Consider the following 55,543-nt stretch of genomic DNA (forward strand, 5'->3'; position numbering starts at 1 on the left):
TTCCGGAGACCTCGATGCCCCGGCCGTCGACGACCAGTGACGCACCGGCGGACACCCCGGCGTCGCGACACCCTCGCCGCCGTCGCACCCCGGACACGGCGAAGGCCGCCTCCCGAACCCGGGAGGCGGCCTTCGAAAGCCGGAACTCAAGCCACCGTAAGGCGGTTCTCGAAAGTTTCGACGAGCTTGCGCCAAGCGCCCTGCTCCGCGTCGAACGGCGCCGACGGCTCCAGGCGCGTCGGGTCCGGGCGCAGGACGAACGACACCAGCCAGCCCAGGCTTTCGTTGCTCGCCAGCTCCGTCTCGGCCGTGTCGTCGCCCGCCCAGTCCGCCGCGTCCGTGATCAGCTCGACCGCCAGCTCCAGCTGGGTCGGGTCGATCGCCTCCGGGCCCTCCGCGATGTCCGCGTCCAGGCCCGTGAGGACGTACGTGTTCTCCGGGTCGACCTCGATCTCGAGCTCGCCCGCCGTCGCCTTCGCCAGGACCTCGTCCCACGTGGACACGTCGGCGAGGTCGGTGTCGGCCAGGTCCTTGCCGTCGGCGAGGGCGCGGGCGAGCGCGCCCGGGGAGGTGAACACGTCGATCTCGCCCTCGGTGCCCAGGAACACCGGCGCGTCGTCGAGGTAGCAGCGCAGCGTGTAGTACTCCGCGCCGGACGTGATGATCTTGATCGGGTCGATGCCGACCTCGGCCCAGAAGCCGACCGGGCCCTCGTCCTCTTCCTCGTCTTCGTCGTCCGAAGAATCGAGGGTGTCGATGGCCTCGAGGTCCTCTACGCCCTCGGCGCCGGCTTCGGCCTCGGCGGACTCCTCGTGGAACGCCGCCAGCTCCTCGGCCGTCTGCTCCAGGACCTTCTCGTCGACCTCCGGCTGGGTCACCAGGCCGTCGATCGCGTCGAGCACGGTGTCCCACTTCTGCGACACCGTCTCGGACAGGTCGTTCCACACCTGGCCGCCGACGCTGCCGGTGAACGGCAGCGTGCCCTGGTCGAGCAGCGAGAAGCCCTCGGTCGAGTCGAGGATCTCGTGGACCTCTTCGAGGTCGCAGACGTCGGCGAGCGACCGCACGATGCCGACGATCTCCGCCAGCTCGGCGATGTGCCAGACGTCCGGCTCCTCGGCGACGAGCTCCGGCACGCCCACGAGGTCGTACGTGTGGTCCTCGTCCGGGATCAGCTCCGGCACGTTCAGCGACGGCACCGCGTCCCAGGCCGGGTGGTCGAGCAGGTCGTGCCGCTCGGACGTGCGGACGAAGGCGGCCAGGTGAGCTGCGTCGGCGAAGGCGTACAGGTCGTCCTCGTCGCCGAGGAACGCTTCCCACTCCTCGCCGTCTTCCCGCCAGCGCGGCGCCCACAGGGTGACGACGTCGCCCTGCGGCAGGCCGAGTTCGATCGGGATGATGTCCTGTGCCATTCCTAAGCCCTCCGGAGTACCGCCCGTGTGCGCGCGGGACCGGAAGTATCACCCAGTCGCCGCGCGGTACCGCGAAGCCTACGGGTTTCGCACTCGCGATGCGATCGCCCCTGCCGACTTTGCGACGAGCGGATGGCACGATGGACGCCTGATGACTCTCACAGACCTCCTGCCTGCGGATCCCGACCCCGACGCCCTCTTCGAAGCCTTCACCACCTGGACGGCCGAGCGGGGCATCGAGCTGTACCCGGCGCAGGAGGAGGCGGTGATGGAGGTCGTCTCCGGATCGAACGTCATCCTTTCGACGCCGACCGGCTCCGGGAAGAGCCTCGTCGCCGTCGGCGCGCACTTCACCGCGCTCGCCCAGGGCCGCCGCAGCTACTACACCGCGCCCATCAAGGCCCTCGTTTCGGAGAAGTTCTTCCAGCTCATCGACATCTTCGGCGCCGAGAGCGTCGGGATGATGACCGGCGACTCCAGCGTCAACCCGGACGCCCCGATCATCTGCTGCACGGCCGAAATCCTGGCGAACATCGCGCTGCGGTTCGGTGCGGACGCCCCGGTCGGGCAGGTCGTCGCCGACGAGTTCCACTTCTACTCCGAGCCCGACCGCGGCTGGGCGTGGCAGGTGCCGATCCTCGAGCTGCCGAGGGCCCAGTTCGTCCTGATGTCGGCGACCCTGGGGGACGTGTCCTTCTTCGAAAAGGACCTCACCCGCCGCACCGGCAGGCCGACGGCCGTCGTCACGTCGGTGCAGCGCCCGGTGCCGCTGACCTTCCGGTACGCGCTGACGCCACTGCACGAGACGATGTCCGAGCTGCTCAACGGCGGCCAGGCGCCGGTCTACGTCGTGCACTTCTCGCAGGCCGCGGCCATCGAGCGGGCGCAGACGCTGATGAGCATCAACGTGACGTCGAAGGCCGAAAAGGACGCCATCGCCGAGCTGATCGGCGACTTCCGGTTCGCCGCCGGCTTCGGCAAGACGCTCTCGCGGCTGGTCCGCCACGGCATCGGCGTCCACCACGCCGGCATGCTGCCCAAGTACCGGCGATTGGTCGAGACCCTGGCCCAGTCGGGGCTGCTCAAGGTGATCTGCGGGACCGACACCCTCGGCGTCGGCATCAACGTGCCGATCCGGACGGTCGTCTTCTCGGCACTGACGAAGTACGACGGCGTCCGCCAGCGGCACCTCAAGGCCCGCGAGTTCCACCAGATCGCCGGCCGGGCCGGGCGCGCGGGCTACGACACCGACGGCTACGTCGTCGTGCAGGCCCCCGACCACGTCGTCGAGAACGCGAAGGCACTCGAGAAGGCGGGCGACGACCCGAAGAAGAAAAAGAAGATCGTCCGGAAGAAGGCGCCCGAGGGGTTCGTCAACTGGACCGAGAGCACGTTCGACCGGCTCATCGCCGCCGACCCGGAGCCGCTGACGTCCAGCTTCAAGGTCACGCACTCGATGCTGCTGAACGTGATTTCGCGGCCGGGCAACGCCTTCGACTCGATGCGGCACCTGCTCGAGGACAACCACGAGGACCGCGCGTCGCAGCGCAAGCTCATCCTGCGCGCCATCGCGATCTACCGCGCGCTGCTCGCCGCCGGCGTCGTCGAACGGCTGTCCGAACCGGACGAACAGGGCCGGGTCATCCGGCTCACCGTCGACCTGCAGTTCGACTTCGCGCTCAACCAGCCGCTTTCGCCGTTCGCGCTGGCCGCGATCGAGCTGTTCGACCTCGAGTCGCCGAGCTACGCGCTCGACGTCGTGTCCACTGTGGAATCCACGGTGGACAACCCGCGGCCGGTGCTCTCGCAGCAGCAGTTCAAGGCGCGCGGCGAGGCCGTGCAGGCGATGAAGGCCGAAGGCATCGAGTACGACGAGCGGATGGAGCTGCTCGAGAACGTCAGCTACCCGAAGCCGCTCGAAGAGCTGCTGCAGGGCGCGTTCCACAGCTACCGGCAGGGCCACCCGTGGGTCGACGACTACGAGCTGTCGCCGAAGTCGGTCGTGCGGGACATGTACGAGCGCGCGATGAACTTCGTCGAGTACATCGGCTTCTACCAGCTGGCCCGGTCCGAGGGCCTGGTGCTGCGCTACCTCACGGACGTCTACGACTCCTTGCGGCACACGGTCCCGGACGAGGCGAAGACCGAGTCGCTGCAGGACCTCATCGAGTGGCTCGGCGAGCTCGTCCGGCAGGTCGACTCCAGCCTCCTCGACGAGTGGGAAGCCCTGCGTCACCCGGACGAAGAGGGCCCGGTCTCGACGCGGCCGCCGTCCGAGCCGCCGGCCGTCACGCGCAACGAGCGCGCGTTCCGCGTCCTGGTGCGCAACGAGCTGTTCCGCCGGGTGGAGCTGTTCGCGCGGCGGGCGTGGTTCCCGCTCGGCGAGCTGGACGCGGCCTCGGGCTGGGACGCCGACGCGTGGCAGGAAGCGATCGAGGGCTACTTCGAGGAGTACGAGACGCTCGGCACCGGCCCGGACGCGCGCGGCCCGCAGCTGCTGATGATCGAGCAGCAGCCGGACGTCTGGAAGGTGCGCCAGATCTTCGACGACCCGGCGGGCGACCACGACTGGGGCATCAGCGCCGAGGTCGATCTGGCCGCGTCGGACGAAGCCGGAATGGCGGTCGTCCGGGTGACCGAGGTGGGCGCGCACTAGCTCCCCGGGCACCACTCACGGAACCGGGGTCAGGATCGCCTGGGCGTCTTCGCCCGCGAACCACAGCCCGATGACGAACGCCGCCGTGGCCTCCAGCAGGGCCGCGCGGTCCAGGCCGCCCGCGGGTACCGGCTTGGCGCCGATGTCCCGGACCAGCGTGCTCACCGCGTCGAGCGCTCCCCTGTCGTCGCCGCACAACGGCACCGACAGGGGGCGGCCGTCGAACACCGGTGGCGTCATCCGCCAGACGTCGACGTGAGCCAGGTTGAACGCCTTGACGACGTGGGCGTCCGTGGCGATCCGCGACGCCACGGGGGTGCCCGTCAGATCCGGGTGGTTGGTGCAGTCCACCAGTACCTTCCCGGTCAGCGGACCCGCCTCGGCGAGCACTTCACCGATCGCCGCGGCGGGCACGGCCAGGAGCAGCACGTCGGCGAAGGCGGCTGTCTCGCGCCACGGTCCGGTCGCGGCGCCGAGCCGCGCGGCCACCGCGGCGGGGTCGGACCGGCCGCTCACCATCAGCTCGTGTCCCGCCCGCGCCCACTGCGTGCCGAGCGCGTCCGCCATCCCGCCCGTGCCGAAGATCCCGATCCGCATGCGTCCTCCTTGTGCTTGGCTGGTACCAGAACGACGGTAGGAGCCTGGGAAGGAACCGAACGGTAACCATGGACTTCCTCGCGGATTGCCGGACGCGGCTCGCGTTCGACCTGGTCGCCAACACGTGGAACCCGGTGGTGGTGTGGGCCTTGCGCACCGGGCCGCAGCGGCACGTCGACCTGCGGCGCACCATCGGTGGCATCAGCGCGAAGGTGCTGACGGAAACCCTGCGGCGCCTCGAATTCGACGGTCTCGTCGAGCGGTGCGAAGGCGCGTACGCGCTCACGCCGCTGGGGAGGACGCTGCTCGGGCCGATCGAGGGCTTCGGACGCTGGGCTGCCGAGCACGGCGACGACGTCGTCGCCGCTCAAACCCGAGCAGCACGATCAGCATGACCAGCTCCACCGCCGGGAGCGGACGTCCCCAGAACACGCTGATCGTCACGTCGGCAAGCGGCGTCAAGACGCCCGCCACGAACACCCAGGTCGGCGCGGTGGGCGGCTTCGCGGCGGGGGACCACGGCGTCTTCTTCCCCGGCTTCGCGACCGAAAGCCACGCCTGAAAGGCCAGTGCGCCGGCCATCATCGACGTACCGGCGACCTGCGCCCACGTGCCGGTCGCGGTGTCCGCGGACGCCCGCAGAGCGGAGGAGAGCAGGAAGATCCCGGCGTAGAGCTGCGCCAGCGTCAGGGCGAACTTCGTGAGCACCCACCAGTGCCGGAAGAAGCCCCACGCCGTCGCGCCGGCGAGCAGCAAGCCGGTGAACGCGGAGACGTTCGCCATCGGCGCGAGCAGCACGGAGTCGAGTTTTTCGGCCATCGACGTCGCAGCCGGTGCCTCGGCGGGGCTGGTGAGGGTCAGCGACATCAGGACGACGAGGGTCAGGGCCTGGCTCATCCAGGCCACCGAGGACACGACGTGCAGCCACACGACGGCCTGGCGCCAGCGGGGAGAAGTCTTGGTGGTCACGGGATCCAGGCTCGCCGAGCGCGGCCGTGGCCGCATCGGGCGCGACCCGGGTTTCGCCCCGGAGCCGGGACCGGTGAGATTGCGCCCGGTGCGGTAGGACGCCGGTGGCGAAGTACTCCCGGGGGAGTATCAGCGGGGCGGGTTCTTCGCCGCCAGCGCCAGCAACGGCACCGCTGCCGCGGCGTCGGTGATGAGCGTCGAGACCATGCCGGACCGGAGAACCGCGTCCACCGCCGCGGCTTTGGGCCTGCTGTAGCCCAGGGCGATCACCTCCGGGACCGCCATCAGCTCCTCGTGGCTGATCGCCAGCACGTGGTGGGCCAGGCCCGTCGACAGCGCGTTGCCGGACGCGTCGAACAGCCGGGCCGCGACCTCCGCCGTCGCCCCGCGGGCCGCGATCGCCGCGCGCTCGGCCTCGTCCAGCGCGTCGTACACCGTCGACTCGCCCGGCTGCCACGCGCCGATGCTGACCACCGCCTTCGTCAGGTTGCGGAACTGGCCGAACGTCTCCGCGATCCCCGGCTGACGCCGCAACGTCTCGGTCGTCCGGCGGTCGGGCAGCACCAGCGGGCCGAAGATCGGGTACGCGTCGCCGCCGGACACCGAGGTCACGCGGCTGACCGTCTCCACCGAGCGGCCGCGCATGTCCATCCCGGCCTGCACCCCGCAGAGCTGGACGATCGGGCAGCGCGGCAGCGCCCGGATCGCCTCGGTCATCGCGTTCACCGAGCGCGCCCACGACAGGCCGATGACGTCGGACGGGACCGCGATCTCCTCCAGCAGCAGCGCCGCCAGCGAGCCGATCTTGGCCCGGACGACCTCCTTCGGCTCGCGCTCGGTTGAGCGTTCGAGCACCAGGGCCCGCTTCAAGCCGTACGCGGAACACACCTCGTCCGACAGCGCCAGGTCCACCGGGGCCGGCAGGGAGAACTCCACCCTGACCAGGCCGGACTCCATCGCGGTGTCGAGCATCCGCGCCACCTTGAACCGGCTGACGCCGAACTCGTCGGCGATCTCCAGCTTGGAGCGTCCCTGCACGTAGAAGCGCCGGGCGACGGTGGCGAGCAGCAGTGCCTCCGAAAGCGAAGGGGGCTTCTTGGTGGCGCTCATATGAGCATAATAGCGCGAAATCCAGCCGAAAGGTTGACGTAATACCGACGTCAGACCTGTAATGCCTTCACGTGTTCTCGACTCGATAGGTCAACGTTGCTCAATTGAGCGCGAGGAAGGGGCAGGCATGCGTGCCGCCATCGTCGACCGGCCCGGTGAGATCAGGGTCGGCGAGGTGCCCGATCCGAAACCCGGGGAACGTCAGGTCGTCGTCAAGGTCGGAGCGTGCGGCATCTGCGGCACCGACCTGCACATCGCGGACGGGCACTTCCCGCCCACGCCGTACCCCATCGTCCCCGGGCACGAGTTCGCCGGGGAGATCGTCGAGCTCGGCGCGGACGTGCCGGGCGAGTGGAAGGTCGGCGACCGCGTGGCCGTCGACCCGTCCCTGTTCTGCGGCTACTGCGGCCCGTGCCGCGCCGGCCACGGCAACCTCTGCGCGAACTGGGGCGCCACCGGCGACACCGTCAACGGCGCCTTCGCCGAGTACGTCGCCGTCCCGTCGTCCACCTGCTATCGCATGCCCGACACGATGAGCTGGGAACAGGGCGCGCTGGTCGAGCCGGTTTCCTGTGCGGTGCACGGTGTTCGCCGGGTCGGTGTCGAGGCCGGTGAACGCTTCCTCGTCGTCGGCGCCGGCACCATGGGCCTGATCATGCAGCAGCTGCTGCAGCGCTCGGGCGCGCGGGTCACGGTGGTCGACCGCAACGAAGCCCGCTTGCCACGGGCGAAAAGCCTCGGTGCCGTCGCCACCGCGAAGGACGTCGGCGACCTGAACGGCGAGAAGTTCGACGTCGCCGTCGACTGCACCGGCGCCGCGCCCGCCATCGAAGCCGCCTTCGACGCGATCCGACGCGGGGGACGGCTGCTCGTCTTCGGCGTCGCCCCGGCCGAAGCCCGCGTCGCGCTTTCGCCGTTCCGCATCTACAACGACGAAATCACGATCGTCGGCTCGATGGCCGTGCTGCACAGTTTCGGCGCCGCTCTCGACCTCGTCGCGAGCGGCGCGATCGACACCGGCGCGTTGCTCACCGACACCCTGCCGCTGGAGCAGTACCCCGAGGCGCTGGCCAAGATGCGCAGCGGCTCGGGCCTCAAGGTGCAGGTCCTCCCCGGAGGTGGCCGTGCGTAAGCTCCTCACCCTCCTCGCGGCGACGTCGCTGCTGGCCACCGGCTGCGCGGGCGCCGGCTCGCTCGGCACTGGTAACTCGACGCTCGTCATCGCCATCGTGTCGAACCCGCAGATGAAGGACGCGATCGCGCTCGCGCCGGAGTTCGAGAAGGCCACCGGCATCGGCCTCAAGTTCGTGTCCCTGCCGGAAAACCAGGCCCGCGCCAAGATCACCGCGTCGACCGCCACCGAGGGCGGCGAGTTCGACGTCGTCATGATCAGCAACTACGAGGCCCCGCAGTGGGCGGCCAACGGCTGGCTCGAGAACCTCGAACCGCACATGGCGGCCACTCCGGGCTACGACGAAGGCGACTTCATCCCCAGCATCAAGCAGTCGCTGTCGTACCGGAACCAGATGTACGCGGTGCCGTTCTACGGCGAGTCGTCGTTCCTGGCCTACCGCAAGGACCTCTTCGACAAGGCCGGGATCACCATGCCGGCCAAGCCGACGTGGCAGCAAATCGCCGACTACGCCGCGAAGCTCGACGACAAGGCCAACGGCGTCGCCGGCATCTGCCTGCGCGGCAAGCCGGGCTGGGGCGAGAGCCTCGCGCCGTTCACCACCGTGGCCAACACCTTCGGCGCGCAGTGGTTCGACAAGGACTGGAACGCCAAGCTGACGTCGCCGGAGTTCAAGGAAGCCGCGAACTTCTACGTCAACCTGATCCGCGAGCACGGCGAGGTCGGCGCCTCCAGCGCCGGGTTCTCCGAGTGCGGCACGCGCTACACCCAAGGCAACGCGGCGATGTGGTACGACGCCACGGTCATGGCGGGCACCAACGAGGACCCGTCGAGCAGCAAGATCGTCGGAAAGTCCGGGTACGCGCCCGCGCCGGTGGTCAAGACGCAGGCCAGCGGCTGGCTCTACACCTGGGCCCTGGGCATCCCGAAGGTCGCGAAGGACAAGGACGCGGCCTGGAAGTTCATGGCCTGGATGACCGACAAGGCGTACGTGCAGAAGGTCGGCCACACCTACGGCTGGAACCGCGTGCCGCCGGGCGTCCGCCAGTCGACGTACGCCATCCCCGAGTACGCCGACGCGGCGAAGGCCTACGCGAAGCCCACGCTCGACGGCATCGCGGACGCGAACCAGCAGAAGGCCATGGCGAACCCGGTGCCCTACCCCGGCATCCAGTTCGTCGGCATCCCCGAGTTCCAGGACCTGGGCACCCGGGTGAGCCAGCAGCTGTCGGCCGCGATCGCCGGCCGCGAGTCCGTCGAAGACGCCCTGAAGCAGTCCCAGGACTACGCCCAGACGGTGGGCGACTCCTACAAGGCGGTGCAGTGATGTCCACGCTCTCCGTAGATGCCCCCACGTCCACCTCCCACGCGAAGGTCGAAGAGAAACGCGGCCTGAGCACCGCGGCCAAGCGGCGGCTGCCACTGCTGCCCGCGCTGATCTTCGTCATCGCGGTGACGCAGCTGCCGTTCCTGCTCACCGTGTTCTACTCGTTCCAGTCGTGGAACCTGGTCCGGCCCGGCTCGCGGCACTTCGTCGGCCTGGACAACTACATCGACGTCTTCAGCGACACGACGTTCCTGGTCGCGCTGCTCAACACGGTGGTACTGACCGTCGTGTGCGTGTTCGTCGCGCTCCTGCTCGGCCTCGGCCTGGCGATCCTGCTGGACCGCAAGTTCCTCGGCCGCGGCGTCGTCCGGACGCTGCTCATCACGCCGTTCCTGATCCTGCCGGCGGCCGGCGCGCTGCTGTGGAAGACAACGGTGTTCGACCCGACCTACGGGCTGCTGCACTTCGTCTTCGGCACCGACACCGACTGGCTTTCGGAGTTCCCGCTGGCGTCGGTGATGGCCCAGATCGTGTGGCAGTGGACGCCGTTCATGATGCTGCTCATCCTGGCCGGCCTGCAGAGCCAGGCCAAGGACGTGCTCGAAGCGGCCAATGTGGACGGTGCCGGTCGCTGGCGGACGTTCGTCTCCATCACGCTGCCGCACCTGTCCCGGTTCCTGCAGCTGGCCACGTTGCTGGGCGCGATCTACATCGTGAACAGCTTCGACGCGATCTTCCTGATGACCCAGGGCGGTCCGGGCACGGCGAGCACCAACCTGCCGTACTACATCTACCAGCGCGCGTTCGAGGGCTTCGACGTCGGCCAGTCCTCGGCGATGGGCGTGATCGTGGTGATCCTGACGATGATCGTCGCGACCTTCGCGCTGCGCCTGATGTTCCGGACCTTCTCGGTGAGCGGAGGCATCAAATGACGACGGTTGCGCCCCGCAAGCGGGCTTACGGCAAAGGTTCGCTGACCGTCGCGACCTGGATCATCGCGATCCTGTTCGTGTTCCCGCTGCTGTGGATGATCCTCACCGCGTTCAAGCAGGAGGCGGACGCCTACACCGACCCGCCGAAGCTGTTCTTCACCCCGACGTTCGAGCAGCTCGGCAACGTCCTGAGCGGCGGGTTCCTGCCGTACGTGTCGAACTCGGCGTTCGTGACGATCCTGTCGACGGCCCTGGTACTGCTCTTCGGCGTCCCGGCGGCGTACGCGCTTTCGCTGGCGCCGGTCAAGGGCACGTCGAACGCGCTCGGCTTCTTCCTCTCGACGAAGATGCTGCCGATCGTGGCGGCGATCATCCCGCTGTACGTGATCTCGCAGAACACCGAGCTGCTCGACACGGTGTGGGCGCTGGTCATCCTGTACACGTCGATGAACCTGCCGCTGGCCATCTGGATGATGCGGTCGTTCTTCCTCGAAGTACCGCACGAGATGATCGAGGCGGGCCGGATCGACGGCGCCAACCTGCCGACGCTGCTGCGCAAGATCATCATGCCGGTGGTCGCGCCCGGGATCGCGGCGACCGCGCTGATCTGCGTGATCTTCTCCTGGACGGAGTTCTTCTACGCGGTCAACCTGACCGCGGCCCGGGCCGGCACGGTCCCGGTGTTCCTGGTCGGGTTCATCACCAGCGAAGGCCTGTACTGGGCGCAGCTGTCGGCCGCCGCGCTGCTGGCTTCGCTGCCGGTGATGATCGTCGGCTGGATCGCGCAGAACCACCTGGTCCGCGGCCTGTCGATGGGCGCGGTCAAGTAGCTCGAAAGTGCGCGAAGGCCACCTCGAGGAGTCTCGAGGTGGCCTTCTCGCTGGGTCACTCCTGGAGGGAGAGGGCCTGGCTCGGGCAGACGTGCACCGCTTCACGGGCCTTCTCGACCAGCGCGCCCTGCGGCTGGTCGTCGAGCACGATGACCGTGCCGTCCTCCTCGCTCTGGTCGAACAGCGAGGGCTCGGTGAGCACGCACTGCCCGGCGCCGACGCACTTGCCGGTGTCCGCGATGATCTTCATGGTCCTCTTCTTCCCCTGTGGTGGTTCGGCAGTTCGTCTCTACCAGGTCACCGGCAACCGGTACAGGCCGTAGATGTTCGCGTCGTCCTTGAACGGCAGGTCGTCGACCGGCGCGGCCAGCTTGAGCTCCGGGATCCGGCGGAAGAGGGTGTCGAAGACGATCTGCAGCTCCATCCGGGCGAGGTTCTGGCCGAGGCACTGGTGCGGCCCGAACCCGAACGCCACGTGGTGCCGCGCGCCGCGCTCGATGTCCAGCTCGTCGGGGTTCTCGAACGCCGTTTTGTCGCGGTTGGCCGCGTAGCCCAGCGCCAGCACGCCTTCGCCGGCCCGGATCAGCTGGCCGCCGACCTCGGTGTCCTCGACGCACAGCCGCGCGGTGGCGGCGTCGACGATGGTGAAGTACCGCAGCAGCTCCTCGACGGCGTCGAGCGTCTTGCCCGGGTCGTCCTTGATCAGTGCCAGCTGCTCCGGGTTCTCCAGCAGCCCGACCGTGCCGAGGGAGATCATGTTCGCCGTCGTCTCGTGGCCGGCGACGAGCAGCAGGAACCCGGTCGCGGCCAGCGCCGCCCGCCGGTAAGTGCCCTCTTCGCGCAGCTTGACGATCTGCCGTCCGAGCAGGTCGTCCGGCGGGTTGTCCTCTTTCCCCGCGATGAGGTCGCCCATGTACCCGCGCACGGCCTCGACCGCGGCCCGCCGCTCCTGCGGGGGCGTGCCACGCTTGATCAGCTTCGTCGTGTGGGTCTGGAAGAAGTCGTGGTCGGCGTACGGCACGCCGAGCATCTCGCAGATGACCAGCGACGGCACCGGCAGCGACAGCGTCTCGACCAGGTCGCCCGGCTTCGGCCCGGCCAGCAGCGCGTCGATCCGCTCGTCGACGATCTCCTGGATCCGCGGCCGCAGCGCCTCCATCCGGCGCACGGTGAACTCGCCGAGCACGGCCTTGCGGGCCGGCCCGTGCTCGGGCGCGTCCATGGTGATCATGGTGCGCTCGTCGTCCGGCCGCCGGAACCCGGGCACCAGCTGCGGGAAGTCCGGGTGCTGCCGGTCGGCGCTGAACCGCCGGTCGTTCAGCACGGCCCGGACGTCCTCGTGCCTGCTGACCACCCAGGCCCGCCTGCCGTCGGGCAGCCCCACCCGGGTGACCGGGTCCTCCTCGCGGATCTCGGTGTACGCCGTCGGCGGCGCGAACGGGCACGTCCGCGTCATCGGGAATTCGTGGACCGCGGTCATGACGTCTCCCTCACCAGGTCACGGGCAGGCAGTAGAGGCCGAAGATCGACGAGTCGTGCTTGAACGGCAGCTGGTCCACCGGGGCGGCCAGCTTGAGCTCCGGGATGCGGCGGAACAGCGTGTCGAAGACGATCTGCAGTTCCATCCGGGCCAGGTTCTGGCCGAGGCACTGGTGCGGGCCGAAGCCGAACGCGACGTGGTGGCGCGCGCCGCGCTCGAGGTCGAGGGCGTCGGGGTTCTCGAACGCGGCTTCGTCGCGGTTGCCGGAGTAGCTCAGGCCGAGCACGCCCTCGCCTTCGCGGATCAGCTGCCCGCCGATCTCGACGTCCTCCGTGGCGACCCGCGAGGTCGCGAACTCGGCGATGGTGAAGTAGCGCAGCAGTTCCTCGACGGCGTCGAGCGTCTTGCCGGGGTCGTTCTTGATGATCTCGAGCTGGTCCGGGTTCTCCAGCAGCGCCACGGTGCCGAGCGAGATCATGTTCGCCGTCGTCTCGTGCCCGGCGAGGAGCAGGAGGAACGCCAGCGAGACCAGCGAGTCGTGGTCGACGTCGCCGTGCTCCTCGCGCTGCTTGAGGACCTGCCGGCCGAGCAGGTCGTCGGTCGGGTCGGCCTCCTTGGCGGCGACGAGCTTGTCGAGGTAGTCCTGCATCTCTTCGACGGCCTGCATGCGCGCCTCCTGCGTCACCTCCCGGTTCAGCAGGGTGGAGCTGCGCGACTGAAAGAAGTCGTGGTCGGCGTAGGGGACGCCGAGCTGCTCGCAGATGACCAGCGACGGCACCGGCAGGCTCAGCGCGGAGACCAGGTCGGCGGGTTTCGGGCCGTCCAGGATTGCGTCGATGTGCTCGTCGACGATCTGCTGGATCCGCGGCTGCAGCGCCTTCATCCGCTTGACGGTGAACTCGCCGACGACCTCGCGCCGGGCGGCGCCGTGCTCCGGCGGGTCCATGTTGATCAGCGACGCCGTGAAGCGGCGACGCTGCGGGCGGCCGCCCTTCGTCAGGATCGGGAAGCCCGGGTTGAACCGGTTGGAGCTGAACCGCGGGTCGGTCAGCACTTGCCGGACTTCCTCCAGGCGGGTGATGGCCCAGGCCTCCGAGCCGTCGGGCAGCCCGACGCGCTGGACCGGACCGGCTTCGCGCAGCTTCTCGTACGCCGGCGGCGGTGCGAACGGACAGGTGCGGGCCAGCGGAAAAGTCTCGTCCCGCGTGGCGGGTTCTGCCAATTCAGTCATTTCGGACCCCCTAAATCGGACGGAAAGTATGCGGAGGATTACATTCCGGTTCCCTGTCCAAGGTACTCAAGCGGAGGGAATTCGTCCACTAGATGCCGACTACCCACTCGCGCGGGGAGTGTGTGGCCCGCTGACCATGCGAGAATCACCCCGCGCGATTCAGCGGAAGGCGAACGGCATGACGGCAGACCCCGAGACGACCCTGCGGGCGGACGCGCGGCGCAACCGCGACCAGATCCTGGCCGCCGCGAAGGCCATCTTCGCCGCTTCAGGTCCTGACGCGCCGATGGAGGAGATCGCGCGCGCGGCCGGCGTCGGCGTCGGCACGCTCTACCGGCGGTTCCCGGACCGGGACGCGCTGATCCGGGCGGTCGCGATGGACAACTTCGAACGGGTGCTGATCGACGCGCGCGTGATCGCCGCCGAGGAGACGTCGGCGTGGCGGGCGCTCGAGCGGCTGCTGCGGCAGTCGGTGGAGCTGCAGCTGAGCGTGCAGCTGGCGATGGTCTCGCACCGGGCGCTGGTGATCCTCAAGAACGACCCGGAGGTCCGCCGGCTGCGCGACGAGATCCTGGCCGTCCTCGACGGCTTCGTCGACGGCGCGAAGGCCGAGGGCAAGCTGCGCGACGACGTCGGCGCCGGTGACATCGCGATCCTGTTCGCGACGCTGCTGCGCCAGATGCGCGCGAAGTCGCCGGAGGTCGCCGCGATGGCGGCTCGGCGGTGTGTCGGCATCATGATCGACGGTCTCAGCGCGCGGCCGGGTTCGGCGCTCCCCGGCCGTCCGATCACGTCGCGGGATCTCGACCCCGACTGAATCCGCCGATTTCCGTGTTAGGGTCCGCCTCGTTCTGCCGGCAATTGCAGCTATGGGCGGGAAAATGCGACGAAGAACGCTGGCCGTGTTGTTGGCGATTTCCTTTCCGGTGCTCGCCGGGTGCGGCGGCGCGCCCGTCGACGGCGCGGCGGCCGCGCCGGCTTCGACGCCCACGTCTTCTTCGGTGACGGCCCCTGCTCCTTCGTCGTATTCGTCGTCGCCGGTGCCTTCGGCGTCTCTACCTGCGCCTCCGTCGATTCCGGCGCCGCCGTCGACCACGCCGGTCCGGAGCTGCCGCAGCCCGGAGTTCACCACGAGCGACCCCGACGGCGGCTGGTCCGACGGTGGTTATTACGTCCACAACAACATGTGGAACGCCGGGGAAGCGGGCCCGGAAACGCTGCGGGCGTGCGCGTACGACAACTGGTACGTCGAATCCACCCAACCCGATTCGACGTCGGTGAAAACCTATCCGAACGTGCACAAGGACATCAACGATCAGAACGGAAAACCGTTCAACGACTATTCGGTGATCAAATCGACGTTCGCCGGCCGCGGCCCGGGCACCGGCATCTACGACGTGGCCTACGACCTCTGGCTGAACGGCGTGGGCGACGGCAAGGGCGTCAGCGAGCTGATGGTCTGGACGGAGAACCACAAGCAGGTCCCGGGGGGCGACAAGCTGACGACGTACACGGCGGGCGGCCTCACGTACGACGTCTGGGCGGACGACGAGGGGTACGTGGCGTTCGTGTCCCGCTCGACGCAGTATGCGGGCAGTGTGGACCTGAAGGCGATGATCGCGTGGGCGATCGGCAAGGGCCTGATCCCCTCGAACCCGACGGTCAACCAGATCGGCTACGGCATCGAGTTCTGCGCCACCGGCGGCGGCAAGGCCCGGTTCACGCTGTCGGACTTCTCGGTGACGATGAGCTAGCGTCAAGCCGCGGCGCGGGTGGCCAGGTAGGCCAGGTGGTGTGAGGTCGCGAACGCGATCGGCTTGCTGGTGTCGCCCAGAGCCCTCCCGCCGCCCGCCGCCACCTCGTGGATTTCGTGATCGCCCCAGGAGAAGCCCGGGCCGGCGTAGCCCGCCGATTCGACCACGCGGCGGCACACGACCCGGAACGCTCGGCCGCGGGCCGGTTCGTCGCCCGGCTCGTCGGGCATCCGCTCTCGCGAGTAGAGCCAGCGGTGCGGGCACGTGTACTTCAGCGCGACGTGCTTGCTGCGGAAGCCCGGCCCGGGGATCGGGTGCACGGCGCCGTAGTCGCCGAACCGCAGGTTCGCGGCCCCGGCCCCCACCAGGTGTTCCCACAGCACTTCTTCGGCTCGCGCCTGTTCCCAGGTCGCGGTCTGGCCGAGCGTCTTCGGGATCGAGCCGGTCAGCAGGCTCGTCGAGCCGAAGACGCCCAAGCCGGTGAGCACGGCCAGCATGGCGGCGGCCCGCTCGGCCCGCGTGGTCGTCGCCTCGGCGACGTACTGGAGGTCCAGGACCACGTGGATGTCGCCCGGTTCGAGCGCCAGCCGCTCGACGAGCCGGCCGAGGGTGTCCCGGTCGGCCGTGCCCGGCCGCACCCGGAGGGCGACTCCGGCTCCCAGCTCGGCGCCGAGGCGCCCCAGCGTCGCGGCCCCCTGCTCGGTGGCGTCGCTGCGGACCACCGGGACGAACGGGACCGGCCAAGCCGTGTCGAGGAGGTCGGCCGGGCCGGCCAGGTGGTCGGCCAGCCGGCCGAGCGCGCCACCGGCGCCGAACCCGGGCCGGTCCGCCACGTCGGAGGCGTCGATCCAGCAGCACCGGCCCAGGCGGTGCAGGTGGCGTGCGACCTCTTCGACGTCGTCGAGCTGGTCGGCGGGGCGCTTCCGGCCCGGGTCGAACTGCAGCAGCGGCTGAACCCGCCGGACCTGGGCGGGCCGGGTCAGGGCGCGGAGCGCGGCCAGTTCGCCGGCCTTCGCGCGCAGAGCCACCAGCGTCGTGAAGCCGGCGTGAGCAGCCACGGAGCTTCCGATCACGTCAAGTGAGTACCCGATTACATCGAGCGTAGATCGGCGGGGCTCGGCGGAGAATCCACCACACGAATGAAGGCCACCACCCGGCCGACCAGGTGGTGGCCTCCGCTCACCAGGTCAGACGCCCAGCGGGTGCCAGACCGTCTTGGCCTCCAGGTACCGCCGCAGCCGCGTGAGGTCCGGCGCCGTCGTCCAGTCCGGTTCCGCTTCCGGGACCGTCAGCACCCGCTTCACCGTGTTCGCCGCTTCGCGCGCCAGGGCCGGGCGGTCCGCCGGGGCGGCTCCCGTCGGGTCCAGTGCGTTGACGTCGCCGTGCGAGGCCAGCCAGGGGCCCAGCTCGGCCGCGTGGCCCGTGAGGATGTTCGCCACGCCGCCCGGGACGTCGGAGGTCGCCAGGACCTCCGACAGCGTGATCGCCGGCAACGGCCGCTCCGCGCTCGAGACCACCACCGCCGTCGAGCCCGTCGCCAGGACCGGGGCCAGCACCTCGACCAGGCCCAGCAGCGACGACTGCTGCGGCGCCAGGACACCCACCACACCCGTGGGCTCCGGGAGCGTGAACGAGAAGTACGGGCCCGCCACCGGGTTGGCCGAACCCAGCACGGAGGCGATCTTGTCCGTCCAGCCCGCGTACCAGACCCAGCGGTCGATCGCCGCGTCCACAATGGACTCGGCCTTCTTCGCGGCCAGGCCTTCCGACGCCGATACCTCGGCGATGAACTGGTCGCGGCGGCCCTCCAGGACCTCCGCCACCCGGTAGAGCACCTGGCCGCGGTTGTACGCCGTGGCCGCCGACCAGCCGGGGAACGCCTTGCGTGCGGCCACCACCGCGTCGCGGACGTCCTTGCGCGAAGCGTGCGCCGCGTTCGCCAGGAACTTGCCCTTGCCGTCCGTCACCGGGTAGACCCGGCCGGACTCCGAGCGCGGGAACTTGCCGCCGATGTACAGCTTGTACGTCTTCGCGACGGAAATTCGGTCAGACATTCAGGTACGCCTCCAGCCCGGTGCGGCCGCCTTCGCGCCCGAAGCCGGATTCCTGGTAGCCGCCGAAGGGGGCGGTGGGGTCGAAGCGGTTGAAGGTGTTGGCCCAGACCACGCCGGCGCGCAGCTGGTTCGCCATCCACAGGATCCGGGAGCCCTTTTCGGTCCAGATGCCGGCCGAAAGCCCGTACGGCGTGTTGTTCGCCTTCGCCACGGCCTCGTCCGGCGTGCGGAACGTCAGCACCGACAGCACCGGCCCGAAGATCTCCTCGCGGGCGATCCGCATCGACTGGTGGACGTTCGCGAACACCGTCGGGGCGAAGAAGAACCCGCGGTCCGGGACCGGGCACGGGCTGGTCCAGCGCTGCGCCCCCTCGGCGTCCCCGGCTTCGACGAGCCCTTGGATCTTCGCCAGCTGCTCGGCCGAGTTGATCGCGCCGACGTCGGTGTTCTTGTCCAGCGGATCGCCGACGCGCAGCGTCGAGACGCGGTAGCGCAGCTTCTCCAGCACCTCTTCGGCGATGGACTCCTGCGCCAGCAGGCGCGAGCCCGCGCAGCAGACGTGGCCCTGGTTGAAGAAGATGCCGTTGACGATGCCCTCGATCGCCTGGTCGAGCGGGGCGTCCTCGAAGACGATGTTCGCCGCCTTGCCGCCCAGTTCCAGCGTCAGCTTCTTCGCCGTGCCCGCCACCTGGCGCTGGATCGCCTTGCCGACCTCGGTCGAGCCGGTGAAGGCGATCTTGTCGATGTCGGCGTGCTCCACAATGGACGCACCGATGTCGCCCGCGCCCGGCAGGATGTTCACCACGCCCGGCGGCAGTTCGGCCTGCTGGCAGATCTCGGCGAACACGAGCGCGGTCAACGGCGTCGTCTCGGCCGGCTTGAGGACCACGGTGTTGCCGGTGGCCAGCGCCGGGGCGATCTTCCAGGCCAGCATGAGCAGCGGGAAGTTCCACGGGATGATCTGGCCCGCCACGCCCAGCGGACGCGGGTCGGGGCCGTAGCCCGCGTAGTCCAGCTTGTCGGCCCAGCCGGCGTGGTAGAAGAAGTGCGCGGCCGCCGTCGGGACGTCGGAGTCGCGCGACTCCTTGATCGGCTTGCCGTTGTCGAGGCTCTCCAGCACGGCCAGCTCGCGCGAGCGCTCCTGGATGAGCCGCGCGATGCGGAAGAGGTACTTCGCGCGTTCGGTGCCCGGCATCTTGGACCAGACGCCGGTGTGGGCCTTGCGCGCGGCCTTGACCGCGGTGTCCACATCGGACTTCGACGCGGTGCCGACCTCGGCCAGGACCTCTTCGGTGGCCGGGTTGATCGTCTTCAGCGGCTCGCCCGAGCCGTCGACGAACTCCCCGTTGACGAAGGGCTTGTAGGAGTCCTTCAGGTTCGCGATGGCGCGCGATTCCGGCGCCGGTGCGTACTCGAAAACAGGCATCAGTCCACCGTCACGTAGTCGGGGCCGCTGTAGTGGCCGTCCACCTGGGTGCGGCGCTGCAGCAGCAGGTCGTTGAGCAGGCTGGACGCGCCGAAGCGGAACAGGTCCGGGGCCAGCCACGGCTCGCCGGCGACTTCGTGCACCGCGACCAGGTACTTGATCGCGTCCTTCGTCGTCCGGATGCCGCCCGCGGGCTTGACGCCGCGCAGCTCGCCGGTCTGCACGTGCCAGTCGTGGACGGCCTGCAGCATGATGTGGGTGACCGGCAGCGTCGCGGCGGGGGACACCTTGCCGGTGGAGGTCTTGATGAAGTCGCCGCCGGCCAGCAGCGCCAGCCACGACGCGCGCCGCACGTTGTCGTAGGTCGCCAGCTCGCCGGTCTCGAGGATGACCTTCAGGTGGGCGTCGCCGCAGGCGGCCTTGATGGCCCGGATCTCCTCGAAGACGTCCATGTACCGGCCTTCGAGGAAGGCGCCGCGATCGATCACCATGTCGACTTCGTGCGCACCGGCCTCGACGGCGATCTTGGTGTCGGCCAGTTTGATCTCGCGGCTGGTGCGCCCGGCGGGGAAGCCGGTGGCGACGCTCGCGACGTGCACGCCGCTGCCCTTCAGCGCTTCGACGGCCGTGGCGACCATGTCCGGGTACACGCAGACGGCGGCGACGCGCGGGGTGTCCTGGCGTTCGGGATCGGGCCGCACCGCCTTCGCGGCCAGCGCCCGGACCTTGCCCCGGGTGTCGGCGCCCTCCAGCGTGGTCAGGTCGACCATGGAGATGGCGGTGTCGATGGCCCACCGCTTGGCGTCCTTCTTGATGCTGCGCGTGCCGAGGCCCGCCGCGCGCTGCTCGACGCCGACCTGATCGACACCGGGCAGCCCGAGCAGGAAGCGGCGCAGGCTCGCGTCATCGCGAGTCGCGTCCACCAGCGGTGCCGGGGTGGCCGGCGCCGCTGACGTGCTGGTCGTGGCTGTCATGCGCCTGAGTCTAGGCGGCGGTCCCGACAGTGCGAGCCCCCATGCGTTGTGACGCTCGGTGCCACTCGCGTCACGTTGCCGAGGTCAGGACCCTGCGATCTGCGGCGGTTCGGTCCGCTTCGCCGGCTTCCGGTACACGACGACCCCACCCCAGAACGCCAGGCCGTTGATCTTCACGGTCGGGGCTGTCGGCGGGGCCGGTGGTGCGCCCGACTTGTCCTCCAGCACGAACCCGCCCATCAGGCCGAGGCCGGTGACGTCCACGTTGACGTCGTCCGGGACCGTGATCTGGATGCCGCCCATGATCGCCACCGCGGTGATCGTGCAGTGCTTGTCCGCGAACCGCGCCTGCCGCAGGTCGATCTCCGCGCCGCCCCAGAACGCGAAGCTGTTGTGCTGCGGGGGCAGGACCCAGCTGCCCTTGCGGACCGCGCCCGACAGCACGCCGATCGACACCGGGGAGCCCGGGTGGCCGCCGATGCGCTGGTCCGGGAAGCCGAGGGCCCGCGTCGTGGCCGGCTCGACCGCCGCGGACGACATCGGCAGGTCCGCCGTCACCGGCTTCAGTTCGCCCAGGGTTTTCGCCGCGTAGATCGTCGTGAGCCGTTCTTCCAGCTCGTTCACGGTGATCCGGCCCTCCGAGAGGGCGTTGTGCAGCACCTGGGCGACGCGTTCGCGGTCCGCGTCGGAAGCCCGCATCTGGTCGGGCGTCAGTTCGCTCACCCGGCGGAGCTTATCGGCGAAAACCACTCAGCGTGTCCATCTTCTGGAGGACACTGACCCGATGGGATCCACGACAGTCGAATTTCCGGACGGCGTGCGGGTCCGCGGCCGCGGACTGGGCCGCCCGCGGCCCGCCGAACCCGCCCCGGATTTCGGGCTCTACCTGGGGACGAGCCGGCTGCGACGCAAACACGGCGGGGGCATCACCTGGCCGCACGAATGGGTGACCTGGCCGGACTTCCTGCTGCCGGTCCACCCCGCCGACGCCCGCGAAAAGATCAAGGCCGTCCACGAGCGGGCGAAGGCCGAGACCGTCGAAGTCGCGTGCTACGGCGGCGCCGGCCGGACTGGCACGGTGATGGCTTGCCTGGCCACGCTCTCCGGCGTCCCGGCCGAGGACGCCGTCGCCTGGGTGCGGGCGCACTACCACGAACGAGCCGTCGAAACGCCCTGGCAGCGCGGCTGGGTGAAGAGCTTCGCGAAACGGCTAGATTGACCCGCATGGATGTGCACGTCGTCGACCACCCCCTCGCGAAGGCCCGGCTTTCCACGATGCGCGACGCGCGCACCGACAGCGCCGCGTTCCGGGCCGCGCTGCACGAGCTGACCGTCATGCTGGTCTACGAAGCCACGCGCGCCGTGCCGGTGAAGATCGAGAAGATCCACACGCCGGTCGCCCGCACCGACGGCTACAAGCTGGCCAAGCCGCCGCTGCTGGTGCCGGTGCTGCGCGCCGGGCTGGGGATGGCCGACCAGGCGCACAAGCTGATCCCGGACGCGCAGATGGGCTTCGTCGGCCTGGCGCGCGACGAGGAGACGCTCAAGCCGACGCCGTACCTGGAGTCGCTGCCGGAATCGCTCGCCGACCGGCCGGTAATGGTGCTCGACCCGATGCTCGCCACCGGCGGCTCGATGGAGTACACGATCCGCCTGCTCACCGACCGCGGCGCCGACGACGTGACGGCGATCTGCGCGCTCGCGGCGCCGGAAGGCTTGGCGCACCTGGAGAAGACGGGCCTGCCGGTCCGGGTGGTCACGGCGAGCATCGACGAGCGCCTCAACGACTCGGGCTTCATCGTCCCGGGCCTCGGTGACGCGGGTGACCGCCAGTACGGCGCCGTCTGAGCCGGTGCCGGTCCTGAAGTGGCGGTGGATCGCCGTGACCGCCGTCGCGGTCGCCGCCGTCACCGGGGTCCTGCTCTGGCTGTTCCTGGCCTGGTCCGGGCGGCCGGACGCGCCGGTCCGGATCGACGCCGTCAAGACGGCGTTCGGCGTCGGCGCGGGCGCGGGCGGCGTGTTCGCGCTGTGGCTGGCGACGCGCCGCCAGCGCACGCTGGAGGTGCAGCTGGCCGAGACGACGCGGGACCTCGAGGAGCGCAGGGTCACCGAGTTGTACACGAAAGCCGTGGAGCAGCTCGGCAGCGACAAAGCTCCCGTCCGGCTCGGCGGGCTGTACGCGCTCGAGCGGCTCGGGCAGGACAACCCGAAGCAGCGCCAGACGATCGTCAACGTGTGGTGCGCCTACTTGCGGATGCCGTTCAAGCCCCCGGCCGGCGGCCTCAAGGGCAACGCGGCGCGCGACCTGGCCGACGACCCCGGCGAGAGCGAACTCCTGGTCCGGTTGGCCGTGCAGGAACTGCTCAAGACGCACTTGAGCCGCGACGCACCGGGCTGCTGGCCGGGAATGTCGGTCGACCTGCAGCGGGCCACCCTCGTCGACTTCCGGCTGAGCGGCTGCACCCTGGCCGCCGCCGACTTCAGCCGCGCCCGGTTCGTCGGTCAGCTCCACATCCGCGGCACGCACTTCGCCCACCAGGCGGGGTTCTACGGCGCGGAGTTCCGCGACATCGCGAACTTCGACCGGTCGGTCTTCGAGGAGGGCGCGTTCTTCTCCCGGGCGCATTTCGCCAGGGACGTCCGCTTCACCGGGATTCGCTCGGGCGGCCGGTTCGAGTTCCCGCGCGCGGTCTTCGCCGAGGGAGCCGACTTCGACGGAGGCGAACACCAGGAGCTCGATCTGACGGACGCGCAGTTCCCCGAGGCCGGGTAGCGCAACGTCCGGGCCGGTGCCGGCCATTGAAGAGTGTGACCAGCCATGTGACGGGGGCGCCGGTGGGTGACCGGGCACCGGGTGATCGAACACTGTGGGACCGGGCGGCCGAAGGCGACGAAGCGGCCTTCAGCGAGCTCTTCGAACGCCACGTGGAGGCTGTCTGGAACCACGCCTACCGGCTGACCGGCTCGTGGAGCGCGGCCGAGGACCTCACCTCGAACACGTTCCTCACCGCTTGGCGCCGCCGCGCCGAGGTGACGCTGGTGCGCGACAGCGCGTTGCCGTGGCTCTACACCGTCGCCGGCAACGCGGCCAGGGACGAGTACCGCGGCGCGCGAAGGCGGCTGCGGCTGCTGCAAAAGATGCCTGACGCGCCGGTCGTGTCCGACCACGCCGACACCGTGGCCGAGCGGCTCGACGGCGAGCAGCGGCTGCGCGAAATCGCCGACGCCGTCCGGACGCTGCCCAAGGCGCAGCGGGAGGTCGTCGAGCTGTGCCTGCTCGGCGACCTGAACACCGCCGATGCCGCGGCGCTGCTGGCCGTCGCCGAGGGCACCGTCCGCGCCCACCTGTCCCGGGCCCGCGCCCGGCTGCGCACGTTGCTGGAGGAGAAATGAGCGACGACCTCGGCCTGCCGCTCCGGCAGAAGCTCCCGGACGACGTCCGGGCGCGGTTGCGGACCGAAGTCCGCCAGGGCCTCACGAAACCACGGCGGAGGAAGCACGTCTGGTACGCCGCCGCGGCGGCCGTCGTGGTGCTGGCCGCGGGCGCGGTCGTCGCGACGCAGGCGATCCGGCCGCGGCCCGTGGCCGGTCCCGCGTCGGGACCGCCGCCGAGCCGGCAGGAACCCCACCCCCTCACCCTCGACGTGCGGGTGGCGACCTCGTCGCTGGATCGCTGCTGGGCCGCGGTGCAGGCGGCGGGCAAGGCGGACCGCCTGCCCCCGCGTCAGGACTGGGTCCCCGTGTTCACGCAGGGCTCCCGCACCGACTCGGTGGTCGCGGCGACCGCCGCCGGCAAGCCGATGTTCTGCGAGACCACCGAGACGACCGTGACGCTGTCGGACCCGGAAGCCACGCCCGCCTACGCCCCGGGCACGCACACGGGGCTGCTGCTGTACAGCGCGACCGGGATGGCCGGCGGAATCCTCGGCCCCGACGGGGACGGGAGCTACCTCGACGCACGGACCGAGGGCGGGGACAGCAGCGTGTCGCAGACATTCGTCTCCCCGATCACCCGCCAGTTCGTCGGCGTGACCCGGAGCGACCCGGCGCGGACGACGCTCACCATCGGCAAGCCGAGGCAACCGGGCACGACGCTGCCCGCGGCGCCGCCGCCCCTGCTTTCGGCCGTGGACCGGCCGGTGACGACCGACCGGACGTCGTCCGCGGGCCGGGCGCTGGGCGACTGCCTGGCGGCGGCGGAGCTGGAGGTGGTCCCCGACGCGGCGGCGTACGCGCCGGGCCCGCTGCTCGAGACGGACGACTACCTGGTGGTCCTCGGCCGCCACGGCGACCGGTTCGTGGTGTGCACCACCGAGCCCGACTACCGGCGGCCGGGGAAGACGAGGGTCCGCGCGTTCCCCAGTGGCCTCCCCCCGGAGAAACCGCAGGCGTCCCCCTTGATCGTGGACACCCTGGGCCATCCCCAGACGGGTGCCCCGCCGGGGGTGGCTCGCCGGCCGTTCGCCGCGGCCCTGCCCGTGACCGCGGCGACGGCGGTCGTCGACTTCGGGAGCGGCGCGAGCACCGAGACCCACGTCGTGGACGGCATGGTCGTCGTGTGGGCTCCCGCGAACATCCGGATCGAACTGGCGACGAAGGTCCACGTGACGGCGCGGGACGCGCGCGGCGCGATCGTCTACGACGGGACGGTGCCGCTGGTCTGAGGCCGCAGCCAGCCGGAGGCGTTCGCGCGCAGGGCCCGCTCGTAGGAGCTGGTGACGTCGAACCCCTCCGGCAGGTTGCCGGTCAGCTCCAGCGACACCAGGCCGTGCACGATGGCCCAGCAGCCGACCGCGACCGTCTCCGCGGGGACGTCGAGGAAGACGCCGTCGGCGATGGCGCGGCGGATGATCCGTTCCAGGGGCTTGAGCGTTTCGCGGGCGAGCTTTTCGGCGTCGTCGTTCGGCTCGAACCCGGGCACCGACTTGGTGAACATGATCCCGTAGAGGTGCGGGTCGGCCAGTGCGCTGGTGCGGTACGCGCCGCCGAGGGCGACGAGGTCCTCGACGGCGTCGCCGGTCAGCGGCGTCCCGGCCATCCGGGCGCCGAAGCGGCGGAAGCCCTCGGTGTACAGGGCGTTCACCAGATCGGGTTTGCTCCCGAAGAGCGAGTACACGGCGGTGGTCGACGTCCCGGCGTCGGCGGCCAGCTTGCGCAGGGAAAGCGCCTTCGGGCCGTCGGCCGCGAGGAGTTCGCCGGCCCGGTCGAGCAGCTTGAGCCGGAGCGCTTCGTCGTGCGTGCGTGGTCGCGCCATGTACGCAGCGTATCGGAACGGTGTTATGGAAGGCCAGTGCCGGGATTTGACCTGGAGTGCACTCCAGGTCGTACTGTCGGGCCATGAGCTACTCGATAGCGGAAGCCGCGCGACGTAGCGGACTGTCCATCGACACCCTCCGGTACTACGAGCGCATCAAACTGCTCGATCCGCCCGCACGGGACACCGCGGGCCGCCGGGCCTATTCCGACGACGACCTCGGCTGGCTGGGTTTCCTGACCAAGCTGCGCACCACCGGGATGCCCATCAAGAGCATGCGCGAGTACGCGTCGCTGCGCCGTCACGGCGCCGCGAGCGCGGGCCGCCGCAAGGCCCTGCTGGTGGAGCAGCGCCGGTCGGTCGCCGAGCGGATCGCCGAGTTGCAGGGCTGTCTCGACGTCCTCGACTACAAGATCGAAAACTACGCCCAGGTCGAGCGCAAGGTGCTCGGCGTGGAACCCGGTATGGAGGAGATTTCCGCGTGAAGAACAGGAAGCTGGGCGGCCTGGAAGTCGGCGCCCAGGGGCTGGGCTGCATGGGGATGAGCCAGGCCTACGGCGTCCGCGACAACGACGACGAGTCGATCGCCACCATCCACCGCGCGCTCGAGCTCGGCGTGACGCTGCTGGACACGGCGAACGTCTACGCCAACGGCGTCAACGAGGAGCTGGTCGGCCGCGCGATCGCCGGCCGCCGCGACGAGGTCGTGCTCGCGACGAAGTTCGGCATCGTGTGGAACGACGGCGCGATGGGCGCCCGCGGTGACGCCGCGTACGTGAAGCAGTCGTGCGACGAGTCGCTGCGCCGCCTCGGCGTCGACCACATCGACCTCTACTACCAGCACCGCGTCGACCCGGACACGCCGATCGAGGAGACCTGGGGCGCGCTGGCGTCGCTCGTGGAGGCCGGAAAGATCCGGTACGCCGGGATTTCCGAGGCGAGCGCGGCGACGATCCGGGCCGCGCACGCGGTGCACCCGGTGACGGCGCTGCAGAGCGAGTGGTCGCTGTGGACGCGGGGGATCGAGGGCGAAATCCTGGACACGTGCCGGGAGCTCGGCATCGGGATCGTCCCGTTTTCGCCGCTGGGCCGCGGTTTCCTGACGGGTGCGGTGAAGTCGGTCGCGGACCTCCCGGAGGACGACATGCGCCGCGGCCTGCCGCGCTTCGCCGAAGGCAACTTCGAGCACAACATGGCGATCGTCGAGGCCCTGCGCGAGCTGGCCTCGGCCAAAGGCGTGACGGCGGGACAGCTGGCGCTGGCGTGGGTCCAGTCCCAGGGCGACGACGTGGTGCCGATCCCGGGCACCAAGCGCCGCAAGTACCTCGAGGAGAACGTGGCGGCGGCTTCCCTGGAACTGACGGCCGACGACCTGGCCGCCATCGCGGCAGCCGCACCGGCCGACGCGATCGCGGGAGAGCGCTACCCCGAACGGCTCGCCCGCGCGGCCGGCAAGTAACCACGGCCAAGGTGCCGCGAATGACTCATTCGGGACCTCAGAGGTCCCGAATGAGTCATTCGCGACGTCGAGCCGGTCCCGCGCGGCCGGGAAGTAACTTACTTCTGAGGCTTTTCTGAGATCTCCGGAGCAGGCTCGGCGCCGATCATGCGGTCGGTGCCGAGCCCCAGGAGGTCGTCGTGGCGGAGGAAGTGCTCGATTATCTGGTCGTCGGGGCCGGGCCGGCCGGGTTGCAGCTGGGGCAGCACCTCGGCCACGCCGGGCACCGGTACCTGGTGCTGGAAGGCGGTTCCGCGCCCGGGCACTTCTTCGAGACCTTCCCGCGGCACCGGACCCTCATCTCCATCAACAAGAAGCACACCGGGTACGCCGACCCGGAGCTGCGCATGCGGATGGACTGGAACTCGATCCTCGCCGAGCCCGACGCCGGCGACGACGCGCTCGTCTTCACCGGCTACAGCGACAAGCTCTTCCCGGACGCCCCGGACTTCCTCCGCTACATCGCCGACTACGCGGCGAAGCACGAAGTCGACGTCCGCTACGACACCCGGGTGACGCGCATCCGCCGGGAGCAGGAGATCTTCGTCCTCACCGCCGGTGACGAAGAATTCAAGGCCCCCCGGCTGGTCATGGCCACCGGTGTCACCAAGCCGTACATCCCGCAGTTCCCCGGCGTCGAGCTGATCGACCAGTACGTGGACGTCGACGTCGACCCGAAGAGCTTCACCGGCCAGCGCGTCCTCGTGCTGGGCAAGGGGAACTCGGCGTTCGAGACGGCGGACAACCTCATCGAGACGGCCGCGGTCGTGCACGTCGGCGGGCCGCGGCCGGTGAAGCTGGCCTGGCGCACGCACTTCGTCGGCCACCTCCGCGCGTACAACGCGGGCATCCTCGACATGTACCAGCTGAAGCTCCAGCACGCGATCCTCGACGGCGACGTGCGCGAAGTCCGCAAGGACGCCGACGGCTACCACGTCAAGTTCGCCTTCGCCCGCGCCGACGAGGTGATCAAGGAGATCCGCTACGACCGGGTGATCGGCTGCACCGGCTTCCGGTTCGACGCGTCGCTGTTCGACGAGGACTGCCGCCCGGAGCTGACCATCGACGACCGCTTCCCGGCGCAGACCCCGGACTGGGAGTCGGTGAACGTGCCCGGCCTCTACTTCGCCGGCACGATCACGCAGGTCCGCGACTTCAAGAAGGCCACCAGCGCGTTCATCCACGGCTTCCGCTACGGCGTCCGCGCGCTCTCCAAGGTCTTGAACGAGCGCCACCACGACACGCCGTGGCCGAGCACCGAGCTGCCCGCCAAACCGGACGCGCTGACCGACGCGGTGATCACCCGGATCAACTGGAGTTCCGCGCTGTACCAGCAGTTCGGTTTCCTCGGCGACATCCTGGTCGTGGACGGCGACACCGCCCGCTACCTCGAAGAGGTGCCGGTCGACCGCGTTCTCCAGGACCCGCCGGACGACGCCTACGTCGTCACCCTCGACTACGGCCCCGACCACGACAAGATCGACCCGTTCGACTTCGTCGCGCGCGCCGCCCAGGACAAGGCGAACGACTCCGGCGAAGGCCACTACCTGCACCCGATCGTCCGCCACTACCGCCGCGGCGAGCTGGTCGCCACCCACCACGTCACCGAGAACCTCGAGAACGAGTGGGACAAAGAGGTGCACGTCGAGCCGCTGACCGCGTTCTTCGCCCGGGAGCTGTGATGCGCACGATCGCCGAGTTCGAGGCGGCGGCCCGCGGCCGCCTCGACCCGGCCCACTACGACTACTTCGCGGGTGGCGCGCAGGACGAGATCACCCTGCGGGAGAACGAAACGGCGTTCCAGCACCTGCGGCTGGTGCCCCGGGTGCTGCGCGGCAGCGACAAACGGGACCTGAGCATCGAGCTGCTCGGGACGCCGTCCTCGATGCCGATCCTGGTCGCGCCCACGGCGTTCCACCGGCTCGCGCACCCCGACGGCGAGCTGGCCACCGCGCGGGCGGCATCGCGGGCGGGCACGATCATGATCGTCAGCATGGCCGCGACCACGGCGATCGAGGACATCGCCGCGGCGGCCCGCGAGGCCGCACCGGATCCGGGCCTGTGGTTCCAGCTCTACCTGCAGCCGGACCTGGAGTTCACCGAGGCGATCGTGCGCCGCGCCGAAGCCGCGGGCGTGAAGGCGTTCGTCGTCACCGTCGACTCGCCCGTGCTCGGCCGCCGCGACCGCGACGACCGCAACGCCTTCCACGACCTGCCGCCCGGCCTGGCCGTGGAGAACCTCCGCAACATCGGCGAAAACCGCAGCGGCGGCAACACGAGCCACGTCCGCGAGATCGTCATGTCGGCCGGGCTGAACTGGGACCACATCGCGTGGCTGCGGTCGAAGACCAAGCTCCCCGTGCTGATCAAGGGCCTGCTCCACGCCGAGGACGCGCGGCTGGCCGTGCACCACGGCGTCGCCGGGATCGTCGTGTCCAACCACGGCGGCCGCCAGCTCGACACCGTGCCCGCGACGATCGACGTGCTCCCCGAGATCGCCGCGGCCGTCGGCGGCGCGCTGCCGGTGCTGCTGGACGGCGGGATCCGCCGCGGCACCGACGTCGTCAAGGCGCTCGCCCTGGGCGCGGACGCGGTCGGCGTCGGCCGCCCGATCGTGTGGGGGCTGGCGGCCGGCGGGCGCGAAGGCGTCTCGGAAGTCCTGGACCTGCTGCGGGACGACTTCGACCAGGCCCTCGCGCTGTGCGGCGGGCGGCACCCGGCAGACCTCACCCCGGACCAGGTGCGGCGGTGATCGGCAAGGTGCTGGCGGCCGCGGCGGCGGTGTCCGCGCCCGCCTGGCTGCCCCAGCGGGTGGTGGCGCTGCGGATGAAGATCTTCGCGCTGGTCAACGGCCAGGACGCGGTGACGATCCCGGGGCCGCAGGTCGGCGCCGCGGACTTCAAGCGCGTCTACGCCGACCCGGCGGCGAACGGCCGCAGCCGCGGCGCCGCGCTGTCCGACCTGTTCTGGTACTGGCTCGCGCCCGGGCCCCAGGTGCACCAGGAGCACCTCGAGGCCGGGCCGCGCTACGACGCCGTCGCCAAGTGCACCCGGCACATCCTGGTCCGGTCCAAAAAGGACTCCGAGGAGCTGGCCCGGCGGGTGGCCGCGCACGTCCTCGACGGCGTCGAGCCCGGCCTCGTCCGGCTGCGCGACGTGATGATGCCGATCTGGGCCGAGCTGTACTACGAGCTGGTGTTCGAGGAGCCGTGCCCGCCCGAGGCGCGCGACCTCATCGTCGGGCACGCCGACGACGTCGTCTCGGCGCTCAAGTGCGTGCGGCCGCGGAACATGCGCCGCCGGGCCCGGCTGACGAAGTACCTGCGACGGCGCCTCGCCGACGTCCCGCACCCGCTGCCGGAGTCCCTGACCCCGGAAGAGCAGGCCTACTACCTGCAGGGGACGTTCTTCAACACCGCCGTCGTGCAGATGTCCGAGGCGATGGCGCACCTGCTGATGATCATCGCCCAGTCCCCGGACACCCAGCGGCGGCTCGCCGGGCACCCGGACGACGACGCCTACCTCGACGGCGTCATCGACGACGGCCTCCGCCGGTTCCCGCTGTTCGGCATCGCGCACCGGATCTCCACCGCCGACATCGAGGTGGCGGACCTGACCATTCCGGCGGGCACGGTGCTGTGCTTCAGCTACCCGGGCTACGCCGCCCAGTCCGGAAAGGACGATTTCGTCCCGTTCGGCGTCGCGCAGAACCGCGCCTGCCCGGCCCGGGGGCTCGCACCGCCGACCATGCGGGTCGTGACGCGGGAGGTGCTGCGCCGCTTCAGCCTCGCCTCGACGGCCACGCACACGCGCTCGATCCCCAACCGCGGCCCGGCGCTGCTCACGCCGCGCGGGGCCCGCCCCCGCCGCGCACCTCTGGTGTGGCTCGCGGTCCGCGACCGCTGGGAAGACGTCTGGCGCAGCTTCGCCCAGCTCGTGTTCGGCACGTACATGGTCCTCGACGCCCGTCGCCAAGCCCTGTGTTCGACCTACTTCGCCGGAGGCAACCGATGAGCCCGTCCGAAGCGGCGCCCACGTTCTTCCTCGCCGTCGTGGCGATCCTCGTGGTGGTCAGGCTGGTCTGCCTGGTCGCGGTCAAGCTCGGCCAGCCACCGGTGGTCGGGGAGATGATCGCCGGCGTGCTCCTCGGGCCCTCGCTGTTCGGGCTGCTGCTGCCGGACGTCCAGGCGGCACTGTTCCCGGACGCGATCCGGTCGCTGCTCTACGTCGGCGGCCAGATCGGCCTGGTCATCTACATGTTCGGAGCCGGCTACGAGTTCAACCTGGACAGCATCATGCGGTCGCGGAAGTCGGTCGCGGCGATCTCGTCGGCCGGGACGCTGGTGCCGCTGGCGCTCGGGGTCGGCGTCGCCATCCTGGGCACGTCGTGGGTCGGCATCGGCAAGGACGGCGTTTCGCTGGTGACCTCGGCCGCGTTCGTCGGGGTGGCGGTGGCGATCACGGCGTTCCCGATGATGGTCCGGATCATCACCGAACGCGGGATCGGGGGGACGCGGTTCGGCTCGCTGGCGCTGGCCTGCGGCGCGCTCGACGACGTCCTCGCGTGGCTGCTGCTGGCGGTCGTGCTGGGGATGCACGCCGGGTCGCTGGGGCCGATCGCGCTCGCCCTCGGTGGCGGGCTGCTGTTCGCGCTGCTGGTGTTCATCGTCGGGCGGCGCCTGCTGACCCGGGTGATGGCCAGTGACGGGACGAGCGTCGACCAGCGGGTGCTCATCACCGCGATGACGTTGTTCGCGGCCGCCTGGTTCACCGACACCATCGGGCTGTACGCGGTGTTCGGCGCGTTCACCGTGGGGGTGGCGTTCCCCCGCGGCGCGGCCTCCGACGCCGTGCTCGCGAAGCTCATGCCGATCGGGTCGATCGTGTTCGTTCCGCTGTTCTTCACCTATTCCGGCCTGAACACCCGGTTCGCGCTGCTCGCCGACCCGAAGCTGCTCGCCTTCGCCCTGCTGACGGTGGCGGTGGCGATCATCGGCAAGCTGGGCGCGTCCTGGGGCGCGGCCCGGCTCGCGGGGGAGCCGCCGGCGATCGCCACGCGCGTCGGCGTGCTCGTCAACGCCCGCGGGCTGATGCAGCTGATCGCGCTCAACGTCGGGCTCGCCGCCGGCATCGTTTCGCCGGCGTTGTTCACCGTGCTGGTGCTCGTCGCGCTGGTCACCACGATCATGACCGCACCGGTGCTGGCCTGGCTCGACCGGCGCGATGTCCGCAAGGGGAGCAGTGAAGTGCTCCTGATGGCCGAACCCGTTCCGGTGACCGGGAAAAGTTGATTCTTCAAGTTCGGAAATAACTGCCAAGATGGATCGGTGCGCGACGGGGTGGCGAAACCGAGAGTGCTGCTGGTCGAAGACGACCGGGAACTGGCCGGCATGCTGCGCGAGCTGCTCGCGGACGAGGGCTATGAAACCGAAGCGGCGCACGACGGCCAGCGGGGCCTGCACCTCGGGCTCACCGGGCACTACGACGTGATGGTCATCGACCGCCGGCTCCCGGTGCTCGACGGGCTCGAGCTGCTGCGGCGGCTGCGGGCCCGGGCGGTGACCACGCGGGTCCTGGTGCTCTCGGCGCTGGGCGAGGTGGCCGACCGCGTGGCGGGCCTCGACGCCGGCGCGGACGACTACCTCGTCAAGCCGTTCGAGGCCGAGGAACTGCTGGCGCGGCTGCGCGCGCTGGGCCGGCGTGACCTCGAGGGTGCCGAGTGCCTGCCGCTCGGCACGGCGGCCCTCGACCTGCAGCGCCACGAAGTCGTGCTGCCGCGCGGTGAGCGGATCACGCTTTCGGGGCGGGAGTTCGAGCTGCTGCGGACGCTGGCGCAGCGGCCCAAGGCGATCCACCCGCGGGCGGCGCTGCGCACGCGCGTGTTCGCCGATTCGACCGGTGAGTCCATTGTGGATACTTACGTGTACTACCTGCGGCGCAAGCTCGGCCGGGACGTCGTGCGGACCGTGCACGGCCTGGGGTACCAGATCGGCGTGGTATGAGTCCCGACTCCGAGGAACGGGCCCTGCGGCGGGCGCGGTGGGTGATCACCGCGCAGATCGCCGTGGTGGTGTCGCTGCTCGTGGCCGTCGCGGGCGCGATCGCGTACGGGATCCTGCTGTCCGGCCAGCACGCCGACGCGGACCGGCTGCTGGCCAGGACGATCCAGCTCGGCCCCGGCGCGACCCCGCCGGGCTGCGTCTGGCTCTTCACGCCGGGGGTGCACGCGCCCGCGGGACCGCCGCCGCCGGGAATGCCGATCCCGGAGCTGGCCGCGTTCGTGCCCTCGCCCGGCGACGTCTACACCGATCGGCGGTCGATCGGCGGGATGACGCACACGATCCGGGTGGAGAACCACGGCGGCGTCGTCTCCCAGGCGTTCTTCGAGGAGCGGTACCAGGTCGAGGACCGCGCATCGCTGGTGCTGGGGCTCGGCGTCGCCGAGGTGCTCGCGCTGCTGGCGGCCCTGGGGTGCGGGCGGGTGCTGGCCCGCCGGGCGATCCGGCCGCTGGAGGACGCCCTGCGGCGGCAGCGGACGTTCGTCGCGGACGCGTCCCACGAACTGCGGGCCCCGCTGACCCGGCTGCACACGCGCGCCCAGCTGCTCGCCCGGCGGTCGTCCGGGCGTGACGCGGCGGAACTCGACCAGCTGGTGCGCGGCACGCGGGAGCTCGGCGAGGTCGTCGAGGACCTGCTGCTGTCGGCGCAGGCGTGCGGCGAACGGCCGTCGCTGGAGCTGGTCGAGCTGGGGGTGCTGGCCGAGGAGGCGGTCGCGGCCGAGGCGGTCCGCGCCTCGGAGGGCCAGGTCCGGCTGGCGGTGACGCGGGAGCGGCGGCCGTACGTCGTCCAGGGCGTGCCGACGGCGTTGCGCCGCGTGCTGTCGGCGTTGCTGGACAACGCACTCGGCCACACCCCGCCGGGCGGCTCGATCGAGGTGTGGCTGGGCGTCCCCGACGAGCGGCACGTGGAACTGCGGGTCCGCGACACGGGGGTCGGCTTCCCGGCCACCGACGCGGACCGCATCTTCGAGCGGTTCGCCCGCGGTTCGGACGGCGACGGCCGCCGCTTCGGCCTCGGCCTCGCCCTGGTCCGCGAAGTGGTGACCGGCCACGGCGGAACGATCGCGGCCGCGGCCCGCCCCGGAGCCGGAGCAACCTTCACCCTCCGCCTCCTCCGCGCCGACCCCTCGGGACCAGGCGGGCATCTCGCGTGATCGAGCGGGCATCACACGTGATCAGGCGGGCATCTCGCGTGATTGAGCGGGCATCAGCGCGATGCCTCCCCAATCACGCGTGATGCCCCTCTGATCACGCGAGATGCCCCTCCAAACACGGGGGATGCCTCTTTGATCACGTGAGTTTCGGGAGGGCGAAGCGGATTTGGCGGGCCAAGGCCGGGGTGAGGGTGGTGCAGGCCGCGTCGATTTCGGCGGCCAGGGCCGGGGACGGGGTGGTGTAGGTGTCCGCTGAATGCGCCAGCCAGGCGCGGATGTCCTCGTGGGCGTCGGCGGCCAGGTCCGGGTCGCGCAGGAGGGTGAGGTCCGTGTGCAGGCGCCGCCAGGTGTCGCGGTCGCGGAGCAGGGCCGCGGCCGCCCGGCGCGTGTGGATCGGGTGCGCCGGGGACAGGAGGGCCTGCAGCGTGGCCAGGTCGACGAACTTCCCGCGCAGGAACGTCACCACCTGGCGGGTCACCGCCGGCGACGGGTCCGTCAGCAACGGCCGCACCGCCGGCGACTCCGGCGCGATCCGGCGCAGGCCGCGGACCGCCACTCCGCGGATCCGGGGACGCTCGTCGGCGAGGTGACGCTCCAGGACCGGTGCGTCGGGGGCGGTCCCCGTTTCGCCGAGGCCCGCGAGCGCGCCGAACGAGACCGGCATCGCGCGGTAGTGCGCCGCCGGGTCGCCGCCCGCCTTCAGGACCAGCGCCTGCGCCATCGACCGGACCGCCGACGAGCGGTCGGCCAGGTGCGCCACGGCGGCTTCGGGGCCGAGCAACGTCAACGCCCGCATCCGGACCTTCGGCGCTCCGGCCGCCAGCAGTTCCTCGACGCATTCGCCGCGGTCGAGCAGCGCGTCGCCGCACAACACGCGGACGACGAAGTCGTGGTCGCGCACCGCGATGTCGAGCAGCCGCTCGCGAGAAAGGAGGCCTTTCGCCTCCGTGTGGACCCACCGGCGGGTTTCCCGGTCTTCCAGCGCCAACGCGTCGTCGAGCAAGCGAGGCAGGGCTTCGCGCAGTAGCGAGGTCATCCAGGCGTCGAACTGACGCCGCCGCAGGACGCCGATCAAGGGCAGCGCCGCGCGAAGCACCGTGTCGTCCAGTTTGGACATCACGATCGACCGGGCGAGCTCCCGGACCGGCCGGACCCAGTCGACGCACCGGAGCAGCAGCAGCGGTACGGCTTCAGGGTCGGTGCTGACCGCCAGCCGTTCGACAGCGGCCTGGCGCAGATATCCGTCACGGTCGCACGCGGCTTCGGCCAGCTCTTCGCGCGAAGGCCGGCGGCTCAGCCGTCTGTTGCGGCGATACCCCGCCGCTCGCCGCACGGTGGCGTCGAACTCGACCCACTGCCGCGCGTCTTCGTAAACGATCATCGGCATCCCCTCCGGCGCCCAGGATGCCCGGGCGCCGGAGGGGAGTCGATCCGATTTACGCCAGCAGCGCGCGCACCGCCGCCGGGGCGTCGGCGACCGCGACCGGGTTCTGCTCCCGGGTCGCCAGGCTGCGGACCGTGACGTTCCCCGCGGCCCAGTCCTCCTGGCCGACGATCACCACCGCGACCGCGCCCGCCTTGTCCGCGCGGGTCAGCTCCTTGCCCAGCTTGCGGTGCTCGATCGGCGTCGACGTCCGCAGCCCGGCCTGCCGCAGCGAGCCCGCCACCGACCGGGCCGCGTCCGCGAGGTCCTCGGTCACCGGGATCACCATGACGTCGACCTCGCTGCGCGGGGCCGGGGTCAGGCCGTGCGTGTCGAGGAAGTCGATCAGCGTGACGTCGCCCATGCCGAACCCGATGCCCGGGATCTGCTGCGGGGTGAACATCGACGCGAGGTCGCTGTAGCGGCCGCCGCCGAAGAGGGCGCGGCGGTTCTCCGGGGAGGTGTCGAAGACCTCGAACACGGTCGACGTGTAGTACGCCAGCCCGCGCACGATGATCGGCTCGTACTTCACCAGCGAACCCGCGCTGCTGTTCAGGACGCGGACCAGGTTCGACTCCGCCCGCACCGCGGCCGGCAGCTCGTCGAGCAGCGCCTCGCCCGCGTCGAGCGTCTCGGCGAGCTTCTCGAACTGCTTGTCCGAGAGCCCGATCTCGCCGGCGCTCTCGGCCAGCTTCTCGCGCGGGTACTTCTCCCACCGGTCGACCAGCGCGAACACCTGGGACAGGTGGTCCGCCGACACGCCGGCGACGTCGGTGAGCGCCGACGTCAGCAGGTTCCGGTCGTTGACGCGCAGCACGAACATGTCCGGCGTGGCACCCAGCGCGGCCATCATGTCGTGCACCAGCTCGAAGATCTCGATCTCGCAGTTGGCGCTGTCCGAGCCGAAGATGTCCGCGTTGATCTGCCAGTGCTCGCGGACGCGGCCGCGCTGCGGCGCCTCGTACCGGTGGCAGTTGGGGTGGCTGTACCAGCGCACCGGGAACGACAGCGACTTCGCGCTCCCGGCGATCATCCGCGCCACCGACGGCGTCATCTCCGGCCGCAGCGCCAGCCGCCGCCCGCCCTTGTCGGTCAGCGTGTACAGCTGCTTGTCGGCGAGCTCCTGGCCGGACTTCCGCTCGTAGATCTCGGCCGATTCGAGGATCGGGCCGTCGTAGCGGAGGAAGCCGCGGCGCTCGAGGACGTCGTAGAGATGACCGAACACCTGCGTACGCACGGACATTTCGGCGGGCAGGAAGTCCCGGGTCCCCTTGTAGGGCGCGGTCGGCAGGTATTCAGGCACGTCACCAGCTTAACGACCGGTGTTCAGGCGAAGGCGACCCCGTACGCGGTGAGCAGTGTGGCCGCGGCCAGGAACACCGCGCCCACGGACGTCACGCGCCCGCCGAGCTTGCCGCGGTTCGGGATCAGGTGGAAGAAGAATCCACCCGATTGGGCGAGGATCCCGAACAGCAGCAGGAAGCAGCCGATCCACAACGTCGTGTCGGACAGCGTCGTGCGGCTGAGGATCTGCAGCGCGACCAGGGCGAGGATCAGCAAGACGCCGGCGTGGGCGTGGCCGGCCCGGAACATCGCGCGCTGGTGTTCGGTGAGCTTGCGGTCGCGCATGACGCCCATCAGCGCGTAACCGCCGTACATCACGGTCGGCAGCGAGACCAGCGCGATCACCGTGAACAGCTGGGTCGGTCCGTGCATCGGGAAGCTCCTTCGAGGTGGGGTAGCGCAACAGTAACACTGTTTTAAAACGCTGTCACCAAACTGTGCGTTCCCCGATCGGGAACCTAGGCGGGACGGCCCTGGGCCAGCACCAGCAGTGGGTTGCGGAGCGCGGCCAGCGTTTCCAGGGGGTCGCCTTCGACGACCAGGACGTCCGCCGCGAGTCCGGCTTCCAGGCGTCCGGTCACGTCGCCGAGGCCCAGTCCGGCCGCGCTGTCCTCGGTCGCGATCTCCAGGATCCGGCGACGCGGGAAACCGAGCCACTCGTAGAGTTCCAGCGCGCCCACGGGGTCGTCGAACACCGAGCCGGGCAGGCCGGCGTCAGTCCCGGCAAGCAGCCGGACGCCGTGTTCCTCGAGCCACGGCAGCCGCCCGTACATCGCCTGGGCGGCGTCGTCGCCGAGCTTCTCGACGAGCACGCGCCAGTTGCGGCTGCTCGTCGAGCACGCCGAGATCCCGTCGGCCGCCATCCGCTTCGCCACGTGCTCCCGGCGGTCGAAGGAGCGAGGCCCGGTCAGGAAGCTGCAGTGCTCGACCGTCGACACCCCGGCCTCGACGGCCGCCTCGATCGCGTCGGCGCCGTGGGCGTGCGCGGCGACCGGCAGCCCGTGCGACGCCGCGTGCTCGGTGACCACGCGCAGCTGCCGGGCGTCGAACTGCGACTCCCACATGTCCGCGCCGCCCTCGGTGATCTGGCCGCCGCTGGCCATCACCTTGATCACGTCCGCGCCCGCGGCCGCGTTCGCGTCGATCAGGGCGCGGATTTCGGCGTCCGAAGCCGTTTCACCGCCGAAAAAGTGGCAATGCCCGCCCGGGACGGTGATCGGCGGCCCCGACACCAGCAGCCGCGGCGCAGGAAAGCCGTCGAACGACCGCCGGACGGCCGCGCCGAGGTGCCCGCGGTCGCCGAGGTCCCGCACGGTCGTGACGCCGCTGCGCAGCATCGCCGTGAGCCGCGAGCGCGCGCCGTCCAGCGGCTCTTCGCTTTCCGAGAAGTGGGCCAGCACCTCGCGGGACGCGTCGAACGCCAGGTGCACGTGGACGTTGCACAGCCCGGCGAGCGCGGTCCCGGTGGGGAAGTCGTGCCGGGACGCGTCCGGCGCGGCCTGCGCGACGACGTCCGCGCGCGGGCCCGCCGCGACGATGACGCCGTCGCGCACCAGCACGGCACCGTCGTCGACCGGCGTGGACGGCCGGGGCAGCACCCGGCCGGCGGTGATCAGGGTGTCCACGTCACTTCCCGTTCGTCATCGCGGCCGACAGCGCGAGCAGCGGCCGGACGTCGGATTCGAGGTCGTCGGCCCCGGCGGGCAGGACCTGCTTGGCGCGGCCGTCGCTGGCTTCGCCGTCCGCGTGCCGCCGCAGCGCCGCCTTCAACGCGGCCGCCGCTGCGGCGGGATCGGCGGCGGCGACCTCACCGAAGTCCGCCTCGAGATACGGCGACAGCTGCACCAGGCCGTCGCGGATCTCGATCACCCGGCGGTAGTGCACGCGGTGGCTGCCGCGCGGGGACAGCCGGTCGCCACGGCGTGGCGGGGTGCGCAGCACGATGCTGGGGAACGCCTCGACCAGGACCGTCCACAAGGGAGCCAGGGCCTCGTGCTCCCGCCGGTGCTGGCGGCGGCGCCGCAGCGCCGAAACCCGCGCCCGCACCCCGGGGTAGGTCACGCCGGCGAGGAACAGCATCCCGCCGGCGATCACGAACGGCACGCCGAGCAGCAGCAGGACCTTGACGACAGGTCCGAACGCCCACGCCACCACGATGTACAGCGCGCGGAAGATGCTGCCGATGGCCGAGCTGGCCAGGCCGATCGCGCCCAGCCGCAGCCCGATCCGCAGGTCCCGGTCGGCCACCCGCAGGTACCGCACGATCCAGGCCGTGCAGGCGACGAGGCCGTAGATCAGGTACAGCCCGGCGCCGAGGTAGAAGACCGCGACGCCGCTGTCGTGGATCGTCGACGGCCCCAGCGGCCGGCCCCGCAGCTGCGGCGGCGTCAGGCTCATCGCGACGATCATCAGCGCGATCGCCGCGGCCAGCGGGATCAGCTCGGCCACCACCCGGCGGTACCGGCGCGGGCCCAGCGCCGAGCCGAGGAAGAAGATCACCAGCGCGCAGACAGCGCACGCCAGCAGCGCGTTGTTCGCCACTCGCGCCGCACCCCGGCCCAGCAGCGCGTCGACTTCGTCGGAGAGCACCGGCTGCTGCAGCAGGAACGCCGCGGCGAAGCCGGCCACGCATGCGGTGACGGCCCAGTTCGGCACCGTCGGCGCGCGCGTCACCTGGTAGATCCGCCACGCGAGCGCGGCGGAGAAGAGCACGAGAGCTATCAAGTTGACCGGGCTGAACAGTGTGTTCACAACCACCCTTGGTGATCGCCGAGCGCCCCCTGGATCCGGCGAAGATCCCGGTCAGCGGCGCGCCGGGGGATCGTGTAGTTCAGGACCGACGCCCATTCGAGGATGATCGTCGCGACCGTTTCGGCTTCCCACTCGTGCGCGTCATCGTAGGACGAACGACGCAGTGCGCGGTGTACGGCATCCGGGTCAAGATCCGTCGCGGGACCGCGCAGGAAGTCCGCGGGTTCGGCGTCGCCCTGCGGGTGGTGGTCGGCCAGCATGTGCCCGAGTTCGTGCAGGATGATGTGGTCCTGGTGCGATTTCGTCGTTTCGGCCTGGTAGAAGATGTAGTCCGCGGACGACGTCGCGATCCAGCAGCCGAACGGCCCCGGCACCTCGAGCGGGTACGCCAGCAGCCGGATCGGCTTCCCGCGCCGCTCGCCCAGCCGCGCGCACAGCACCTCGACGTCCAGCGGCGGCTCGATGTCCAGCTCCTTGAGCAGCTTCCGGCAGCGCCGGCGCAGCTCGCGTTCCTTCATCGCACTGCGCTTCCCGGGCCCCGGCCCTCGCCGTCCTCCGGGTTCCGGCCCTCGCGTTCGGCCCGCTCGTAGCGCTCGACGAGTTCCAGCAGGTCCATCACCTGACGGCGGCCCTGCGGGGACAGCTCCTGGGCGCGCATCGCCATCAGTTGGGCCTCACCCGCGGGTGCCGCGGCCGCCTCCGCGTCGAAGAAGTACGTGACCGGCACACCGAACAGCTTCGCCAGCGCCTCGACGTAGTGGATCTTCGGGTTGACCCGCTTGCCCGTCGCGAGCTGTTGCAGGTAGGCGGGCGACATCGCCGGGCCGCCCGCCCGCTCGACGGCGGCCGAGATCTCCCGGTAGCTGTGCGGTGCCCGCCCGTCCAGCCGAGCGGCCTCGATCAGGGCGCTCAAGCGCTCCGCGAAGGTGCGTTCCCGTGCCATCTCCACCCCCTGGCCATCCAGCCGCGGAAATTCTAACCGGAAACCACTGTACGCACATGTTGACAGCTGGCGTATGCAGTGGTTTACAGTTGGCTCGCCTCTCGCCTGACCCTCCGTGCCCTGGGGGTGCACGGAACGGCTCAGGCGAGAGGTTGTCGCGCCTTCGACTCGTCATGATCGGCCGTCTGTAGTACGCTTCACAGGCCAAGGTTGATCGCCCTCGGGCGAACCCTTGGTCACGGCCTGTTGCCGGAGGTCGACCCCCAGGGCTTCCGGTGACAGGCCCCTTTAATTTCCGCCCATTTCGTCAGCTCATCAGCGTGGCGGCCAGCGTGCCGCCCAATTCGGTGCACGCCTCGACGGTTCTCTTGTCCGGTTCACCCGTGGTGATGACGGGTTTCGCCGCGTTGACCCACGCCAGGCCCGTCGTGATGGCCAGCAGTTGCCGTTCGGTGCCCGAAGTGTCGCTGTTGCCGTGAATCCAGTACCCGAACGGGCGACCTCGCGTCTCGTCCAGGCACGGGTAGTAGATCGTGTCGAAGAAGTGCTTGAGCGCACCGCTCATGCTGCCGAGGTTCGCCGGCGTGCCCAGCAGGTAGCCGTCCGCCTCGAGGACGTCGGTGACCGTGGCCGCCAGCGCCGCGCGGCGGACCACCTCCACCCCCTCGATGTCCGGGTGCGTCGCTCCCGCCACGACCGCCTCGAACAGTGCCTGCGTCGACGGGGACGGCGTGTGGTGAACGATCAGCAGCCGCGGCATCAGGTGAGCAGCTCCTCGACGTCCGCCCGCAGCGCCGTCAGCCGCTCCTGCGCCGCACTGCGCGCGCCGGCCAGTTCGTCCGTCACCGGCGCCACCACCTGCAGGTACGCCTTCAGCTTCGGCTCGGTCCCGGACGGCCGCACGACCACGCGGACGCCGTCGCCGGTCAGCCGCACCACGTCGGCGTCCGGCAGCAGGTCTTCGAGGCCGACCTCGACGCCGCCGAGCCGGGACGGCGGGGTCGCCCGCACCTTCGCCATCAGCCGGCCGCGGACCGCGAGATCCGTGACCCGCAGCGAAACCTGATCGGTCAGGTGGACGCCGTGGCGCCGCGCCAGCTCGTCGAGCACATCCAGCGGCGTGCGGCCCTGCGCCTTCAGCTGCGCGGCGAGCCCGGCCGCCAGCGTCGCGGCGGCGATGCCGTCCTTGTCGCGCACGAACCCCGGGTTCACGCACAGCCCGAGCGCCTCTTCGTAGGCGAACACCAGGTCCTCGCCGGCCCGGACCAGCCATTTGAAGCCGGTCAACGTCTCGGCGTAGCGGGCGCCTTCGGCTTTCGCGATTTCGCCGAGCATCGACGACGACACGATCGTGGTCGCCACCAGCGGGTCCGGCAGGACCGTTCGGTCCACTGTGGACAGGACGTACGAGCCGAGCAGCACGCCGGTCTCGTCGCCGCGCAGCATGCGCCACCGCCCGTCCCGCTCGCGCACGCCGAGCGCGCACCGGTCGGCGTCCGGGTCGAGCGCGACGGCCAGGTCGGCGTCCACATCGGACGCCAGCGCCAGCAGCAGGTCCGTCGCGCCCGGCTCTTCGGGGTTCGGGAACGACACGGTCGGGAAGTCCGGGTCCGGCGCGGCCTGTTCGCCGACCAGGTGCAGGTCGGTGAACCCGGCCCGCTCGAACGCCGCGCGCAGCGTGCCGGCGCCGACGCCGTGCAACGCCGTCGCGGCGACCCGCACCGCGCGTTCGTGGCCCAGCGGCAACGTCGCGACCTCGTCGAGGTAGCGGTCCAGCAGGTCGGCGACCTCGGCGCCGGGCGCCCGCGGCACGTCGGCGGCGGGCGGCGCGGCCTCGATGGCGCGCTCGATCTCGCCGTCGGACGGCGGGACGATCTGCCCGCCGGTCGCGTCGTAGAGCTTGTACCCGTTGTCCGCCGGGGGATTGTGCGACGCGGTGATCTGGATCCCGGCCACCGCGCCGAGCCGGCCGACGGCGAACGCGAGCACCGGCGTCGGCAGCGGGCGGGGGAACACCTTGACGTCGAAGCCGGCCGCGGTCAGCACCTCGGCGGCGGCCGTCGCGAAGGCTTCCGAGCCGTGCCGGGCGTCGCGGCCGACGACGACCAGCGCGCCGGCGTGCCCGTGCGCCTTCAGCCACTCCGCGACCCCGGCCGTCGTCCGGGTGACGACGGCGACGTTCATGCCGTTCGGCCCGGCGCGCACCGGGCCGCGCAGGCCGGCGGTGCCGAATTCCAGCGGGCCGGCCAGCCGGTCGGCCAGGTCTTCGGCGGCACCGGGTTCGCCGCCGTCCGCGCGGGCCAGCACGGCTTCCAGTTCGGCACGGGTGCCGGCGTCCGGGTCGGTGGCGATCCAGCGGGAAGCGGCGTCACGCAGGGTGGAATCTGATGTCACCGCGTCAGCCTACGGGCTATGGTCGGGTAGGTGCGCTTACTGTTCACCTCACTGGGGTCCTTCGGTCACACCTTCCCGCTCGTCCCGCTGGCGGTCGCCGCGCGCGACGCGGGCCACGACGTCGTCTTCGCCACCACTGAAGAGTTCCTTCCACAGCTGCGGAAAGCCGGGCTCGAAACGGCGGCGGCCGGCATTTCCATGGAGAACGCGTTCGGCCAGGCGTTCGCCGAGGCCGGGCCGCCCGGCCCGCGGCGCCCGCCCGGCGACATCCCGCCGGAGGAGCTGTTCCCGGTCGTGGCGAAGGTGTTCGGCGAACTGCTGCCGAAGCGGTTCCTCGCCGACCTGCTACCGCTGTTCGAGCACGTCCGGCCCGATCTGGTCGTGAGCGAGGCGGGCAACCCGGGCGGGTTGTTCGCCGCGCGGAAGGCCGGGCTCCCGGTGGTGGCGCACGGTTTCGGCCGGGTGTCGACCGGCGACCCGATGACCACGAAGATCCGGGACGCGATCCGCGAGCACGCTGCGGGGCTGGGGATCGAGGCCGGCGAGGACCTGGCGTTCGGCGGCCCGTTCATCGACATCTGCCCGGAGTCGGTGCAGGACCCGGATTTCCTGGCGCGCACCCGCCGGGTGCCGCTGCGCCCGGTCGGCTGGAGCGAGCCGGGCGAGCTGCCGGCGGGCGTGCTGGACAAGCGGCGGCCGCTGGTCTACCTGACGCTGGGCACGGCGATGGGCCACGCGGGCGTGCTCACCGAGGCGATCGCCGGGCTGTCCGGTTTGGACGTCGACGTCCTGGTCGCCACCGGCCCGTCGCTGCCCGAGGACGCGCTGGGCGAGGTTCCGGCGAACGTCCGGCTCGAGGCCTGGGTCCCGCAGGCGGCGCTGCTCCCGCACGTCGACCTGGTGATCCACCACGGCGGCAGCGGCACCACGCTCGGCGCGTTCGGCGCGGCCCTCCCACAGCTGCTGCTCCCGCAGGGCGCGGACCAGTTCGCCAACGCGGACGCGGTCCTGGCGGCCGGCGTGGGCGACCGCCTGCTCGGCACGGAGGTCACGGCCGAGGCTGTGGCGGCGAAAGCGCGTCACCTGCTCACGGACTCGTCGGTCCGCGACGCGGCCCGCACCTTGGCCGCCGAAGTGGCGGCCATGCCGTCCCCGGCCGACGTCGCCGCCGAACTCCCCACCCTGGCCTGAAGCCGTGAATGCCACCTTCAGGGACCAAGCGTCCCTGAAGGTGGCATTCACGGACCTTCGTCAGGCGCGGGTGACCAGTTCCCGCAGCAGGGAGCCCATCTTGGTCGCGGCCGCGCGGCCGGCTTCCAGGACCTCTTCGTGGTTCAGCGGCTCGCCGGTCATGCCCGCGGCCAGGTTCGTCACCAGGGACAGGCCGAAGACCTCGACGCCGGCCGCGCGGGCGGCGATCGCCTCCAGCACCGTCGACATGCCGACCAGGTCCGCGCCCAGCGTGCGCAGCATCCGGATTTCCGCCGGCGTCTCGAAGTGCGGCCCGGTCAGGCCCGCGTAGACGCCTTCTTCGAGCGACGGGTCGATCTCCTGCGCGACCTTCCGCAGCCGCGCCGAGTACAGGTCCGTCAGGTCGACGAAGTTCGCGCCGACGATCGGGGAGCGCGCGGTCAGGTTCAGGTGGTCGGAAATCAGCACCGGCTGCCCCACGTGGAAGCCCTCGCGCAGGCCGCCCGCCGCGTTCGTCAGCAGCACCGACCGGACGCCGGCCGCCGCCGCGGTGCGCACGTTGTGCACCACCGGGTCGATGCCCTTGCCCTCGTAGAAGTGGGTCCGGCCCAGCATCACCAGGACGTTCTTGCCGCCGACCTTCAGCGAGCGGATGGTGCCGCCGTGGCCCACCGCACCGGGCGTGGTGAAACCGGGCAGCTCGGCGAACGGGATCTCCGTCTCGCACTCCCCGATGACGTCCGCCGCCGGGCGCCAGCCCGACCCCAGGACCACCGCGATGTCGTGCGCGTCCACGCCGGTGCGCTTGGCGATGGCGCTCGCGGCTTCGTGTTCACTCATGCGAGGGAGCGTATCCGGACGGCCCGCACCACGAGGAACACCACCAGGCCGAACGGTGACAGGAAGATCGTCAGCAGCAGGATCGGGCTGACGAGCCACGGCGAGATCTCCCGGTCCCGCGCCTCGAAGTACATCCAGCGGGCGATGAACAGGTCGAACGCGATGAGGTGCGCCCAGACGAGCCCGGCGCCCCACGGCGTGGCCAGCAGCGTCTGCAGGACGCCGAGGTCGGGCCGCAGCATCGCCCGCCCCCACTCGCCGAAGTGCGGCAGCACGAGCCCGAAGTAGCACACCAGCGGCAGCAGCGGCACCCACGGCGACTTCATGATCCGCGCGGTCCACCGCCATTTCGGGGCCAGGATCATCAGTGCCCAGAACGGCGCCGCCAGGGGAAACGCCCAGGTGAACAGGGTCATCGAACCGCCTTCCGTTCCGGCGCGCGGACGACGGCCAGCGCACCCAGCCCGACCGCCGCGACCAGCAGCGCGAACGCGCCCAGTGTCGTCGCGTCCGGGTGCACGATCGACTGCGCCCGCAGCGCCTGCCACGTGAGCAGCGCGAGCAGCCCCGCGTACCCGGCCGCGCCGACCAGGACGAGCCGGGCGCGGACGACGTCGTCACGCAGCCGCGGGAACCGCGAGGCCAGCGCCAGGAGCCCGATGGCGAGCAGCGGCAGCGCCTGCAGGGCGTGCATCCCGGCGAAGTGCGGGATCCGCAGGTCGCCCCCCACCGTGCTCCAGCCGAGGATCGGCAGGCCGGGGCCGCCGTCGGCGAGCCCGACGGTGTGCGCGCCGACCATGTCCGGCTTTCCACCGGACTTCCACCGCGCGAGCTGCTGCGCGGTCGGGCTCGTCATCAGGACGCCCAGCGAGATCCCGGCCAGGGAGAGCGCGGCCCCGGTGCGGACCGCCCAGAAGCTCGCCCGGTCCGGCACCTTCGTGAACATCACCAGGACCGTCAGCACGAGCGTGGCGGCCCACAGCCCCATGATCATCTTGCCCATGACGTCGTAGATCAAGGCGTCCTGCGGCGTCGCGTTGTTGAAGTGGCTCGCGTGGCCGCGCGCCGCCTGGAACACCAGCAGGACGTACTCGGCGGCGAAGATGAGGACCAGGAGGTTCGTGAGCCAGGACGCCGTGCGCCGGAACCGCGGCAGCAGCGAGACGAGCCAGCTCCAGGTCGCGAAGTAGAGCGCGCCGGAGACCGCGAACTTGAACGGCTTCGCCCAGATCGGCGCGCCGCCCAGGGTCCGCTGGTCGAGGAGCATGGCGGCCACGCACAGCACGGCCACCACCCCCAGCCCGGCGGCCGCGAGCGCGGACGGCCGGTGCCACGTGTGCGTTCTGCTCCGGAGATCGGCAAGGATGGTCATGGTTCCTCCCAGAACGGATAGTGAAACTCTCCGTTATGGGAAGTTAAACTATCCATGCTGAGAAGTCTTCAGGGTTGTCCCCGAGACGGACCCCGGGATCGGAGCGGAAACGCATGCGGATGGCCGAGCTGAGCGCCGAGTCCGGGGTGCCGGTCGCGACCGTCAAGTTCTACCTGCGCGAGGGCCTGCTCCCACCCGGCGAGCGCACCAGCCCGAACCAGGCGCGGTACTCCGCCGCGCACGTCCAGCGGCTGCGGCTGATCAAGGCGCTCACCGAAGTCGGCGGGCTGCCGCTGGCCTCGGTCGGCGTCGTGCTCGGCGCGATCGACGGCGACAAAACCCCGCACCGGACGATGGGCGTCGTCCAGCAGGAGCTGGCCGGGCCGACGCCCAAGGTGTCCGACGAGGCCGCCGAGTGGGCGGCCGGCCTGCTGGCGGACCTCATCCACCGCCAAGGCTGGAAGGCGCACCCGCCCGAGCACCGCGCGATGGCCAACCTCGTCGCCGCGCTGGCGACGGCCAAGGAGCTGGGCCAGGAGAAACTGGCCGGACGCCTCGAGGAGTACGCCGGCCTGGCGATGCGCGCCGCGGAGCTCGACGTCGAATCGGTGCAGGGCCTGACGTCGTTCGACGAGATCATCGAGACCGGGCTGGTCGCGACCGTGCTCGGCGACCGGATCTTCGCCGGCCTGCGCCACCTCGCCCAGGAACAGGTGTCCCGCGAGGTCCTCGGCGGCTAGTCCGAGACGCTCAGGGTGGGGGCGACGCGGTCGAAGACGTCCTGGCGGCCCGAGTCTTCCTGCTCCGCCGGCACGGTGACGGAGAGGATCCACAGGCTGGTGTTCGCCTGGACCAGGTTCATGAACGTCACCCGGGTGCCGCCGCCGTCGCTTTCGGGGAGGTTGCCGCCCTCGGCCAGGCGGTACGTCAGCGTCGAGCCCTTGCCGCCCGGCAGCGGCATCGGGTCGTAGAGCTGGAACGCGTTGGGTGGGTAGGACCCCTTCAGCCAGGCGATGTACTCGTCGTCGTGGGGGTACTGGGCGAAGTACTTCGGCAGCCGTTCCACACGCAGCGACCGGCGGCCGTCGGGGGAGACGTACTGGACCGCCGTGCTCGCGCCGAACTTCGTCGTCGTGTGCGGGGCGACGAACTTCTGCCAGCCCTCCGGCACCTGGAGGCCGAACTGCCCGCCGTTGCCGGTCGCGAAGCTCGCGTCGCCCGACTGCTGCACCAGCGTCGGCGGCGGCACGTCGGTCACGCCGTTCGACGTGTTCCGCGGCGCGGCGGCCGGAGGCAGCAGCGACTGGCCGCCGACCGTCCTGGCCAGCGCGAACCCGCCGCCCGCGGCGAGGAGGAAGAGCAGGATCGCCACCGCGACGAGCACGGCGGTGGCCGTGGAGCTGCGCCGCGCCGGCCGCGGTGGCGGCGGCGGGACGAACATCGTCGGCGCACCCGAGGTGGGGGCCGCCGGCGCCGCCGGGGCGGGCGGGCGCAGGAACGGCAGCGGGCCCGGGTCGGCGGCGAGCTCGCTGCTCGACGCCTCGGCCTTCTTCTCCGCCTTGGCCTTCTCGGGCAGGACGGTCTTGATCACCTGCGTGTCGGTCGCGTCCGGCTGCGCGGACGTCTTCTTGCCGTCCGGGGTGTGGAACAGTTCGGGCCCGAACAGGTCGAGCGGCGTCTTCGTCTGCAGCGGGTACAGCCGGTGCCGGACGTCCCGCAGCGTGATCCGCCGGGCCGGCTCCTTCGTCATGAGGGCGCTGATGACGTCGGCGAGCGGGCCGGCCTTCGGCTTCGGCACCTTCCCGTTGACGACCTTGCCGACCGTCTCCAGCGGATCGCCGTCGGCGTCGTACGGCGGCGCGCCCTCGACCGCGGCGAACAGCGTCGCGCCGAGGCCCCACAGGTCCGCGGCCGGCGTGACGGCGCCGCCGGAGGCCACTTCCGGCGCGATGTAGGCGGGCGAGCCGAGCATGATCCCGGTGCGGGTCATGGTCGCCTCGGAGACGTTGCGGGCGATGCCGAAGTCGGTCAGCTTGATCCGGCCGTCGCTGGCCACCAGGACGTTGCCCGGCTTGACGTCGCGGTGCGTGATCCCGGCCGAGTGCGCGGCCTCCAGCGCGGACGCCACGGCGATGCCGACCGCGGCGGCCTGCCCGACGGTCAGCGGCCCGTGGTCGCGCAGGATGTGCGCCAGGCTGCGCGAGGGCAGCAGCTCCATCACCACGAACGGCTGGTCGTCCTCGCGGGCGACGTCGTGCAGGATGATCACATTGGGGTGGGAGAGGACCGCGATCGCGCGCGCCTCGCGCAGCGTGCGCTCCCTCAGCTCGTCCGCCTGCGCCGCCGGGATGCCCGGCGGCACCTTCATCTCCTTGACGGCCACCTGCCGGTGCAGGAACTCGTCGTACGCCGACCAGACGGTGCCCATCGACCCGGAGCCGAGCACCGAACGCAGCCGGTAACGACCGGCGACCACTCGTGTCTCTTCGCTGGAGGGGGGCACCTCCTGATTGTGTCGTACGCGGCTCACCGCCGGCTGCCTAGGGGCGCGACTAGAGTCACAGGTCGGACGCGGCCCGTGCCTCTACCATCACTGGTTATGACTGAAGTGGCCGGTCCGGAATCAGCGCCGATCTCCGAGCTCGACCTCGCGGCCGAGTTTCCGCAGGCGACGCGCGAGCAGTGGCAAGAGCTGGTCGCCGGTGTGCTGCGCAAGAGCGGGAAGCTGCCGGAGGACTTCGCGGGTGCCCCGGAGAGCAAGCTCGTCACGCGGACCTACGACGGGATCGAGATCCAGCCGCTGTACACGGCCGAGGACGTCCCCGGCGACATCGGCTTCCCCGGCCTGCCGCCCTACGTGCGTGGTGCGCGCCCGGACGGCCAGGTCGCCACCGGCTGGGACGTCCGGGCCCGGTTCACCGGCGACGACGCCCGCGCGGTCAACCAGGCGATCCTCGCCGACCTCGAAGGCGGCGTGACGTCGATCTGGCTGTCGGTGCCCCCCGCCTCCCTCGCCGACGCCCTGAACGAGGTGTACCTCGACCTGGCGCCCGTCGTGCTGGACACCGGTCCCGGGTACGAAGCCGCGGCTTCGGAGCTGCTGGCGCTGTTCGACGAGCGCGAGATCCCGGCGAGCGAGGCCACCGCCGTGCTGGGCGCCGACCCGATCGGGCTGGCGGCCCGCTCCGGCTCCGCCGTGGCGCTCGAACCGGCCGCCGCGCTCGCGGCGCGTGTCGCCGGGAAGTACCCGAAAGTGCGGACGATCGTCGCCGACGGCCTGCCGTTCCACGAGGCCGGCGGGTCGGACGCGCAGGAGCTGGGCGCGCTCGTCGCCGCCGGCGTCAGCTACCTGCGGGCGCTGACCGACGCCGGTCTGACCGTCGAGGCCGCCGCCGGGCAGCTGGAGTTCCGGCTGGCCGCGACCGCCGACCAGTTCTCCACCATCGCGAAGCTGCGCGCGGCCCGCCGCCTGTGGGCGCGCGTCGCCGAAGTCTGTGGCTTCACCTCACCCATGCGCCAGCACGCCGTGACGTCGCCGGCCATGCTGACCAGGCGCGATCCCTGGGTGAACATGCTGCGCACGACCGTGGCCTGCTTCGGCGCGGGCGCCGGCGGCGCGGACGCGGTCACCGTATTGCCGTTCGACGCGGCGATCGGCCGTCCCGACGCCTTCTCCGCGCGGATCGCCCGCAACACCCACGCCGTGCTGCTGGAGGAGGCCAAGCTGGCCGGCGTGGCCGACCCGGCGGGTGGCTCCTGGTACGTCGAGAAGCTTACGGACGACCTCGCGCACGCCGCCTGGGCCGAGTTCACCGCCATCGAAGGCGCGGGCGGCCTGGTCGCCGAGCTTTCTTCCGGCGCGCTCGCCGGGCGGCTGGCTTCGACGTGGGAGAAGCGCTCGAAGCGGATCGCCACCCGGCGCGACCCGCTCACCGGCGTCAGCGAGTTCCCGAACCTGGCCGAGAAGCCGGTGGTCCGCCCGCCGGTGGAGTCCACTGTGGAAGGTGGACTGCCGCGGCACCGGTACGCCGAAGGCTTCGAAGCCTTGCGGGACGCGTCGGACGCGTACCTCGCTTCGCACGGCGAGCGGCCGAAGATCTTCCTCGCGACGCTCGGCCCGGTCGCCGCGCACACCGCGCGGGCCGGGTTCGCCGCCAACCTGTTCCAGGCGGGCGGGATCGAAGCCGTCAACCCGGGCGCGACCGACGACCTGCCCGGCGCGTTCCGCGCGTCCGGCGCCCGCGTCGCCTGCCTCTGCGGCACCGACGACGCCTACGCGGCGCAGGCGGCCGACGTCGCCGCGTCCCTCGGCGCCGAGTACGTCTTACTGGCGGGGAAGGGGTCCTACGACGGCGTGGCCGGGAACGTCTTCGCCGGCTGCCACGCCCTGGAAGTCCTCGACGGCCTGCACGCCAAGCTGGGAGTTGCGCGATGACCATCCCGAACTTCGCCGGTCTCGACCTCGGCACGCCGTCCCCGGGCGACCGCGACGCGTGGGCGCGCGCCGTCGAGAGCGCCACCGGCAAGGGCCCGGACGCCCTGGCCTGGGAGACGCCCGAAGGCATCGGCGTCAAGCCCGTCTACACCGCCGCCGACCTGTCCGATGTGGACTTCCTGGGCACGTACCCGGGCATCGCGCCCTTCCTGCGCGGGCCGTACCCGACGATGTACGTCAACCAGCCGTGGACCATCCGCCAGTACGCCGGGTTCTCCACCGCCGAGGAGTCCAACGCCTTCTACCGGCGCAACCTCGCCGCCGGGCAGAAGGGCCTCTCGGTCGCTTTCGACCTGGCCACCCACCGCGGCTACGACTCCGACCACCCGCGCGTGTCGGGTGACGTCGGCATGGCGGGCGTCGCGATCGACTCCATCTACGACATGCGGCAACTCTTCGACGGCATCCCGCTCGACAAGATGTCGGTGTCGATGACCATGAACGGCGCGGTGCTGCCGGTGCTCGCCCTGTACGTCGTCGCGGCGGAGGAGCAGGGCGTCAAACCCGAGCAGCTCGCGGGGACCATCCAGAACGACATCCTCAAGGAGTTCATGGTCCGCAACACCTACATCTACCCGCCGCAGCCGTCGATGCGGATCATCTCCGACATCTTCTCCTTCACTTCGCAGCACATGCCGAAGTACAACTCGATCTCCATCTCCGGCTACCACATGCAGGAAGCCGGCGCGACGGCCGACTTGGAGCTGGCCTACACGCTCGCCGACGGCGTCGAGTACATCCGCTCGGGCGTCGATGCGGGGCTGAGCGTCGACAAGTTCGCGCCGCGGCTGTCGTTCTTCTGGGCGATCGGCATGAACTTCTTCATGGAGGTCGCGAAGCTGCGCGCCGCCCGGCTGCTGTGGGCGAAGCTGGTGAAGGGCTTCAACCCTTCGTCGTCGAAGTCGTTGTCGCTGCGCACGCACTCCCAGACGTCGGGCTGGTCGCTCACCGCGCAGGACGTCTACAACAACGTCGTCCGGACGTGCGTCGAGGCGATGGCCGCGACCCAGGGGCACACGCAGTCGCTGCACACGAACGCCCTCGACGAGGCCCTCGCGCTGCCGACGGACTTCTCCGCGCGGATCGCCCGCAACACCCAGCTGCTGCTACAGCAGGAGTCCGGCACCACGCGCGTGATCGACCCGTGGGGCGGCAGCGCCTTCGTCGAGAAGCTGACCTACGACCTCGCGCGCAAGGCGTGGGGCCACATCAGCGAGGTCGAGCAGGCCGGCGGCATGGCCAAGGCGATCGACGCGGGCATCCCCAAGCTGCGCATCGAAGAGGCCGCCGCCCGGACGCAGGCGCGCATCGACTCCGGCCGGCAGCCGGTGATCGGCGTCAACAAGTACCAGGTCACGAACGACGAAGACATCGAAGTGCTCAAAGTGGACAACGCCGGCGTCCGGACGCAACAGCTCGAGAAGCTGCGGCGGCTGCGCTCCGAACGCGACTCCGCGGCCACCGAAGACGCGCTGCGGCGCCTCACCGAAGGGGCCGGGAACGGCGGCAACCTGCTGGAACTGGCCATCGGCGCGGCCCGCGCGAAGGCCACGGTCGGCGAGATCTCCGACGCTCTCGAGAAGCTCTGGGGCCGGCACGCCGGCCAGATCCGGACCATCTCGGGGGTGTACCGCGAGGAGGTGGGGAAGACGCAGAACGTCGAGAAGGCCCGTCAGCTGGTCGACGAGTTCGCCGCGGAGGAGGGCCGTCGGCCCCGGATCCTCGTCGCGAAGATGGGCCAGGACGGCCACGACCGCGGCCAGAAGGTGATCGCCACCGGCTTCGCCGACCTCGGCTTCGACGTCGACGTCGGCCCGCTGTTCTCCACCCCGGCCGAGGTCGCCCGCCAGGCGATCGAGGCGGACGTGCACGTCGTCGGTGTCTCGTCGCTGGCCGCCGGGCACCTCTCGCTGGTGCCCGCGCTGCGCCACGAGCTCGCCGAGCTGGGCCGCGAGGACATCATGGTCGTCGTCGGCGGCGTCATCCCGCCGCAGGACTACCCGGCGTTGCGGGAGGCCGGGGCGGCGGCGATCTTCGGGCCCGGCACGGTGCTCGCGGACGCGGCCATCGACCTGCTCGGCCAGCTGACCGCGCAGGAGTCCTGACCCTTGCCGCGCAAGATCGACGTCACCGCCTACGCCAAGGGCGTGCTGGCGGGGGACCGCGGGACGCTGTCGAAGGCGATCACGCTGGTCGAGTCGCAGCGGGAGGACCACCGGGCGCTGGCGCAGGAGCTGCTGGTCGAGCTGCTGCCGTCGGCCGGCGGCGCTCAGCGCGTCGGCATCACCGGCGTCCCCGGAGTCGGCAAGTCGACATTCATCGACCAGCTGGGCACCGACCTGACCGCGGCCGGGCACCGGGTGGCCGTGCTGGCCGTCGACCCGTCGTCGACGCGGACCGGCGGGTCGATCCTCGGCGACAAGACCCGGATGGCGCGGCTGGCCGTCGATCCGCGGGCGTTCATCCGGCCGTCGCCGACGTCCGGGACGCTCGGCGGCGTCGCGCGGGCGACCCGCGAGACGATCGTGCTGATGGAGGCGGCCGGCTACGACATCGTGCTGGTCGAGACGGTCGGCGTCGGCCAGTCCGAGGTGACCGTGGCGAACATGGTCGACTGCTTCCTGTTCCTGACCCTGGCCCGCACCGGCGACCAGCTCCAGGGCATCAAGAAGGGCGTGCTGGAGCTCGCCGACGTCATCGCCGTCAACAAGGCCGACGGCGACCACGAGCGGGATGCCCGGCGCGCGGCGCGGGAGCTGGCGGGCGCGCTGCGGATGATCTACGGGCCCGAAGCGTCGTGGACGCCCCCGGTGCTGACCTGCAGCGGCCTGCACAACCTGCGTCTCGACGAGGTCTGGGGCGCGATCGAGCAGCACCGCGACACGCTCACCGCGTCCGGCGAACTCGACGCCCGGCGGCGGCAGCAGCAGGTCGACTGGACGTGGGCGATGGTGCGCGAACAGCTGCTGGGTCGGCTGGCGGCGCATCCGGAGGTGCGAACGGTCGTTCCCGACGTCGAACGGGCGGTGCGGAACGGTGAACTGACGGCTACCCTCGGTGCACAGCGGATCCTCGACGCGTTCGGTGGCTGACGTGCGGGCGGTTCGTGGGCAGAATGCCTGGTCGCGGCGGAAGGATGACATGGCGAAACTGCGGGGTCTGGTCCTGGTCGGGCTGCTGGGAGCGGTGCTGTTCACCGCGTCGCCGGCGCTGGCCGAGCCGGTGCGTCCGGCCGCCGTCACGATGAGCGTGGCGCACGCGTCCGCGGGGCTGGTCCCGGTGCAGACGCAGCCCCCGGGCCCGGTCCTCGACCCGGCCCAGACGGACAAGGCCAACACGGAGAAGACCAAGAACAAGCTGATCGCGGGCCTGCTCGCGGTGGTCCTGCTCGGCATCGTGATCTGGGGGCGCAAGATCCGTTCGAAGCGGGCCAAGAAGGCCTGAGGTTTTCGGCTTTGCCGAACTAGTGCACGCCGTTCAACGCAGATCCGGTACCGGCCGTCTAGGACGGCTGTTTTCAAGGCGCGGCTTGCCGCCTGCATGGTGCACGATCGTCTGCAAATGCGTACGACAGATCGATCGGCACGAAGCGTGACCCCAGCCGCTGCGCGGGTTACCCGTGTTGCGGGAGGAGGTGCGGCGTGACGGTGTTGGATTCACGACCGGACGTTCCAGGCGACCCCCAAGGGCGCATCATCAACCCCATGGAGGGGTCCGAGGCGCTGATTTCCGAAGCCGGCGTAAGCATGGCTCCTGTGGAGGACCTTGGTGCGGGCCGCGGCCCGTTCTGGCTGGACGGCTGGCTGCGCGCCAACGCGACCGACCTGATCGCCTGGCGGCGGCACATCCACGCGCACCCGGAGCTGTCGCGGCACGAGTTCGCGACCACGGAACTGGTCGTCACGCTGCTGCGTTCGGTCGGGCTCAAGCCGTGGGTGCTGCCGGGCGGCACCGGTGTCGTGTGCGACATCGGCAGCGGTGAGCGGTGCGTGGCGCTGCGCGCGGACATGGACGCGCTGCCGCTGACGGAGGCGACCGGCCTGCCGTACGCGTCGACGATCGAGGGCGCGGCCCACATGTGCGGCCACGACGCCCACACGGCGATCCTGCTCGGCGCGGCCCGCGCCCTGGCCGGCGCGCCGGAGCTGCCCGGCCGGGTGCGGCTGATCTTCCAGCCGGCCGAGGAGGTCATGCCCGGCGGCGCGCTGGACATGATCGCGGCGGGCGCGCTGGACGGCGTCGAGCGCATCTACGGCCTGCACGTCGACCCGCGGCTCGAGGTGGGTTCCGTCGGGATGCGCGTCGGCGCCTTGACGTCGGCCGCCGACCTGATCGAGCTGCGCCTGACGTCGCCGGGCGGCCACACGTCCCGGCCGCACCTGACGGCCGACCTGGTGCACGCGCTGGGCACGGTGATCACGTCCCTGCCCGCGGTGCTCTCCCGCCGCGTCGACCCGCGGTCGGGCACGGTCCTGGTCTGGGGAGCGGTCCACGCGGGCCAAGCGGCCAACGCGGTCCCGCAGGACGGCGTCCTGCGCGGCACGCTGCGCACGGCCGATCACGAGGTCTGGACGGCCCTGGAGCCGCTGGTGGCGTCGTCGGTGGAGTCCCTGCTGGCCCCGACCGGCGTCGGCTTCCACCTGGACTACCGCCGCGGCGTCCCGCCGGTGGTCTCGGACCCCGAGTCGACGGCCCTGATGCGCGCGGGCACCGAAGCGGCCCTCGGCGAGGGCGCGGTGGCCCCCACGGAGCAGTCCTCGGGCGGCGAGGACTTCGGCTGGTACCTGGAGCACGTCCAGGGAGCCTTCGCCCGCCTCGGCGTCTGGCCCGGCCCCCCGGCCCCCCAATCGGACATCCACCGCCCCACGTTCGTCCTCGACGAGCGAGCCCTCCTCTGCGGAGTCCGAACCCTGGTCCACACCGCCCTAACCACCCTCGCGT

General features: G+C 71.1%; 53 protein-coding genes and 1 pseudogene (1 of these 54 running past the window's edge). 28 read left to right on the top strand and 26 right to left on the bottom strand.

Annotated elements, in window-relative coordinates:
- Positions 1-146: 146 nt before the first annotated feature.
- A complete protein-coding gene (locus AB0F52_RS19600; RefSeq protein ID WP_360172491.1) occupies positions 147-1,412 on the bottom strand; it encodes a primosomal protein in 1,266 nt (421 codons plus the stop codon).
- A 151-nt stretch (positions 1,413-1,563) separates the two neighbouring features.
- On the opposite strand from AB0F52_RS19600, the gene AB0F52_RS19605 reads away from it, so the two are divergent.
- Positions 1,564-4,068 carry a DUF3516 domain-containing protein gene (locus tag AB0F52_RS19605; protein ID WP_360172494.1) on the top strand — a complete coding sequence of 835 codons (2,505 nt, stop codon included), beginning with the start codon at positions 1,564-1,566 and terminating at the stop codon, positions 4,066-4,068.
- 15 nt (positions 4,069-4,083) lie between these two features.
- On the opposite strand, the pseudogene AB0F52_RS19610 reads toward AB0F52_RS19605, so the two are convergent.
- Positions 4,084-4,668: pseudogene (locus tag AB0F52_RS19610) on the bottom strand (NAD(P)-binding domain-containing protein); the annotation flags it as partial.
- Between the two features lie 65 nt (positions 4,669-4,733).
- On the opposite strand from AB0F52_RS19610, the gene AB0F52_RS19615 reads away from it, so the two are divergent.
- Positions 4,734-5,060: a helix-turn-helix domain-containing protein gene (locus tag AB0F52_RS19615; RefSeq protein ID WP_360172497.1), complete on the top strand. Its 327-nt coding sequence runs from the start codon at positions 4,734-4,736 to the stop codon at positions 5,058-5,060.
- On the opposite strand, the gene AB0F52_RS19620 is transcribed toward AB0F52_RS19615, so the two are convergent.
- The gene (locus AB0F52_RS19620) at positions 4,948-5,634 is read right to left on the bottom strand and encodes a hypothetical protein (RefSeq protein ID WP_360172500.1); all 687 of its coding nucleotides are present in this window, start codon (positions 5,632-5,634) and stop codon (positions 4,948-4,950) included. The genes AB0F52_RS19615 and AB0F52_RS19620 overlap by 113 nt on opposite strands.
- Before the next feature lie 129 nt (positions 5,635-5,763).
- Complete coding sequence (locus AB0F52_RS19625; protein ID WP_360172503.1) at positions 5,764-6,744, bottom strand: sugar-binding domain-containing protein; 981 nt, start codon at positions 6,742-6,744, stop codon at positions 5,764-5,766.
- A 127-nt stretch (positions 6,745-6,871) separates the two neighbouring features.
- On the opposite strand from AB0F52_RS19625, the gene AB0F52_RS19630 reads away from it, so the two are divergent.
- Genes AB0F52_RS19630 through AB0F52_RS19645 form a run of 4 tightly spaced genes read left to right on the top strand, consistent with a single transcriptional unit; the run spans position 6,872 to position 10,965 of the window.
- On the top strand, positions 6,872-7,876 hold the full coding sequence (locus AB0F52_RS19630; protein WP_360172506.1) for a zinc-dependent alcohol dehydrogenase family protein: 1,005 nt from the start codon (positions 6,872-6,874) through the stop codon (positions 7,874-7,876).
- On the top strand, positions 7,863-9,203 hold the full coding sequence (locus tag AB0F52_RS19635) for a sugar ABC transporter substrate-binding protein (protein ID WP_360172509.1): 1,341 nt from the start codon (positions 7,863-7,865) through the stop codon (positions 9,201-9,203). The genes AB0F52_RS19630 and AB0F52_RS19635 overlap by 14 nt, the downstream gene beginning before the upstream one ends.
- Positions 9,203-10,135, top strand: a complete 933-nt coding sequence (locus AB0F52_RS19640; RefSeq protein WP_360172512.1) for a sugar ABC transporter permease — start codon at positions 9,203-9,205, stop codon at positions 10,133-10,135. The genes AB0F52_RS19635 and AB0F52_RS19640 overlap by 1 nt, the downstream gene beginning before the upstream one ends.
- Positions 10,132-10,965: a carbohydrate ABC transporter permease gene (locus tag AB0F52_RS19645; protein ID WP_360172515.1), complete on the top strand. Its 834-nt coding sequence runs from the start codon at positions 10,132-10,134 to the stop codon at positions 10,963-10,965. The genes AB0F52_RS19640 and AB0F52_RS19645 overlap by 4 nt, the downstream gene beginning before the upstream one ends.
- A 55-nt stretch (positions 10,966-11,020) precedes the next feature.
- On the opposite strand, the gene AB0F52_RS19650 is transcribed toward AB0F52_RS19645, so the two are convergent.
- From AB0F52_RS19650 to AB0F52_RS19660, 3 genes are read right to left on the bottom strand one after another with little or no spacing between them, the layout of a single operon-like run.
- Positions 11,021-11,215 carry a ferredoxin gene (locus tag AB0F52_RS19650; protein ID WP_360172518.1) on the bottom strand — a complete coding sequence of 65 codons (195 nt, stop codon included), beginning with the start codon at positions 11,213-11,215 and terminating at the stop codon, positions 11,021-11,023.
- A 39-nt stretch (positions 11,216-11,254) separates the two neighbouring features.
- Positions 11,255-12,445, bottom strand: coding sequence for a cytochrome P450 (locus AB0F52_RS19655; RefSeq protein ID WP_360172521.1), 1,191 nt, complete (start codon positions 12,443-12,445; stop codon positions 11,255-11,257).
- 10 nt (positions 12,446-12,455) lie between these two features.
- Positions 12,456-13,676 (bottom strand): cytochrome P450, encoded by a 1,221-nt coding sequence (locus tag AB0F52_RS19660; RefSeq protein WP_360172524.1) that lies wholly within the window; start codon positions 13,674-13,676, stop codon positions 12,456-12,458.
- A gap of 178 nt (positions 13,677-13,854) precedes the next feature.
- On the opposite strand from AB0F52_RS19660, the gene AB0F52_RS19665 reads away from it, so the two are divergent.
- Both AB0F52_RS19665 and AB0F52_RS19670 read left to right on the top strand, forming a co-directional pair.
- Positions 13,855-14,493, top strand: coding sequence for a helix-turn-helix domain-containing protein (locus tag AB0F52_RS19665; protein WP_360172527.1), 639 nt, complete (start codon positions 13,855-13,857; stop codon positions 14,491-14,493).
- Positions 14,494-14,557: 64 nt separating this feature from the next.
- On the top strand, positions 14,558-15,430 hold the full coding sequence (locus AB0F52_RS19670) for a hypothetical protein (RefSeq protein ID WP_360172530.1): 873 nt from the start codon (positions 14,558-14,560) through the stop codon (positions 15,428-15,430).
- Between the two features lie 2 nt (positions 15,431-15,432).
- Here AB0F52_RS19670 and AB0F52_RS19675 read toward each other — a convergent pair whose 3' ends face one another.
- From AB0F52_RS19675 to AB0F52_RS19695, 5 genes are all read right to left on the bottom strand, one after another.
- A complete protein-coding gene (locus tag AB0F52_RS19675; protein WP_360172533.1) occupies positions 15,433-16,488 on the bottom strand; it encodes a hypothetical protein in 1,056 nt (351 codons plus the stop codon).
- A gap of 129 nt (positions 16,489-16,617) precedes the next feature.
- Positions 16,618-17,484, bottom strand: coding sequence for an aldehyde dehydrogenase family protein (locus AB0F52_RS19680; RefSeq protein ID WP_360172536.1), 867 nt, complete (start codon positions 17,482-17,484; stop codon positions 16,618-16,620).
- Entirely contained in the window at positions 17,477-18,910 is a 1,434-nt protein-coding gene (locus AB0F52_RS19685) for an aldehyde dehydrogenase family protein (protein WP_360172539.1), read from the bottom strand. The genes AB0F52_RS19680 and AB0F52_RS19685 overlap by 8 nt, the downstream gene beginning before the upstream one ends.
- Complete coding sequence (deoC, locus tag AB0F52_RS19690) at positions 18,910-19,884, bottom strand: deoxyribose-phosphate aldolase (protein WP_360172542.1); 975 nt, start codon at positions 19,882-19,884, stop codon at positions 18,910-18,912. Before deoC ends, AB0F52_RS19685 begins: the two co-directional genes overlap by 1 nt.
- An 84-nt stretch (positions 19,885-19,968) precedes the next feature.
- Positions 19,969-20,583 carry a DUF1707 domain-containing protein gene (locus AB0F52_RS19695; RefSeq protein WP_360173207.1) on the bottom strand — a complete coding sequence of 205 codons (615 nt, stop codon included), beginning with the start codon at positions 20,581-20,583 and terminating at the stop codon, positions 19,969-19,971.
- 85 nt (positions 20,584-20,668) lie between these two features.
- Here AB0F52_RS19695 and AB0F52_RS19700 point away from each other — a divergent pair, with 85 nt between their 5' ends.
- From AB0F52_RS19700 to AB0F52_RS19720, 5 genes are read left to right on the top strand one after another with little or no spacing between them, the layout of a single operon-like run.
- A complete protein-coding gene (locus AB0F52_RS19700) occupies positions 20,669-21,103 on the top strand; it encodes a protein-tyrosine phosphatase family protein (protein ID WP_360172545.1) in 435 nt (144 codons plus the stop codon).
- A gap of 5 nt (positions 21,104-21,108) precedes the next feature.
- Positions 21,109-21,732, top strand: a complete 624-nt coding sequence (gene upp, locus AB0F52_RS19705; RefSeq protein ID WP_360172548.1) for a uracil phosphoribosyltransferase — start codon at positions 21,109-21,111, stop codon at positions 21,730-21,732.
- Positions 21,707-22,657 carry a pentapeptide repeat-containing protein gene (locus AB0F52_RS19710; RefSeq protein WP_360172551.1) on the top strand — a complete coding sequence of 317 codons (951 nt, stop codon included), beginning with the start codon at positions 21,707-21,709 and terminating at the stop codon, positions 22,655-22,657. Before upp ends, AB0F52_RS19710 begins: the two co-directional genes overlap by 26 nt.
- A 35-nt stretch (positions 22,658-22,692) precedes the next feature.
- Positions 22,693-23,277, top strand: coding sequence for an RNA polymerase sigma factor (locus AB0F52_RS19715; RefSeq protein WP_360172554.1), 585 nt, complete (start codon positions 22,693-22,695; stop codon positions 23,275-23,277).
- Positions 23,274-24,548 (top strand): hypothetical protein, encoded by a 1,275-nt coding sequence (locus tag AB0F52_RS19720; RefSeq protein WP_360172557.1) that lies wholly within the window; start codon positions 23,274-23,276, stop codon positions 24,546-24,548. Before AB0F52_RS19715 ends, AB0F52_RS19720 begins: the two co-directional genes overlap by 4 nt.
- Here the strand turns inward: AB0F52_RS19720 and AB0F52_RS19725 are convergent.
- Entirely contained in the window at positions 24,521-25,138 is a 618-nt protein-coding gene (locus AB0F52_RS19725) for a TetR/AcrR family transcriptional regulator (protein ID WP_360172560.1), read from the bottom strand. The two genes, AB0F52_RS19720 and AB0F52_RS19725, sit on opposite strands and share 28 nt — an antisense overlap.
- A gap of 83 nt (positions 25,139-25,221) precedes the next feature.
- Between AB0F52_RS19725 and AB0F52_RS19730 the strand changes: the two genes are divergently transcribed.
- From AB0F52_RS19730 to AB0F52_RS19765, 8 genes are all read left to right on the top strand, one after another.
- Positions 25,222-25,623: a MerR family transcriptional regulator gene (locus AB0F52_RS19730; protein ID WP_360172563.1), complete on the top strand. Its 402-nt coding sequence runs from the start codon at positions 25,222-25,224 to the stop codon at positions 25,621-25,623.
- A 50-nt stretch (positions 25,624-25,673) separates the two neighbouring features.
- The gene (locus AB0F52_RS19735; RefSeq protein WP_360173210.1) at positions 25,674-26,597 is read left to right on the top strand and encodes an aldo/keto reductase; all 924 of its coding nucleotides are present in this window, start codon (positions 25,674-25,676) and stop codon (positions 26,595-26,597) included.
- 179 nt (positions 26,598-26,776) lie between these two features.
- The gene (locus AB0F52_RS19740; protein ID WP_360172566.1) at positions 26,777-28,318 is read left to right on the top strand and encodes an NAD(P)-binding domain-containing protein; all 1,542 of its coding nucleotides are present in this window, start codon (positions 26,777-26,779) and stop codon (positions 28,316-28,318) included.
- The gene (locus tag AB0F52_RS19745) at positions 28,318-29,388 is read left to right on the top strand and encodes an alpha-hydroxy acid oxidase (protein ID WP_360172569.1); all 1,071 of its coding nucleotides are present in this window, start codon (positions 28,318-28,320) and stop codon (positions 29,386-29,388) included. Before AB0F52_RS19740 ends, AB0F52_RS19745 begins: the two co-directional genes overlap by 1 nt.
- Complete coding sequence (locus tag AB0F52_RS19750) at positions 29,385-30,650, top strand: cytochrome P450 (RefSeq protein WP_360172572.1); 1,266 nt, start codon at positions 29,385-29,387, stop codon at positions 30,648-30,650. The genes AB0F52_RS19745 and AB0F52_RS19750 overlap by 4 nt, the downstream gene beginning before the upstream one ends.
- Complete coding sequence (locus AB0F52_RS19755) at positions 30,647-31,927, top strand: cation:proton antiporter (RefSeq protein WP_360172575.1); 1,281 nt, start codon at positions 30,647-30,649, stop codon at positions 31,925-31,927. Before AB0F52_RS19750 ends, AB0F52_RS19755 begins: the two co-directional genes overlap by 4 nt.
- A gap of 63 nt (positions 31,928-31,990) precedes the next feature.
- On the top strand, positions 31,991-32,638 hold the full coding sequence (locus AB0F52_RS19760) for a response regulator transcription factor (RefSeq protein ID WP_103340982.1): 648 nt from the start codon (positions 31,991-31,993) through the stop codon (positions 32,636-32,638).
- Positions 32,635-33,849 (top strand): HAMP domain-containing sensor histidine kinase, encoded by a 1,215-nt coding sequence (locus AB0F52_RS19765; RefSeq protein ID WP_360172578.1) that lies wholly within the window; start codon positions 32,635-32,637, stop codon positions 33,847-33,849. Before AB0F52_RS19760 ends, AB0F52_RS19765 begins: the two co-directional genes overlap by 4 nt.
- Positions 33,850-33,985: 136 nt before the next feature.
- Here AB0F52_RS19765 and AB0F52_RS19770 read toward each other — a convergent pair whose 3' ends face one another.
- The 9 genes from AB0F52_RS19770 to AB0F52_RS19810 all read right to left on the bottom strand — a co-directional run bounded on the left by AB0F52_RS19770 (position 33,986) and on the right by AB0F52_RS19810 (position 42,704).
- A complete protein-coding gene (locus AB0F52_RS19770) occupies positions 33,986-35,230 on the bottom strand; it encodes a hypothetical protein (protein ID WP_360172581.1) in 1,245 nt (414 codons plus the stop codon).
- Between the two features lie 55 nt (positions 35,231-35,285).
- The gene (hisS, locus tag AB0F52_RS19775; RefSeq protein ID WP_360172584.1) at positions 35,286-36,575 is read right to left on the bottom strand and encodes a histidine--tRNA ligase; all 1,290 of its coding nucleotides are present in this window, start codon (positions 36,573-36,575) and stop codon (positions 35,286-35,288) included.
- 23 nt (positions 36,576-36,598) lie between these two features.
- On the bottom strand, positions 36,599-36,988 hold the full coding sequence (locus AB0F52_RS19780) for a hypothetical protein (RefSeq protein WP_360172587.1): 390 nt from the start codon (positions 36,986-36,988) through the stop codon (positions 36,599-36,601).
- Positions 36,989-37,074: 86 nt separating this feature from the next.
- Positions 37,075-38,241, bottom strand: a complete 1,167-nt coding sequence (locus AB0F52_RS19785) for an amidohydrolase family protein (RefSeq protein WP_360172591.1) — start codon at positions 38,239-38,241, stop codon at positions 37,075-37,077.
- A gap of 1 nt (position 38,242) precedes the next feature.
- On the bottom strand, positions 38,243-39,367 hold the full coding sequence (locus AB0F52_RS19790; RefSeq protein WP_360172594.1) for an MAB_1171c family putative transporter: 1,125 nt from the start codon (positions 39,365-39,367) through the stop codon (positions 38,243-38,245).
- Positions 39,364-39,885: a hypothetical protein gene (locus tag AB0F52_RS19795; RefSeq protein WP_360172597.1), complete on the bottom strand. Its 522-nt coding sequence runs from the start codon at positions 39,883-39,885 to the stop codon at positions 39,364-39,366. Before AB0F52_RS19795 ends, AB0F52_RS19790 begins: the two co-directional genes overlap by 4 nt.
- Positions 39,882-40,310 carry a helix-turn-helix transcriptional regulator gene (locus tag AB0F52_RS19800; RefSeq protein ID WP_360172600.1) on the bottom strand — a complete coding sequence of 143 codons (429 nt, stop codon included), beginning with the start codon at positions 40,308-40,310 and terminating at the stop codon, positions 39,882-39,884. Before AB0F52_RS19800 ends, AB0F52_RS19795 begins: the two co-directional genes overlap by 4 nt.
- A 307-nt stretch (positions 40,311-40,617) precedes the next feature.
- Positions 40,618-41,070, bottom strand: coding sequence for an NAD(P)H-dependent oxidoreductase (locus tag AB0F52_RS19805; RefSeq protein ID WP_360172603.1), 453 nt, complete (start codon positions 41,068-41,070; stop codon positions 40,618-40,620).
- Positions 41,070-42,704: a phospho-sugar mutase gene (locus AB0F52_RS19810; RefSeq protein ID WP_360172606.1), complete on the bottom strand. Its 1,635-nt coding sequence runs from the start codon at positions 42,702-42,704 to the stop codon at positions 41,070-41,072. Before AB0F52_RS19810 ends, AB0F52_RS19805 begins: the two co-directional genes overlap by 1 nt.
- Positions 42,705-42,734: 30 nt before the next feature.
- Here AB0F52_RS19810 and AB0F52_RS19815 point away from each other — a divergent pair, with 30 nt between their 5' ends.
- Positions 42,735-43,895, top strand: coding sequence for a nucleotide disphospho-sugar-binding domain-containing protein (locus tag AB0F52_RS19815; RefSeq protein ID WP_360172609.1), 1,161 nt, complete (start codon positions 42,735-42,737; stop codon positions 43,893-43,895).
- Positions 43,896-43,955: 60 nt separating this feature from the next.
- Here AB0F52_RS19815 and AB0F52_RS19820 read toward each other — a convergent pair whose 3' ends face one another.
- Genes AB0F52_RS19820 through AB0F52_RS19830 form a run of 3 tightly spaced genes read right to left on the bottom strand, consistent with a single transcriptional unit; the run spans position 43,956 to position 46,107 of the window.
- Positions 43,956-44,735 (bottom strand): purine-nucleoside phosphorylase, encoded by a 780-nt coding sequence (locus AB0F52_RS19820; RefSeq protein ID WP_360172613.1) that lies wholly within the window; start codon positions 44,733-44,735, stop codon positions 43,956-43,958.
- Positions 44,732-45,151, bottom strand: a complete 420-nt coding sequence (locus AB0F52_RS19825) for an ABA4-like family protein (protein ID WP_360172616.1) — start codon at positions 45,149-45,151, stop codon at positions 44,732-44,734. Before AB0F52_RS19825 ends, AB0F52_RS19820 begins: the two co-directional genes overlap by 4 nt.
- Positions 45,148-46,107 (bottom strand): hypothetical protein, encoded by a 960-nt coding sequence (locus AB0F52_RS19830; RefSeq protein WP_360172619.1) that lies wholly within the window; start codon positions 46,105-46,107, stop codon positions 45,148-45,150. The genes AB0F52_RS19825 and AB0F52_RS19830 overlap by 4 nt, the downstream gene beginning before the upstream one ends.
- A 119-nt stretch (positions 46,108-46,226) precedes the next feature.
- Here AB0F52_RS19830 and AB0F52_RS19835 point away from each other — a divergent pair, with 119 nt between their 5' ends.
- On the top strand, positions 46,227-46,847 hold the full coding sequence (locus tag AB0F52_RS19835) for a MerR family transcriptional regulator (RefSeq protein ID WP_360172621.1): 621 nt from the start codon (positions 46,227-46,229) through the stop codon (positions 46,845-46,847).
- Here the strand turns inward: AB0F52_RS19835 and AB0F52_RS19840 are convergent.
- Positions 46,844-48,583 carry a serine/threonine-protein kinase gene (locus tag AB0F52_RS19840; protein WP_360173213.1) on the bottom strand — a complete coding sequence of 580 codons (1,740 nt, stop codon included), beginning with the start codon at positions 48,581-48,583 and terminating at the stop codon, positions 46,844-46,846. The genes AB0F52_RS19835 and AB0F52_RS19840 overlap by 4 nt on opposite strands.
- 123 nt (positions 48,584-48,706) lie before the next feature.
- Here AB0F52_RS19840 and AB0F52_RS19845 point away from each other — a divergent pair, with 123 nt between their 5' ends.
- The 5 genes from AB0F52_RS19845 to AB0F52_RS19865 all read left to right on the top strand — a co-directional run.
- Positions 48,707-50,542 carry a methylmalonyl-CoA mutase family protein gene (locus AB0F52_RS19845; RefSeq protein WP_360172623.1) on the top strand — a complete coding sequence of 612 codons (1,836 nt, stop codon included), beginning with the start codon at positions 48,707-48,709 and terminating at the stop codon, positions 50,540-50,542.
- Positions 50,539-52,707, top strand: a complete 2,169-nt coding sequence (gene scpA, locus AB0F52_RS19850; protein ID WP_360172626.1) for a methylmalonyl-CoA mutase — start codon at positions 50,539-50,541, stop codon at positions 52,705-52,707. The genes AB0F52_RS19845 and scpA overlap by 4 nt, the downstream gene beginning before the upstream one ends.
- 3 nt (positions 52,708-52,710) lie before the next feature.
- Complete coding sequence (gene meaB, locus AB0F52_RS19855) at positions 52,711-53,694, top strand: methylmalonyl Co-A mutase-associated GTPase MeaB (RefSeq protein WP_360172628.1); 984 nt, start codon at positions 52,711-52,713, stop codon at positions 53,692-53,694.
- 49 nt (positions 53,695-53,743) lie between these two features.
- The gene (locus AB0F52_RS19860) at positions 53,744-54,046 is read left to right on the top strand and encodes a hypothetical protein (RefSeq protein WP_360172631.1); all 303 of its coding nucleotides are present in this window, start codon (positions 53,744-53,746) and stop codon (positions 54,044-54,046) included.
- A 197-nt stretch (positions 54,047-54,243) separates the two neighbouring features.
- Positions 54,244-55,543: the 5' portion of an amidohydrolase gene (locus tag AB0F52_RS19865; protein ID WP_360172634.1), read on the top strand. 2 nt of this gene lie beyond the right edge of the window; 1,300 of the gene's 1,302 nt are visible here — the first part of the coding sequence; its start codon is at positions 54,244-54,246; its stop codon straddles the right edge of the window (only 1 of its three bases is visible, at position 55,543).

The sequence above is a fragment of the Amycolatopsis sp. NPDC024027 genome (assembly GCF_040638975.1).
Taxonomy (GTDB): domain Bacteria; phylum Actinomycetota; class Actinomycetes; order Mycobacteriales; family Pseudonocardiaceae; genus Amycolatopsis.

Excerpts from the sequence above, each read along its gene's own strand:
- AB0F52_RS19650 (WP_360172518.1), bottom strand. The coding sequence starts at position 11,215 with ATGAAGATCATCGCGGACACCGGCAAGTGCGTCGGCGCCGGGCAGTGC.
- AB0F52_RS19625 (WP_360172503.1), bottom strand. The coding sequence starts at position 6,744 with ATGAGCGCCACCAAGAAGCCCCCTTCGCTTTCGGAGGCACTGCTGCTC.
- AB0F52_RS19605 (WP_360172494.1), top strand. The coding sequence starts at position 1,564 with ATGACTCTCACAGACCTCCTGCCTGCGGATCCCGACCCCGACGCCCTC.
- AB0F52_RS19745 (WP_360172569.1), top strand. The coding sequence starts at position 28,318 with ATGCGCACGATCGCCGAGTTCGAGGCGGCGGCCCGCGGCCGCCTCGAC.
- AB0F52_RS19600 (WP_360172491.1), bottom strand. The coding sequence starts at position 1,412 with ATGGCACAGGACATCATCCCGATCGAACTCGGCCTGCCGCAGGGCGAC.
- AB0F52_RS19830 (WP_360172619.1), bottom strand. The coding sequence starts at position 46,107 with ATGACCATCCTTGCCGATCTCCGGAGCAGAACGCACACGTGGCACCGG.
- AB0F52_RS19680 (WP_360172536.1), bottom strand. The coding sequence starts at position 17,484 with ATGTCTGACCGAATTTCCGTCGCGAAGACGTACAAGCTGTACATCGGC.
- AB0F52_RS19755 (WP_360172575.1), top strand. The coding sequence starts at position 30,647 with ATGAGCCCGTCCGAAGCGGCGCCCACGTTCTTCCTCGCCGTCGTGGCG.
- AB0F52_RS19685 (WP_360172539.1), bottom strand. The coding sequence starts at position 18,910 with ATGCCTGTTTTCGAGTACGCACCGGCGCCGGAATCGCGCGCCATCGCG.
- AB0F52_RS19670 (WP_360172530.1), top strand. The coding sequence starts at position 14,558 with ATGCGACGAAGAACGCTGGCCGTGTTGTTGGCGATTTCCTTTCCGGTG.
- AB0F52_RS19695 (WP_360173207.1), bottom strand. The coding sequence starts at position 20,583 with ATGCGGGCTTCCGACGCGGACCGCGAACGCGTCGCCCAGGTGCTGCAC.
- AB0F52_RS19800 (WP_360172600.1), bottom strand. The coding sequence starts at position 40,310 with ATGGCACGGGAACGCACCTTCGCGGAGCGCTTGAGCGCCCTGATCGAG.
- AB0F52_RS19720 (WP_360172557.1), top strand. The coding sequence starts at position 23,274 with ATGAGCGACGACCTCGGCCTGCCGCTCCGGCAGAAGCTCCCGGACGAC.
- deoC (WP_360172542.1), bottom strand. The coding sequence starts at position 19,884 with ATGACAGCCACGACCAGCACGTCAGCGGCGCCGGCCACCCCGGCACCG.
- AB0F52_RS19730 (WP_360172563.1), top strand. The coding sequence starts at position 25,222 with ATGAGCTACTCGATAGCGGAAGCCGCGCGACGTAGCGGACTGTCCATC.
- AB0F52_RS19725 (WP_360172560.1), bottom strand. The coding sequence starts at position 25,138 with ATGGCGCGACCACGCACGCACGACGAAGCGCTCCGGCTCAAGCTGCTC.
- AB0F52_RS19645 (WP_360172515.1), top strand. The coding sequence starts at position 10,132 with ATGACGACGGTTGCGCCCCGCAAGCGGGCTTACGGCAAAGGTTCGCTG.
- AB0F52_RS19805 (WP_360172603.1), bottom strand. The coding sequence starts at position 41,070 with ATGCCGCGGCTGCTGATCGTTCACCACACGCCGTCCCCGTCGACGCAG.
- AB0F52_RS19780 (WP_360172587.1), bottom strand. The coding sequence starts at position 36,988 with ATGCACGGACCGACCCAGCTGTTCACGGTGATCGCGCTGGTCTCGCTG.
- AB0F52_RS19765 (WP_360172578.1), top strand. The coding sequence starts at position 32,635 with ATGAGTCCCGACTCCGAGGAACGGGCCCTGCGGCGGGCGCGGTGGGTG.
- AB0F52_RS19665 (WP_360172527.1), top strand. The coding sequence starts at position 13,855 with ATGACGGCAGACCCCGAGACGACCCTGCGGGCGGACGCGCGGCGCAAC.
- AB0F52_RS19640 (WP_360172512.1), top strand. The coding sequence starts at position 9,203 with ATGTCCACGCTCTCCGTAGATGCCCCCACGTCCACCTCCCACGCGAAG.
- AB0F52_RS19835 (WP_360172621.1), top strand. The coding sequence starts at position 46,227 with ATGGCCGAGCTGAGCGCCGAGTCCGGGGTGCCGGTCGCGACCGTCAAG.
- AB0F52_RS19660 (WP_360172524.1), bottom strand. The coding sequence starts at position 13,676 with ATGACTGAATTGGCAGAACCCGCCACGCGGGACGAGACTTTTCCGCTG.
- AB0F52_RS19735 (WP_360173210.1), top strand. The coding sequence starts at position 25,674 with ATGGGGATGAGCCAGGCCTACGGCGTCCGCGACAACGACGACGAGTCG.
- scpA (WP_360172626.1), top strand. The coding sequence starts at position 50,539 with ATGACCATCCCGAACTTCGCCGGTCTCGACCTCGGCACGCCGTCCCCG.
- AB0F52_RS19845 (WP_360172623.1), top strand. The coding sequence starts at position 48,707 with ATGACTGAAGTGGCCGGTCCGGAATCAGCGCCGATCTCCGAGCTCGAC.
- AB0F52_RS19770 (WP_360172581.1), bottom strand. The coding sequence starts at position 35,230 with ATGATCGTTTACGAAGACGCGCGGCAGTGGGTCGAGTTCGACGCCACC.
- AB0F52_RS19820 (WP_360172613.1), bottom strand. The coding sequence starts at position 44,735 with ATGAGTGAACACGAAGCCGCGAGCGCCATCGCCAAGCGCACCGGCGTG.
- upp (WP_360172548.1), top strand. The coding sequence starts at position 21,109 with ATGGATGTGCACGTCGTCGACCACCCCCTCGCGAAGGCCCGGCTTTCC.
- AB0F52_RS19825 (WP_360172616.1), bottom strand. The coding sequence starts at position 45,151 with ATGACCCTGTTCACCTGGGCGTTTCCCCTGGCGGCGCCGTTCTGGGCA.
- AB0F52_RS19860 (WP_360172631.1), top strand. The coding sequence starts at position 53,744 with ATGGCGAAACTGCGGGGTCTGGTCCTGGTCGGGCTGCTGGGAGCGGTG.
- AB0F52_RS19630 (WP_360172506.1), top strand. The coding sequence starts at position 6,872 with ATGCGTGCCGCCATCGTCGACCGGCCCGGTGAGATCAGGGTCGGCGAG.
- AB0F52_RS19795 (WP_360172597.1), bottom strand. The coding sequence starts at position 39,885 with ATGAAGGAACGCGAGCTGCGCCGGCGCTGCCGGAAGCTGCTCAAGGAG.
- AB0F52_RS19655 (WP_360172521.1), bottom strand. The coding sequence starts at position 12,445 with ATGACCGCGGTCCACGAATTCCCGATGACGCGGACGTGCCCGTTCGCG.
- AB0F52_RS19700 (WP_360172545.1), top strand. The coding sequence starts at position 20,669 with ATGGGATCCACGACAGTCGAATTTCCGGACGGCGTGCGGGTCCGCGGC.
- AB0F52_RS19615 (WP_360172497.1), top strand. The coding sequence starts at position 4,734 with ATGGACTTCCTCGCGGATTGCCGGACGCGGCTCGCGTTCGACCTGGTC.